The 57,671-nt window shown below is 45.1% G+C and carries 50 protein-coding genes and 1 riboswitch (1 of these 51 running past the window's edge); of the genes, 18 read left to right on the forward strand and 32 right to left on the reverse strand.

The annotated features are described in order from the left end of the window. Positions 1–160: 160 nt before the first annotated feature. From OA79_RS15500 to gmk, 4 genes are all read right to left on the reverse strand, one after another. Positions 161–547 (reverse strand): RidA family protein, encoded by a 387-nt coding sequence (locus OA79_RS15500; protein WP_063334149.1) that lies wholly within the window; start codon positions 545–547, stop codon positions 161–163. Positions 548–585: 38 nt separating this feature from the next. Next, the gene (locus tag OA79_RS15505; protein ID WP_063334150.1) at positions 586–2,703 is read right to left on the reverse strand and encodes a RelA/SpoT family protein; all 2,118 of its coding nucleotides are present in this window, start codon (positions 2,701–2,703) and stop codon (positions 586–588) included. 66 nt (positions 2,704–2,769) lie between these two features. Beyond that, entirely contained in the window at positions 2,770–2,994 is a 225-nt protein-coding gene (rpoZ, locus tag OA79_RS15510; RefSeq protein WP_013797949.1) for a DNA-directed RNA polymerase subunit omega, read from the reverse strand. 58 nt (positions 2,995–3,052) lie between these two features. Further along, the gene (gmk, locus tag OA79_RS15515) at positions 3,053–3,676 is read right to left on the reverse strand and encodes a guanylate kinase (protein ID WP_063334151.1); all 624 of its coding nucleotides are present in this window, start codon (positions 3,674–3,676) and stop codon (positions 3,053–3,055) included. A 250-nt stretch (positions 3,677–3,926) separates the two neighbouring features. On the opposite strand from gmk, the gene OA79_RS15520 reads away from it, so the two are divergent. Together OA79_RS15520 and OA79_RS15525 are read left to right on the forward strand one after the other, a co-directional pair. After that, entirely contained in the window at positions 3,927–6,122 is a 2,196-nt protein-coding gene (locus OA79_RS15520) for a GGDEF/EAL domain-containing response regulator (RefSeq protein WP_063334152.1), read from the forward strand. Continuing rightward, complete coding sequence (locus OA79_RS15525; RefSeq protein WP_231908892.1) at positions 6,119–7,999, forward strand: sensor histidine kinase; 1,881 nt, start codon at positions 6,119–6,121, stop codon at positions 7,997–7,999. The genes OA79_RS15520 and OA79_RS15525 overlap by 4 nt, the downstream gene beginning before the upstream one ends. Before the next feature lie 64 nt (positions 8,000–8,063). Here OA79_RS15525 and OA79_RS15530 read toward each other — a convergent pair whose 3' ends face one another. Both OA79_RS15530 and OA79_RS15535 read right to left on the reverse strand, forming a co-directional pair. Beyond that, positions 8,064–9,269, reverse strand: coding sequence for an MFS transporter (locus tag OA79_RS15530; protein ID WP_063334154.1), 1,206 nt, complete (start codon positions 9,267–9,269; stop codon positions 8,064–8,066). 49 nt (positions 9,270–9,318) lie between these two features. Further along, positions 9,319–9,636, reverse strand: a complete 318-nt coding sequence (locus tag OA79_RS15535) for a DMT family transporter (RefSeq protein ID WP_063334155.1) — start codon at positions 9,634–9,636, stop codon at positions 9,319–9,321. 90 nt (positions 9,637–9,726) lie between these two features. Here OA79_RS15535 and OA79_RS15540 point away from each other — a divergent pair, with 90 nt between their 5' ends. Both OA79_RS15540 and OA79_RS15545 read left to right on the forward strand, forming a co-directional pair. Next, entirely contained in the window at positions 9,727–10,608 is an 882-nt protein-coding gene (locus OA79_RS15540) for a LysR family transcriptional regulator (protein WP_063334156.1), read from the forward strand. A gap of 84 nt (positions 10,609–10,692) precedes the next feature. Then, positions 10,693–11,094, forward strand: a complete 402-nt coding sequence (locus OA79_RS15545; RefSeq protein ID WP_063334157.1) for a winged helix-turn-helix transcriptional regulator — start codon at positions 10,693–10,695, stop codon at positions 11,092–11,094. Positions 11,095–11,189: 95 nt separating this feature from the next. Here OA79_RS15545 and OA79_RS15550 read toward each other — a convergent pair whose 3' ends face one another. The 4 genes from OA79_RS15550 to OA79_RS15565 form a co-directional block, all read right to left on the reverse strand. Continuing rightward, positions 11,190–11,492, reverse strand: coding sequence for a hypothetical protein (locus OA79_RS15550; protein ID WP_063334158.1), 303 nt, complete (start codon positions 11,490–11,492; stop codon positions 11,190–11,192). Positions 11,493–11,599: 107 nt separating this feature from the next. Then, positions 11,600–12,175, reverse strand: coding sequence for a histidine phosphatase family protein (locus OA79_RS15555; RefSeq protein WP_082825504.1), 576 nt, complete (start codon positions 12,173–12,175; stop codon positions 11,600–11,602). A 386-nt stretch (positions 12,176–12,561) separates the two neighbouring features. After that, positions 12,562–13,800 carry a type II toxin-antitoxin system HipA family toxin gene (locus tag OA79_RS15560; RefSeq protein ID WP_063334159.1) on the reverse strand — a complete coding sequence of 413 codons (1,239 nt, stop codon included), beginning with the start codon at positions 13,798–13,800 and terminating at the stop codon, positions 12,562–12,564. A gap of 12 nt (positions 13,801–13,812) precedes the next feature. Further along, positions 13,813–14,127, reverse strand: coding sequence for a helix-turn-helix domain-containing protein (locus OA79_RS15565; protein WP_063334160.1), 315 nt, complete (start codon positions 14,125–14,127; stop codon positions 13,813–13,815). 515 nt (positions 14,128–14,642) lie between these two features. On the opposite strand from OA79_RS15565, the gene OA79_RS15575 reads away from it, so the two are divergent. Further along, on the forward strand, positions 14,643–18,002 hold the full coding sequence (locus OA79_RS15575) for a P-loop NTPase fold protein (protein ID WP_063334162.1): 3,360 nt from the start codon (positions 14,643–14,645) through the stop codon (positions 18,000–18,002). Positions 18,003–18,119: 117 nt separating this feature from the next. Here the strand turns inward: OA79_RS15575 and hepT are convergent, their stop codons facing one another. Beyond that, the gene (gene hepT / locus OA79_RS15580) at positions 18,120–18,527 is read right to left on the reverse strand and encodes a type VII toxin-antitoxin system HepT family RNase toxin (protein WP_063334163.1); all 408 of its coding nucleotides are present in this window, start codon (positions 18,525–18,527) and stop codon (positions 18,120–18,122) included. A 48-nt stretch (positions 18,528–18,575) separates the two neighbouring features. Further along, positions 18,576–19,442 (reverse strand): YicC/YloC family endoribonuclease, encoded by an 867-nt coding sequence (locus OA79_RS15585; RefSeq protein WP_063334164.1) that lies wholly within the window; start codon positions 19,440–19,442, stop codon positions 18,576–18,578. Between the two features lie 147 nt (positions 19,443–19,589). On the opposite strand from OA79_RS15585, the gene rph reads away from it, so the two are divergent. Continuing rightward, complete coding sequence (rph, locus tag OA79_RS15590; RefSeq protein ID WP_063334165.1) at positions 19,590–20,309, forward strand: ribonuclease PH; 720 nt, start codon at positions 19,590–19,592, stop codon at positions 20,307–20,309. Positions 20,310–20,557: 248 nt separating this feature from the next. Further along, positions 20,558–21,055 (forward strand): hypothetical protein, encoded by a 498-nt coding sequence (locus OA79_RS15595; protein ID WP_231908895.1) that lies wholly within the window; start codon positions 20,558–20,560, stop codon positions 21,053–21,055. Between the two features lie 84 nt (positions 21,056–21,139). Here the strand turns inward: OA79_RS15595 and ushA are convergent, their stop codons facing one another. The 7 genes from ushA to OA79_RS15630 all read right to left on the reverse strand — a co-directional run bounded on the left by ushA (position 21,140) and on the right by OA79_RS15630 (position 29,727). Further along, entirely contained in the window at positions 21,140–22,747 is a 1,608-nt protein-coding gene (gene ushA, locus OA79_RS15600) for a bifunctional UDP-sugar hydrolase/5'-nucleotidase UshA (protein ID WP_063334167.1), read from the reverse strand. Positions 22,748–22,994: 247 nt separating this feature from the next. Continuing rightward, complete coding sequence (locus OA79_RS15605; protein ID WP_063334168.1) at positions 22,995–24,104, reverse strand: ABC transporter ATP-binding protein; 1,110 nt, start codon at positions 24,102–24,104, stop codon at positions 22,995–22,997. Positions 24,105–24,173: 69 nt separating this feature from the next. Then, positions 24,174–25,058 (reverse strand): carbohydrate ABC transporter permease, encoded by an 885-nt coding sequence (locus OA79_RS15610; RefSeq protein ID WP_063334169.1) that lies wholly within the window; start codon positions 25,056–25,058, stop codon positions 24,174–24,176. Continuing rightward, entirely contained in the window at positions 25,051–25,980 is a 930-nt protein-coding gene (locus tag OA79_RS15615; RefSeq protein WP_063334170.1) for a carbohydrate ABC transporter permease, read from the reverse strand. Before OA79_RS15615 ends, OA79_RS15610 begins: the two co-directional genes overlap by 8 nt. A gap of 91 nt (positions 25,981–26,071) precedes the next feature. Further along, complete coding sequence (locus tag OA79_RS15620; protein WP_063334171.1) at positions 26,072–27,319, reverse strand: ABC transporter substrate-binding protein; 1,248 nt, start codon at positions 27,317–27,319, stop codon at positions 26,072–26,074. 211 nt (positions 27,320–27,530) lie between these two features. After that, on the reverse strand, positions 27,531–28,997 hold the full coding sequence (locus OA79_RS15625) for an ATP-binding protein (RefSeq protein WP_063334172.1): 1,467 nt from the start codon (positions 28,995–28,997) through the stop codon (positions 27,531–27,533). Next, positions 28,987–29,727, reverse strand: coding sequence for a response regulator (locus OA79_RS15630; protein WP_063334173.1), 741 nt, complete (start codon positions 29,725–29,727; stop codon positions 28,987–28,989). Before OA79_RS15630 ends, OA79_RS15625 begins: the two co-directional genes overlap by 11 nt. A gap of 202 nt (positions 29,728–29,929) precedes the next feature. On the opposite strand from OA79_RS15630, the gene OA79_RS15635 reads away from it, so the two are divergent. The 7 genes from OA79_RS15635 (at position 29,930) to OA79_RS15665 (ending at position 39,044) form a co-directional block, all read left to right on the forward strand. Then, on the forward strand, positions 29,930–30,901 hold the full coding sequence (locus OA79_RS15635) for a carbohydrate kinase family protein (protein ID WP_063334174.1): 972 nt from the start codon (positions 29,930–29,932) through the stop codon (positions 30,899–30,901). Between the two features lie 453 nt (positions 30,902–31,354). Continuing rightward, entirely contained in the window at positions 31,355–32,707 is a 1,353-nt protein-coding gene (locus OA79_RS15640; RefSeq protein WP_063334175.1) for an ABC transporter substrate-binding protein, read from the forward strand. 118 nt (positions 32,708–32,825) lie between these two features. Next, entirely contained in the window at positions 32,826–33,836 is a 1,011-nt protein-coding gene (locus OA79_RS15645; RefSeq protein ID WP_063334176.1) for a carbohydrate ABC transporter permease, read from the forward strand. Position 33,837: 1 nt separating this feature from the next. Next, positions 33,838–34,980 carry a carbohydrate ABC transporter permease gene (locus OA79_RS15650; protein WP_063334177.1) on the forward strand — a complete coding sequence of 381 codons (1,143 nt, stop codon included), beginning with the start codon at positions 33,838–33,840 and terminating at the stop codon, positions 34,978–34,980. A gap of 71 nt (positions 34,981–35,051) precedes the next feature. Then, positions 35,052–36,146, forward strand: coding sequence for an ABC transporter ATP-binding protein (locus OA79_RS15655; protein WP_063334178.1), 1,095 nt, complete (start codon positions 35,052–35,054; stop codon positions 36,144–36,146). A 72-nt stretch (positions 36,147–36,218) separates the two neighbouring features. Further along, entirely contained in the window at positions 36,219–37,838 is a 1,620-nt protein-coding gene (locus OA79_RS15660) for an alpha-glucosidase family protein (RefSeq protein WP_063334179.1), read from the forward strand. A gap of 147 nt (positions 37,839–37,985) precedes the next feature. Then, complete coding sequence (locus tag OA79_RS15665; protein WP_082825506.1) at positions 37,986–39,044, forward strand: LacI family DNA-binding transcriptional regulator; 1,059 nt, start codon at positions 37,986–37,988, stop codon at positions 39,042–39,044. Between the two features lie 7 nt (positions 39,045–39,051). Here OA79_RS15665 and OA79_RS15670 read toward each other — a convergent pair whose 3' ends face one another. The 11 genes from OA79_RS15670 to OA79_RS15720 all read right to left on the reverse strand — a co-directional run bounded on the left by OA79_RS15670 (position 39,052) and on the right by OA79_RS15720 (position 52,171). Then, entirely contained in the window at positions 39,052–39,762 is a 711-nt protein-coding gene (locus OA79_RS15670; protein ID WP_063334180.1) for a 3'-5' exonuclease, read from the reverse strand. 3 nt (positions 39,763–39,765) lie between these two features. Then, positions 39,766–41,622, reverse strand: a complete 1,857-nt coding sequence (locus OA79_RS15675; RefSeq protein WP_063334181.1) for a DUF294 nucleotidyltransferase-like domain-containing protein — start codon at positions 41,620–41,622, stop codon at positions 39,766–39,768. Between the two features lie 11 nt (positions 41,623–41,633). Next, the gene (locus OA79_RS15680) at positions 41,634–42,200 is read right to left on the reverse strand and encodes a TMEM165/GDT1 family protein (RefSeq protein WP_063334182.1); all 567 of its coding nucleotides are present in this window, start codon (positions 42,198–42,200) and stop codon (positions 41,634–41,636) included. Positions 42,201–42,284: 84 nt separating this feature from the next. Further along, positions 42,285–42,392: riboswitch (yybP-ykoY riboswitch) on the reverse strand. Positions 42,393–42,461: 69 nt separating this feature from the next. After that, the gene (locus OA79_RS15685) at positions 42,462–44,045 is read right to left on the reverse strand and encodes a BCCT family transporter (protein ID WP_063334183.1); all 1,584 of its coding nucleotides are present in this window, start codon (positions 44,043–44,045) and stop codon (positions 42,462–42,464) included. A gap of 374 nt (positions 44,046–44,419) precedes the next feature. Beyond that, positions 44,420–45,589 (reverse strand): radical SAM family heme chaperone HemW, encoded by a 1,170-nt coding sequence (gene hemW, locus OA79_RS15690; protein ID WP_063334184.1) that lies wholly within the window; start codon positions 45,587–45,589, stop codon positions 44,420–44,422. Further along, positions 45,586–46,191, reverse strand: a complete 606-nt coding sequence (locus OA79_RS15695; RefSeq protein WP_063334185.1) for an XTP/dITP diphosphatase — start codon at positions 46,189–46,191, stop codon at positions 45,586–45,588. Before OA79_RS15695 ends, hemW begins: the two co-directional genes overlap by 4 nt. Positions 46,192–46,242: 51 nt before the next feature. After that, positions 46,243–46,839 (reverse strand): methionine biosynthesis protein MetW, encoded by a 597-nt coding sequence (gene metW, locus OA79_RS15700; RefSeq protein ID WP_063334186.1) that lies wholly within the window; start codon positions 46,837–46,839, stop codon positions 46,243–46,245. Then, positions 46,829–48,010, reverse strand: coding sequence for a homoserine O-succinyltransferase MetX (metX, locus tag OA79_RS15705; protein ID WP_063334187.1), 1,182 nt, complete (start codon positions 48,008–48,010; stop codon positions 46,829–46,831). Before metX ends, metW begins: the two co-directional genes overlap by 11 nt. A gap of 158 nt (positions 48,011–48,168) precedes the next feature. Beyond that, positions 48,169–50,055, reverse strand: coding sequence for a methyl-accepting chemotaxis protein (locus OA79_RS15710; protein ID WP_063334188.1), 1,887 nt, complete (start codon positions 50,053–50,055; stop codon positions 48,169–48,171). Positions 50,056–50,249: 194 nt separating this feature from the next. Then, positions 50,250–50,855: a 16S rRNA (guanine(966)-N(2))-methyltransferase RsmD gene (gene rsmD / locus OA79_RS15715; RefSeq protein ID WP_082825507.1), complete on the reverse strand. Its 606-nt coding sequence runs from the start codon at positions 50,853–50,855 to the stop codon at positions 50,250–50,252. Continuing rightward, positions 50,855–52,171: an insulinase family protein gene (locus tag OA79_RS15720; RefSeq protein ID WP_063334190.1), complete on the reverse strand. Its 1,317-nt coding sequence runs from the start codon at positions 52,169–52,171 to the stop codon at positions 50,855–50,857. Before OA79_RS15720 ends, rsmD begins: the two co-directional genes overlap by 1 nt. A gap of 172 nt (positions 52,172–52,343) precedes the next feature. Between OA79_RS15720 and ftsY the strand changes: the two genes are divergently transcribed. The 4 genes from ftsY to rpoH all read left to right on the forward strand — a co-directional run bounded on the left by ftsY (position 52,344) and on the right by rpoH (position 56,311). Beyond that, positions 52,344–53,600, forward strand: a complete 1,257-nt coding sequence (gene ftsY, locus OA79_RS15725) for a signal recognition particle-docking protein FtsY (RefSeq protein ID WP_063334191.1) — start codon at positions 52,344–52,346, stop codon at positions 53,598–53,600. Between the two features lie 36 nt (positions 53,601–53,636). Beyond that, on the forward strand, positions 53,637–54,308 hold the full coding sequence (gene ftsE / locus OA79_RS15730; protein ID WP_063334192.1) for a cell division ATP-binding protein FtsE: 672 nt from the start codon (positions 53,637–53,639) through the stop codon (positions 54,306–54,308). Beyond that, on the forward strand, positions 54,308–55,315 hold the full coding sequence (gene ftsX / locus OA79_RS15735; RefSeq protein ID WP_063334193.1) for a permease-like cell division protein FtsX: 1,008 nt from the start codon (positions 54,308–54,310) through the stop codon (positions 55,313–55,315). Before ftsE ends, ftsX begins: the two co-directional genes overlap by 1 nt. Positions 55,316–55,444: 129 nt before the next feature. After that, positions 55,445–56,311, forward strand: coding sequence for an RNA polymerase sigma factor RpoH (gene rpoH / locus OA79_RS15740; protein ID WP_063334194.1), 867 nt, complete (start codon positions 55,445–55,447; stop codon positions 56,309–56,311). 81 nt (positions 56,312–56,392) lie between these two features. Here the strand turns inward: rpoH and OA79_RS15745 are convergent, their stop codons facing one another. Both OA79_RS15745 and gshB read right to left on the reverse strand, forming a co-directional pair. After that, positions 56,393–57,253 (reverse strand): energy transducer TonB, encoded by an 861-nt coding sequence (locus OA79_RS15745; protein ID WP_063334195.1) that lies wholly within the window; start codon positions 57,251–57,253, stop codon positions 56,393–56,395. 4 nt (positions 57,254–57,257) lie between these two features. Continuing rightward, positions 57,258–57,671: the final stretch of a glutathione synthase gene (gene gshB / locus OA79_RS15750; RefSeq protein ID WP_063334196.1), read on the reverse strand. It continues 534 nt past the right edge of the window; the window shows 414 of its 948 coding nt (coding positions 535–948); the start codon falls outside the window, past its right edge — the gene reads right to left on this strand; its stop codon occupies positions 57,258–57,260.

Consider the following 57,671-nt stretch of genomic DNA (forward strand, 5'->3'; position numbering starts at 1 on the left):
TCTGGGGTGTGTAATTTGTTTTTAGAGCGAAAGAAAGCGAGGCCTAGTCGGCCTCGCATGGTAAAGCAATCAAAGACGAGATATCCGGTATCTCGTAATACTGTTCCGCTTAAGTGAACAGCGTTAGGCAAAAAGCCTCTTTTTTTAGGTCCAGAAGAGATTAGTCTTCCAGCACCATGATGCCTTCAATTTCTACTTGTACGCCTTTTGGCAAAGCGCGAACACCCATTGCCGCACGAGCAGGGTAAGGCTCTTTAACAAATTGCGTCATGACTTCGTTAACGGTCGCAAAGTTGTTTAAGTCGGTCATGAAAATGTTGAACTTCACTACTTTTTCCAACGAACCACCAGCGGCTTCACATACGGCACTTAGATTTTTGAAAACCTGAGTCGTTTGCTCAACGATGTCTTCGCTGATGACTTCCATGGTTTCAGGAACCAAAGGAATCTGGCCTGATAGGTAGACTGTGTTGCCAGCGCGAACCGCTTGTGAATATGGACCAATAGCAGCTGGCGCGTTTTCAGTGTGAATAACCTGTTTTGACATAGTAATATCCTTTATAACTAAAGAAAGGTTGGACGCTCTTAACGTCCAACAATGGTCTCTCGTGATACTTTTTCAACACAGCGAACGGCTTTGATTCGACGCATCACATCAGCTAGCCCAACACGACTTGAAATGGTGATGTTAAGACGTAAGCGGCTGACTCGGCCTCGTTCAATGATGTCTAAATTTGACACCTGGAAGTCGGTATCACTAATGGAGCTGGCAATCTTAGCAACGGCACCGCGTTCATTGATGTAAGTGACAATCAAGCTGATGTGCAGCTCTTCTTCGATCTCTTTACCCCAAGACATATGAATAAATCGCTCAGGGCTGGATAAATGATCTTGTACATTGGAGCAATTGAGATGGTGAATGACAATGCCTTTATCAACTTGCACATACCCTACAATTGGGTCACCTGGTATGGGCGCACAACATTTTGCATAGGAAATCAGCATGCCTTCTGAACCGTTGACTTTAAAGGACTTCGGTGTAATCAGAGACTCTTCGTCAATGTTCGGGAAGAGCTCACGCGCCACAAGGTAGCCGACATGTCGACCTTTACCTATGGATTCTAATAGATCATCCATAGAGTCGAGTTGATGATTTTGAAGTACCAGCCCAATTTGCTCTGGCGTTAATTCTTCAATATTGGTTTGGAAAGCGTTCAAGGAACGAGTCAATAAACGGTGTCCAATTGAGATGGCGTTTTCTCTCTGCTTGTCTTTCAAGTAATGGCGGATATTGGTGCGCGCTTTACCTGTGATCGCAAAACTCAACCAAGCGACGTTTGGCTGGGCGTTTTTCGCGGTGATGATTTCTACGGTTTGACCGCTTTCTAGCTGAGTGCTGAGTGGCGCCAAACGACGGTTAATACGACATGAAATACAAGAGTTACCAATTTCCGTGTGTACGCCATAAGCAAAATCCACAGGCGTGGCACCAGAAGGCAGCTCAATGATCTGACCGTTTGGCGTGAACACGTACACTTCGTCTGGGAAAAGGTCGCTTTTAACGTTATCAACGAACTCCACAGGGTTACGCGCTTTCTGTTGAATTTCCAACAGACTTTTTACCCATTTGGTTGCTCTATCATGATTGCTTGGTGCTGAAGAAGCGCCATTGACCTTGTAAGCCCAATGAGCCGCGATACCATTATTTGCCACCAAATCCATTTCTTCCGTACGAATTTGGATTTCCATGGGAATGCCATTGGTGCCCAATACTGTGGTATGCAAAGACTGATAGCCATTGGACTTAGGGACCGCAATGTAGTCTTTAAAACGACCTTCGATTGGCTTAAATAACGCGTGAATGACCCCTAAAATGCGATAGCAGCTGTCATGACGGTCAGTGACAATACGCACTCCCATGACGTCCATAATCTCATCGAGAGAGCGACGCTTTTTATCCATTTTCTGGTAAATGCTGTAAATGTGCTTCTCGCGCACGCTGATCTTGGCTTCAATGTAATCTGCCGCCAGTTCAGAGCGAATGGTGTCTTCCAGTTTTTGGGTATCTTTAATGCGCTGTTGACCGTACTTTTTGTGGATAGCACGTTGCAGCATTTGCGCCCGCATTGGGTAATATGCCTGAAACGCTAACGACTCAAGGTCGACTCGGACATTATACATACCCAGTCGATTTGCGATGGGCGCATAAATGTCTAGGGTTTCTTTCGCTATGCGGCGTTTCTTATGAGCCGGCATGGCATCAAGGGTGCGCATGTTATGCAGGCGATCAGCAAGTTTGACGAGAATGACGCGGATGTCATCTGCCATGGCCATGGCCATTTTTTGAAAGTTGTGAGCTTGTTTTTCGATCTGATTGTTGAACTCAAGGTGCGTTAATTTACTCACACCATCCACCAAACTGGCGACTTCTTCACCAAACTGCGCGGCCAGCGCTTCTCGGCTAATGCCAGTGTCTTCAATCACATCGTGTAATAACGCCGCGGACAAACCATCACAATCCATCCGCAGTTCGGATAGGATTTTGGCTACGGCAAGCGGATGAGTGACATAAGGCTCGCCACTTTTCCGCTTTTGACCATCGTGAGCTTGCTCTGCGTAGTAATACGCTCGCTTGACCTTAGCAATTTGTTCATAGGGTAAGTATTTGCTTAGCCCTTGTGCTAATTCTTCAATGGTATACATCGCTCACCTCACAAAGGCAAACACGAGGTGCGACGGTTGTGTTATGAGCGATACCATTCATAGAACTTAAAACTCGTGAACTGGACGTTGTTGCAAGTCTACATTTTTGGCGTTGATTAGGTCTTCAGCGATTTCACGCAACGCCACAACCGTAAACTTGTCGCCTTCTAGTGCAACTTGAGCGTCTTCACCGCCAGTGGCTAGTTGACGGGCACGTTTCGACGCCACCATAACTAGTTCAAAGCGGTTATCAACATTTTCTAAGCAATCTTCTACGGTAACTCGAGCCATTTTGACCTCTGTGTTTAATTTATCTGTTTATTCAAGGGTGATTTTACTTAACGGCTTCTCATAAAGACAAGAGATCATTGATGAGATTGCCATATTTTTCTTGTATTTTCGGGGTTTTAGCGCGCATGGCGGTAAAAATAGCCGACATTTCAGTTAAGGCGTTGTCAAAATCATCGTTGATGATGACAAAGTCATATTCATGATAGTGAGACATTTCATCGGCCGCTTTTGCCATACGGCGTTGAATGACTTCTTCTGAGTCCGTTGCACGACCTTTTAATCGCTCTTCCAAAGAAGCCAGTGAAGGCGGCAAAATAAAGATGCCGATGGCGTTTGGGTACAAGTGGCGAACTTGTCGAGCACCTTGCCAATCAATCTCTAGAATGACGTCAAGACCCTGTTCGAGCATGCTGAAAATCGATGCTTTCGAGGTGCCATAATAGTTATCGAAGACTTGAGCGTGCTCAAAAAAGGCGTCTTCCGCAATCATGTCTAAAAAGCTTTCAACATCAGTGAAATAGTATTCACGCCCATGTTCTTCGCCTTCTCGCGCTGCACGAGTAGTATGGGAAATTGAAATTCGAACCTTATCGTCTTGTTTTAATAAGGCTTTATATAAGGATGATTTGCCCGCTCCTGACGGAGCCGATAAGATAAATAAATTGCCTTTGTGTTCGCCCATGAGCTCTCTTTAAATCCGCCAACAATAATCAAATGTAAGCCGTTTAGTGTACCACAGTTTTGCAAAAGGATAGGTAGCCAATTTGTTCTCAAAGAGCCCCTAGGAAACCAGTCAGATGTGATCACCAGACTTATCTATATTGTGATTCTGATGACGAAACACAAAGGATTTATAAGGAAAAAAATAAAAATACGACTAAGCTTCAAAAAGTGTTGTTGAGAAGTTAATTAAGTTGTAAGGAAGCAAGTCAATGGATTCAACCTCCCATTTTGATTCGTCGATGTTAATGTCCGCTCCAAAAGAAGTTTGTAAGGTATTATCCGTAGAAGACGATGCAGATTATCAGATGGCGCTAATGAACAGCCTAAGCGCCCTTCAATACGATGGTAAAAAGGTCGAGTTTTTGAAGGCTTCGTCAGCCAGTGAGGCGGCCGTTGTTATTGCCGAAAATCCAGACATTGCGGTCATTTTCTTAGATGTCGTGATGGAAACAGACCGTGCTGGTTTGGGGTTAGTGGGTACCATTCGAGAAGTGATCGGTAATGATCTAGTGCGCATTGTGCTATTAACAGGGCAACCCGGCATGATGCCAACGGATAATCTGGTTGGCCAATACGACATAGATGATTATTGGTGTAAATCTGACCTGACTCAAGCGCATTTACAAACAATAGTACTCAGTAATATTCGTACTTGGGAACACTTGCTAGCCATGCAAGAAGCGCGTCATAGCATGCAGTTGTTGCTGTTTTCCAGCCAACGTTTGTCTTCAAAAAAAGACATGTTGGAATATACCCATTCGATATTAGAAGAAATTAGTCATCTGTTAAAAATTGAGCAGGGTGGCATTGTTTGTTTTTTCAATTCAGAGCAAGAAAAGCTTGAAGATGCGCTTATTGTGGCCGCCAGTGGCGAGTATTCGCCTTATATTCACCAATTTGCCTCGATGGCCATTAAAGATGAAATTCTAACCGAAGCGGCACGACAGACCAGCTTGAGTAAGAAGCATACGTTCCTAGAAGGCTTTTCGGTATTGTATTTTTCGAACAAAGAGTTGGATGGGCGAGATTACATTGTTGTTGTCAAACTCAATCGAAATTTAACCAGTAACGAAGTGAATCTACTGCAAGTGTTTTGCGAAAACATCAGTGCAGGCTTTCGTAATGTGGCACTAAACAACAAATTGTCTGAGCTCGCCTACATTGAACCGACTTCGGGCATACATAACAAAAATTGGCTGGTTCGTGAGATTCGCCATATGTTTTCTTGGGAGCGAGAGAAAGCCAAGTTGCTCATGTTGCATGTGGAAGATTTGGCCTACACAGAATCTGTGCTGGGGACAAAATATTGTGATCAACTGACCTTATCTTTGTACGAATATTTATGTGATTTCTTTGATAACGCGGTGGATGTGGCGTTGTTCGAACGAGACACCATTGTGATGTTGATTTATGACAATAAAGAGTATCACGAGGCCAATTTAGAACAGATTATTCATCCCAGTGTGACAGTGGAAGATGCCATTCATTCCCTAGATTTAACCATTAGCTTGGTGAACTTTTCGGATTTCCCGAATTACGAGGCCGAGCAATTGGTCAGTGTTGGCAAAAGTACGTTGGAACGTGCTAAGTATGAAGGGGTGTCTTTCTTAGCTTTTTCAGAAGAATTAGCGTCTGCCATGTTTAGCCGATATGAACTCTTGAAAGAGCTTCGAGACGTGATTTTACAGGATGAAATGGAGGTCTATTTCCAGCCTAAAGTGTCCTTGATTGATAATAAGCTAATTGGCTTTGAAGCCTTGGCTCGTTGGAAAAACCGAAGTGGTAATTTCGTTTCACCAGAACAGTTTATCACATTGGCGGAAAGCAGTGGTTTAGTCGACAAATTGGATCGACAGATTTTACGCAAAACCTGTAAAGCCATTAATGAATTGAAGGACATTGGTGTGAGTGTGCCTATTTCGGTGAACGTAGCGGGTAATGAAATTGCTCGTCCGAATTATTTTGAACAATTTACCGCTATCTTATGTGAGGAAAATATTGATAATAATTTGATCGAGTTGGAAATTACCGAGTCGCAATTTATTGAAGAAAAAACCACCATCAATCGTCACCTTGATACCTTAAAAGAAATTGGAGTTCGGGTGAACATCGATGATTTTGGCACAGGGTATTCGTCATTGACCTATTTATCGACCTTATCTGTTTCCACCATTAAGATTGATCAAAGTTTTGTCTGGCGAATGGAAAACTCGGCAAAAGATTGGAAAATATTAAAAATGATCATTGAGCTAGGTCGCTCTCTAGGGTTAGACGTGATTGCAGAAGGTATTGAGACAGAACAACAAAAAGAGCATTTGCTGAAGTTGGGGTGTGAACAAGGTCAAGGCTATTTATTTGCCAAGCCGATGCCTCTGACTGAGGTAATGGCTTGGGTGAAATCATGACACAAAAAACCTTGTCATTTTGGCAAAAACGCTTGCCAGAAACACAGCAATTGATTTTGGCTTTAGCCTTGTTATTGCTCGTGGTGGTTTCCATTAGTGTGGTCAGCTATCGATTTTTTTGGCAACAGAAAGAAAGCCAGTTAGCGTGGAGCGAAACAGAGCTGTTGACCAGAAGTAGTAGCGCTTTCAGTCGCCAAGTGGGGTACATCAAAAAGAACACATTGTTGCTGCGTAATAGTGTGAAGGATCGTTTGAAGTTATACGCTGAACTGTCAGATGATTACGATTGGAAGACCGCGATTGCAAATGAATTTCGATTATTTGCCGCGACATCAGAGTTAATTTCTCAGGTTCGTTGGATGTCCGCGGATGGGATGGAACTGGTACGGGTAAACGCACAAAGCGGTGTCGTTTCTCGAGTCCCTGAAGCGCAATTACAGAATAAACAAAATCGACCTTACATTAAGCAAGCTTCGATTAGACCGGATGATGTCTACGTTTCGCCGCTGGATCTCAATATTGACAACGGTGAAGTCGTTTGGCCTTTTCAGCCGACGGTGCGTGGTGTATTACGTATTTCTGGTCGTGATTCAGGCTTCTTAGTAGTGAATTACAATTTAGCCGATATGTTTGATCAGCTTAAACAGCTGAATAATGACCTTGTTCACCTAGAAGTGCTCGACCAGCAAGGTGGTTGGATCATGTCAGATGACCAATCATTAGAGTGGGGGCATGTATTACGTCCGACCGAAGAAGGGGTTCGGATGTCGAGTCGGTTTTCTGATGTGTGGCAAAGTATTTTGTCCGAAGAAATGGATTTGAAACGTCATTGGGGGCAAGGGCGTTTATGGAGCTTTATGCGCTTTTATTTAGACGAGGAAGACAGTTTACAGCCAAGAGAAGTCCCCTTTATTTACCTTGTGGCCCATTCAGAACCAACCGAGTTTGCTCGCTGGCATCTTAAATTAACGCTCAGCATTGTACTGTTAGCTGGCATTGTCTATTTGTTATTAGCTTGGTGGTGCTGGCGTCATTTGCAAACGCAATTTACCAGTAGGCGTTTGCTAAAACAGCTCAAACGTGAAAAGCGCCAAACTGATCAGGCTAATCAAAAGCTGCATGACATGAATAAAAGGTTAGTTGAGCTGCAGGATGAACTGGTTGAAACCAGTAAATTGTCCTCGCTGGGAATGATGGTATCCGGCTTAGCTCATGACATTTACACACCGTTAGGTGGCGTTAAATTGGCACTTTCGTCAGGCCGTCAACTCATTGATAAACCTGATGTTCTCCCTGAAAATATCGAGCGAGTTGGTGTTTCATTAAGCATTGCAGAGAAAAATTTGAATCGGGCGTTAGAAGTCGTCTCTGGCTTTAAACGGATCGCATCGGATCGTGCCATTCAAGATGTTCAATCTTTTGTCTTCAATGATGTTCTGGATGATTTGCTCTTTACCTATCAGCCACGTCTGAAAAAACGACCGAAAGTCATGGTCATGTCTGAGTGCCCCGAACGCATCGAAATGCAGGGATATCCGGGTGTCATGTCTCAAATCATTCAGAACCTGCTCGACAATGCCTTGGAATATGCATTTCATGAAAATGAAGCCGGTCAGATTCGCATCACGGCTCATCAAGTTGGCACCGATTTAGAGCTAGTGGTGCAAGACGATGGTTTTGGTATCGCCTCGGAGATCATAGGAACGGTGTTTGATCCGTTTAAAACCACGGGGCGTGACAGACAACACAATGGGTTAGGCTTGTACTTGGTTCACCAATGGGTTTACAAACTGATGAAAGGACGATTAAACCTAGAATCGGAATTGGGAGTAGGGACTCGTTTCCATATAAACATTCCGTTGCACATCGAAAAATAACCCTTTATCTCAATGACACTAAACAGCCATCTAGCCTAGCTAAATGGCTTGTGATGCTTCCCACCTATGACGGGTTAGACTGAGGTTTCGGGCTCGCAAACCACCCTAAAATCATCCAGATTACACCAATCAACAAGAGTACATACAGAGGTGGTTGCCATGATTGCTGCCAGTCGTAAAAGGCGCCAATCATTACCGGCCCTAATGCCGCCAAGGTGTAACCGAATAATTGTGACATACCGGATAAGCTGGCTGCTTGTTTTGGCGTATCGGTTCGCATGCCAATAAAAGACAGCCCTAAAATAAAGCCCATACTGATACCAAAGCCGAAGCTTAATGACCAAAAGCCAGACAGGGTCGGCACATAGAGCCAGCCTAAAATACTGAGAACGGTGAGGCTGGTCGCAAATAAACACAAACGTCGATGGCTGCCCAAGTATTGGATAAAGGGCGCTAGAATAAGCGAGGGTAACGCGCCCGCCAATTGCAAATAACCCTGGTATAACCCCGCCGTAGTATCTGTGTAGCCATGACTGACTAAAATGGCTGGGATCCACGCGACAATGATGTAATTAAACAAGGAGTTAACCGCTAAAAAGCCAGCCACTTGCCACGATGATAGACGACGCCACAGTGTGCCATTGTTTTCACCACGAGTATTCTTAGGTTGGTGATGCTGTGTAATACGGCAACAAAACCACACCAGTATCGCCGGTAAAATAATCACGGTCTGACAAGCCAGCGCGAAAGACCATCCACTGATGGGAAACTGAGTCCGATTGGCGAAGTCGCTTAAGGGCACAGCAAAGCTCGACATCACAAAACCACCAACGCCCATCATTAACACATAAATGGCGGTGAGCTGTACGACAAACTGAGGAAACTCGCGCTTTAATAAACTGGGTAGCAATACATTGCCAATGGCAATGCCTGCACCGATTAAAAGCGCGCCCAAGTAAAGGCTGCCAATCGAGCCGGTGGCGCGAATCAACATCCCTATGGCGATCAGCGCCACACCGCTGGCGAGAATTTTTTCGATGCGGAAAAAGCGCGTTAGCCAGGAAGCCACAGGGGCAAATATCGCAAAGGCCAGCAAGGGAATGCTGATCAGTAAGCCGGATTGAGAGCTATTTAATTGCAACTCCTGACTGATACGATCCAGTAGCGGTGGTAAGCCTGTGACAGGGCCACGCAAACACAGGGCAATGAGGAAAATAAAAAGTAGCAAGAACCAAGCATCATGCTTCATTAATTTTTTTATTGCTTTCATGGATGTCCTTAATATTGCAGATTACGTGCGCAAGGCCGCCATTATACGCTCAAGCCGCGAACTTAAGTAAGGCCACACCAAGGATGATAAAAAACACGCCCATGTAACGCATTAAGGACGTTGGGTCACCGTAAAACCAGATGCCTACTAAGAAGGTGCCGGCAGCCCCGATGCCAGTCCAGACGGCGTAAGCGGTTCCCATGGGAATGTCTTTTTGTGCCATCCACAGCAAACTGCCACTGATCAATAAAAAGACCACCGCAATGCTGATGCCTAATAAACGTGATTCACTGGATTGCGCCATTTTTAGGCCAATTGGCCAACCGATTTCGGTGAAACCCGCTAACAACAAATACAACCAACTCATGACAACGTCCTCCCAATGCAGAGACTATTTGCCGTGCATACTATCAACAACTAAGATGATTAAAAGTTAGTAACTATCGAAATTATTCATATGTTGAATTTAGAACAAATTAATATGCTGGTCTTATCAGCGGAGTTAGGTTCCTTTTCCGCGTGTGCGAGGAAGTTGGGCAAGGTACAGTCTGCGGTCAGTCATGCTATCAGTAATTTGGAATTGGACTTGGGCGTTACCTTGTTTGATCGTTCTTCGCGAAGCCCACAATTAACGCCAGAGGGCGAGCGCCTAGTACGCAGTGCGAAAGCGTTGCTGACGCAATCGCTGGAATTTGAAAAAATTGCCGAATCCATCCTTCGTAAAGAAGAAAGTGCGCTCAGTTTGGTGTTGGATGATGCTTTATTGGAAGCGCCGGTGGCTAAGGTGCTAGCCGATTTTGCTCAGCAGTTTCCTCACTTACAATTGGATGTCTTGTCCATGGCATCCGTAGATGTGACTTCTGCGGTGGCAGAAGGGTGGTGTGATTTAGGTGTGATGTTTTCTGAAGTGGACATCAACAAGCAAGTGGACTTTTGCTATGTCGGTGGTGTGGATTTTATCGCGGTCTGTCACCCGTCCTTTGCCTTGGCGACGAAAAAAGTAGTGACGGAGTCTGATCTTGCGCCCTATCGTCAAATTTCTGTCCGCGGTCGTACCAAGCAAGAATCGCAAATCCTCATTAGTATGACGCCGTCGGTATGGTGGTGTTCCAGTTATTATTCCGTGCTGGAATTGGTGGAACGTCAAATTGGCTGGGCTTACGTGCCAGTGACTTTAGCGCAACCGAAAATAGCACAAGGACGTTTGGTGAAAATGGATGCGGCGTTTGATCATAAGCCTTGGTCTGTGCCTGTGGACTTGGTGTTTAAAAAAGGTGGCGCGCGCGGGCCAGCTTTGCAGTGGCTATTTGATGCGCTTAAAAATGCTTTTTCGATCTAGGGGCGGATTGTATTTGGACTGTGTGCTAAATACCATTACAATACAACAAACAAACTTTTAGTAAGTACGTGTAAGTAGGTAAGAATGAGTGGCTTTAAAGTACAAACAGAGGGTGGCAAAGTCATTGAGTTTACCCGTGGCAATGTTTTATCTGACCAGTGCCCATCGCGAGAAATCTTAAAACACGTTACCAGCCGCTGGGCCGTGCTGATCTTCATGGTATTAAAAGATGGTGAGCGTCACCGTTTTAGCGATTTACGTCGGACCATTGAAGGGGTGAGTGAGAAGATGCTAGCACAGACACTGCAAACCCTTGAGCAGGATAACTTTGTGCAACGTACATCTTATCCTGTGGTGCCGCCGAAAGTGGAGTACAACCTAACGCCAACAGGGCTTAAAGTAGCCGATCATGTTATTGATCTGGTGAGTTGGTTGGAAGACAATATTTTCGACATATTACCTGCTGACAATATTAATCCATCATAGACGTTGCATTGACGTCTATGATGCGGCTTTCCGAACCTTCGTTTACTGTGTTGGATCACGCCTATGAGGCCGTGCCGAAAATCAGCGAGAGTGGATTATTGCTTGGTGACAGCATCGCACCAAAACTCGGCGTAGGCGTCACAAAATAGTTCGACTTTTATGGTGCTGAAATCGCGCTCAGCATGGCTTTCTTCACTGACCACAACCTGCTGAAAATCCATCAGTTCCATGATATTTTGCGGATCATCAATGCATTCGAATGCCAAGGTGATGCTTTGCTCAGCGTGGGCAAACGTCACCTGCAATCCACTTTGTACTTGGTCTAAATCCCGTGTAACCACCAGCTGAGTCACTTTCCAACTCGCATCAAATTCATAGAGGGTGTTGTATTCCGACACAGTTTTTCCTTTTCATCGACAACCAAAGCCATTATATGTGATCCATAGTAATGGATACATCCGTCAGAGGAAATGAGTCACTTCATTGAAACGACAAAAATGGCTCATTAAGTGCCCGGTAAGAAGCGTCCTATGACTTCTAATGGTTGATTTTCATCGGAAACCGCGACCAGAATCATCTCACCAGAGCGAGGAAATATGCCAGTTAATGCCGTGATGTTGACTTGGTGCGTGACAAACAGAGCTTTTTCTTGTGGCGGCAGTGTGATTAACTTCTGACGTAACGCTTGCGTTTGCGACTCCGCGGTACTGCGATCCGCGAAAAACGAATTCAGCATAGACTCGGGTTGCACATTACCCATTGCCATTAATTGTGCGGTTTCTAGGCATCGACACCACTGACTGCTGAACACATAATCAAAGCGGACCCCCTTGTCTCGCAGTACTTGACCAATGCGTCTGGCTTGCTCTCGTCCCGCCTCATTCAAAAGGCGCTGAGTGGAACAGTCCTCGACACGAAAATGACTAGGATCACCTGTACCCGGCGCGAGGGCATGACGCATCAACACATGCACACCTGGCTTTAACAGCATCTTCCCAATGCTTTGCTCTGCTTGTAAGACAGAACAAAAACACGCCAACATCACCAGCACCAAATAGCGAAACTGAATTGAGCTTTGCATCCTGAACTTCCTCGAGTAACAGACGTTATTGGTTTAGTGTATACGAAGGAAAATGACTTGTTGGGTTAGAAAGAGATGACTGAAAGTAAATGAAAATACAGACCCGTTTTCGTGATGGTATGGCTGTCTTGAAAGGCTTTGTCGAGCAGGATTTCCCCATCAACTAGCTTGTCCATTTTCATAAAAATAAGCTCAATATGGATACTATGGTATCCAAGAATGATAAACCGAGAGTCGAATGGTAGGTATTAAGGCCTACAGATTATTACCTATAAAGTAACTTTGTGTTGACCCATCACCGTTTAATTTTCACGTTTAACCAAACGCTAAGGCGAGCACTCAATTTGCATTTCACACTTTTATGCGCAGAAAAGTGTTGTGGCGTTCTAGTCGAGTATAAAGCAGTCTCTCAATCGTTCTCTTTCTTCTTTGCGGATGCCCGCTTGTTGAGCAAGGCTTTCCCATTGTGAAACGGCCTTTAACAATCTTTGGTGGATGGCCTTGGCTTTACTTTCAGTAACGTGAAAATACTCTGCAATGTCAAATGCTAAGTCAATCGAAAGTGCGTTGCTTACGTCATCAATATTAAGGTGTAGACCAGTGGCGTATAACATAGGATTGATATCGTAGGCAGGAGATAGCCGCCAACCAGTCGACTCCAGAATGAATCCATGATTTCTAAGATGATCATCACAATTAGATACCATGATATTAAACAGCATTCTGGTCCAAAGTTGTTCAAGATCTGCCTGAGTATTCGAGCCGTGTTGGATCAGAAATTCAGCCAGCTCTAAGTAACTCGCCCCATCATCCTGACCATCAAAGTACTCTAGTTGCGTCATTGCTGAGCTGAAGTGTCGCCGCTTTCCTGTTTCGGTACGGTCGAACCTTTTTGTTAAAAAAATATGATGTCTGCCAATCGCTTCAACTTTTGATTCAGCCATTTCGATGCCAGACTTAATGGCCATTTGATACACAATGAACTCCCACAAGCCAATATCGTAATCATCGTGACGGCTAGGGAACTTAGCTAACCACAAACTATCATCGTGATTTCTTATTGACGCCTTTGGCCTAGCTCCACCTAGTGATGAGCCAGGTGAGATCAGCATATTGAGCCATTTCAGATAATCTGGGTTGTCAAAATCCGGAGCTTCTTCGATTTTATTGGCGGCATGTTGTAGCTCGGGTAAGCTGGTTATTGCGGGCGCTGCCAGCTCATTGTTGTCATCTAAAAAAGGGCCATCTAATGATGTACGAAATCGCAGGGCTCCCATGCGAAATGAATCGTGAACACCTAGTAAGTAATCCGTCTCGTATAGGCTTTTTGCTCGCCGTTTTTCTTGTCTAGCAATTACCGCTTCTCTGCGTTGCATTAACAATCGACCCCAACGGTCAGGGCATGAGTCGAGAAATATTTTGAAATTCTTATCGTCCAGCGCATGTTGTTCGCCAACGAATAGTTTTAAAGAAGGGTCAATCTGGCGAACATAATCTGAAGTTAGCCACGTCTCGTCATAACTAAAGCTGAAATGTTCTTTACCTCTAATTTCTGACGATCGTAATGTACCAACTAGTATAGGGTCGGTTGACTCAGTCCAATCAGCATAAACGTAGATTTCCATAATGCGACACTCTTATTTTTTGTTCAGCAACTGGATGTCTTGCAGCTTTCTTCCCAGCTCGTCATCAAAGGCGACTTTGGCTAGGTCTTCTAAGAGGCCTAAACTGGCTAATACGTTGGCATAGTGACCAAGCGAAACGGAAGGGTCGCCCTTTAGGATTTTTCGTAACGTTGGTTTAGACAGACCAGTTCTTTCGTGCAGCATTTCTTGGGTAATGCCGCGACGCTTCATCGCCAGAGTTAAGTTCTCGCCTAAGATGCTTAACACCTTTTTGTGCTTTGGAAAAACGACGGCAGTGCGCTTTGCTGTTGATTTGATGGTATTCATAGTGAAACTATATTTTCTTAAATCATGAGATAGTGAAAGTATAGCTTTACTTTTGACTTTGAGTAAAGTGACTATTTGATATGGTTAATTAGGTCAAAATGAAACTATATTTTCATTTTTTATTTGGTAAAGGATTTATAGTTTCACTTTTACTCTTTGCCTCACACTCTATGTGTTGTAACACAGCACTTACCCTTTGGGCATCTGGGGCGGTATGGGCAAAGCGTCGATGATTATGGTGTTTTAATAATTGCAGCGCTTTTTCAATGAGGATACCGCTAGCATTAAGGTGTTGATATTCTCCACAAAATCTCTTTTTGTATCGATATCGTATACAAAACATGGGTAACTCCTCTAAAGTTGCTATACAAAGAGGTGAAAAGTCAGAAACGAGAAAAAGAAACAATATTTAAGTCAAGTCAAGTCAAGTCAAGTCATGCGTTGCTTTAATAAATAATAATTCTGCTATAGTTTCTAAAGGTTAAAGCACTATCGAGATGAGGAAATTCACCACAATGGATCATGTAAGAAAGTATCAAAATGAAAAACCTGTTGAATCTGATTTATTTAATGGTCAAGGGCACAAACAAGTAGCTGATGCTATTTCTAAAGTACTTCTTCATGATGACACCCAGCACATAATTGGGGTTGAGGGCAGCCTTGGAGCAGGCAAAAGTACTGTGATTAACATCTTAAAACAGCAAGTACAGGATAAAGGGTTTCATATAGTCACATTTGATGCTGATCAACACCATACCTCTTTGAGACCTGCGTTGATAAAAGTCATCGAAATAGAACTAGTAAGGATGTTGGGTAATCGTAAAACGAAGGAAAAAGAAAAACTTTCCAAGGCTGTAGATACTGCATTAGGGAAAAGATTAACGTATACCAAAGATACAAATAGTCACCTTCCATTTTCATCGATTATCTTTTTTTTCTTATTTGGCATTTCTGCTTGGCAGGTTAAGCCCTCTATAAGCTTTCTTCTTGATTTAAATCAAAATGTTTCCACAAAAAATCAAGACCCTAATCAAAGTATATCTCTTGATACAGCAAGTTCAGGTTTTGACATATCGAGTGGCTGTTTATCTCTAGCCCTTGTTGCTTTTCCTTTCGTTTTATTTTGGTTAATAAAGCGTTTTAAAAAGACTACTCAACTAGGCGATCTCATTAAGCGTAATAGTGTAGACACCATAACTGAAACCATAGATATAAATAGAGAAGTTGGCTCGATTGAGCTTAAAGAAGCATTTGATTCTTTTGCTGAGCTTATTCCAGAAAATAATGTGCTTTTGTTGGTTATTGATAATATTGATCGAGTTGCGCCAGATGACGCTCGCGAACTATGGAGTGATATAGAAACGCTTATTTCACTAGGTAGTGAAAAACTTAGAATTTTACTACCTTATTCAGAAGAGCATTTAGCCAAGGCCCTTGAAAAAAGCTCAGTAGATGAAGGTCAATCGGGCAAAGAATTTATTTCTAAACGTATCCCAGTGCCTTTTTCTGCACCACCTATTGTGACAACAGGCTGGTATGAGCAATTCAATGAATATTGGGAGCAGACACTGCCAGATATAAAAGGAAAAGAAGGAGTAAAAACACTTATAGAAGTGTGGAATAGAAAGGTCACACCGAGGTACCTTAAGAGTATCGTTAATCGCATTGGAGCCAAGATTGATAGTTGTCCAGAGCGCAATGAGATTTTGAATGGTGTATGTTGTGCAGCGTATATTATCGCAGTAAAAGATCACAATCTAACAATTAACGACATACTGAGTAAGTCAGGTGTAGTAACTCTTAATAATGAAGGCTACGAAGACTCAAGACTAAAAATAACGCAAAAAATATTACGTAAGCATTGCGAGGAAAAAGAAGAGTGGCCAAAACAAATTGCCGCATTACACTTCCAAACCTCGTTTGAGGTAGCGCAGAGTGAGCTAATTGCGGAGCCAATTAAAAGTGCATTTCTGTCATTAGATTCAGAAAGATTAATAGAGCTTCATCCATTGCATGGTTTTGATTTGTTTTTCAAAAAACAGGTAGAGAGTACTCATGCGAGTGATTTAATAAAAATTGCGGCCTCATTGGTGAGGAGCGAAATTGGAAAAATTGTTCTAGATACTCATCTACACGACATTAATCATGAGATTAAAGAAGTGATGATTGATGATTATGAAATGGATTCTGATCTTATAGAGAGTCATGAGATTTTAGCTGAACATGAAATAAAGATTGATTTAACACTGGTTAAAGAACTTCAACGTAACGTGACCAAGGATATTAATAAACAGTGGAGTTCTTTGAAATGGATGAAAGCTGACAACGAACCTCACAGCGTTGATTCTGATAAGTGGCGAGATTTGAGACAGTCGTTAGAAGAGTGTTACCGATATTCATTCAGAACAAATATTACACCACAGTTTATAGAGAAACCAGATGTTAATTTTATAGTGAATGTCTTGTTCCCATTTGAGGCCCGCCTCAGTCATTGGGATATACCAAAATTGATCAACAAGACAGACACTGTAAAACTAATTGAATCTGCTTGTAAGAGGCAAACCCTTTTCAATGAAGAGGAAACAATCTTTCCTGAAATACTTAAGAAACTACGTGTTGGCGAATTTGAAAAAATTCCAGAATCTAAATTATTGAATAAAGTTGATATAGCAAGTAAATCACCAGAGCACTTGCTTGAGGTCTTACCATTTAGCGCTGATTGGCGATCAGCAAATAAGAAAAATATAGCCCAACAATTAGCAAATAAATTACGAAACTTGGATTGTAGCGATGAAACACGGGATGCATATACTGCATTGGTTGCCGCAGCAATTGTTAATGCATTTGACCCCACAGAAAATATTACTTTATTGAATGAGAGAAACGTAAATCAATCATATGGTAGTGCATTGACATGGTTAACCACTAAACTTGAAGAAAGACCAGATTGTAGTAACTACTTAACAGATTATTTTAGTGCATGTGACTTTTCTGACATCCTTAAATGGTGTAAACACAACGGTACTACCGAGTACTTTTTGCCGAATTTAGAGACGCTTGTTCAGGCTAGTCGAGTCTACGCAATGAATATTTCTCCATTGATCAAAACTGATTACTCGTTCCTTAAAGAAAGTTTTACGAAAATGACGGCAGGAGATATTTTACAGTGGGCGGATAGCTGGTCTACCTATATTGATAAGAGTGAACTTCCTTTATGGAATTCCGAGTTCATTGATGATGTGTTGAAGTATCAACCTACTGGTCTTTTAAAAAAGTTTTTAGAATTCTTGGATGACAGTGAGCTTACAGCCGATGATTGGCTAAAACGTATTAATGAGAAACATCCTCATATAGAAAAAATCATCAAATATTTGAAAGACTCTAATAAAAAACTAGAGCATCAGAATGAATTGGTGAATGCTTTAAAAATGCTTCCTGATCAGAAAGATTCATATGACATTGAGTTGGTATCAAACTTGTTAGCACTTATTAATAAAGGAAAGAAAAATAGTATTGGCAGAAAACTTAAGGCTGATTTCATCAAAATAAGCACATCTAATGATCATAGATATAAAAGTATTTCTTACTTTGGTGGGGTATTTGATATGCCTGATATTAAGGATGATGCGACAGCAGCGAATGATATCACTGCATTTATTGACGACGTGATTAAACAAGAAAAGTCTGAAATAGTAGATTGGCTACTATCACAGAAAATAAAAGGCTCTGGGTGGAATATTGAAAAATGGTCACCAGATAATTTGCAAGGTTTATACGATGTTCTTAAAGACAGTGAATACGCTGAGAGCGAACTTGCAGCATCAGTTAAAGCATTGTGTGGTAATGATAAAGACGATAATGATTCTGATGAATAGTCGACCTTGTTTTATGGAATAAAATGGGTCAGAGTAAATTTAAACCATGGATGAGTACAAAAATTAAAGGGCCAAGGCCCTTCAACTAGACCAGAGTAAGTTGATGTCAGAAAAAAGCTATGAAATGCTTTTAACTTCGCCGATAAAGTGTTGAAAGTCGCAAATCCTGTTTTCAATTAACTGCGCTAAAACGTTTGTATCTAAGTGCTGTGGATCACGTACTGCGATCGTTTTGATGTAGTCTAGCTGTTGTAAATTACATTTAGTCGTTTTAGAAATAAGTCCTGCTTCACTCATTAATTCAAAGCTTTCATCTGCACTATATGGAGGACTCATTTGGTAATGCTTGTTAGTAGCATTGGCGATATCAATACAGGCTTGGCAGGCTCTTTGTAGGTTGAATATGACGGACTCTTGGCTGGTTAAATCGTTTTCGAAATGAGAAGAGGTGTGATACACCCCTTCGATGCGTTTTACGACACGCTCAATAGAAGCGCATTTATGAACAATCGTGTCAGTTAACATAAATGCCTCTCTTGAACTTAGAAGATGGGTTGATAAGTTATAAATACCTTACTCAATATTCTGGATCTGTTCTCTCATCTGTTCAATCAATACCTTCAGTTCCACGGCGCTTTGGGTGGTTTCTACGACGATGGACTTAGACGATAGCGTATTGGCTTCGCGGTTGAGTTCTTGCATGAGGAAGTCGAGGCGGCGGCCGATGGGGCCTTTTTGTTTAAGCTGACGACGGACTTCTTTGGTGTGGGTGACAAGGCGATCCAGTTCTTCCGCTACATCGGCTTTTTGTGCCAATAGGACGATTTCCGCTTCCACGCGCATTGGGTCGAGTTCGACTTTGGCGGCTTCCAGTTTGTCCGTTAGGTTTTGTTTTTGCGCAGCTATGATGCCGGGCAGTTTGTCTTGCACTTCGGCAACGATGGCGTCAATGCTATCAAGGCGTTGTTCTATGATGGCGACCAATTGTTCGCCTTCGCGTAAACGCATTTGGATGAGTTCGTCCACGGCGTTGGCGAACAGTTCTGCTACGGCTTTTTTGATGGTGTCCGCGTCGTCGCTGGTATCACTAAGAATACCCGGCCATTGAAGGATTTGCAGTGGCGATGGGGTTTTGATGCCATCAAACCAGGTGCCGAGTTGTTGTACGGCGTTGGCCAAGGCTTGGGCGTTTTCTGGGTTGATGGTTAAGCTGGTGGCCGCTTTGTCGACGGCTTGGAAACGCAGTTGGCATTCTAGTTTGCCGCGGTTGAGTTTTTTTCTTAGCAGGTCGCGGAAGGAAAATTCCAATTCACGAAAGGCTTCCGGTAAGCGGAAGTTAGGTTCTAAATAGCGTTGGTTGACTGAGCGAACTTCCCAACTGATGGTGCCCCAATCGTAGCTGGCTTCTTGGCGTGAGAAGGCGGTCATGCTTGCTGTCATTTTGAATACCTAAGTTAAGAAAAATGTGGCGTTATTGTAGCTTATGCCATAGCAAGACGACAGTTTCCCCATTGTAAGGGGGGCAATTTTATGAGGGTTCGTTATAATTGCGGCTTTAGTGAAGATTAACCAATAGAGAGAGCTAGTATGCGTCCAAGTGGAAGAGCCGTTGATCAGTTACGTCCCCTTAAAATCACTCGAAATTTTACCAAACACGCCGAAGGTTCTGTATTAATTGAATGTGGTGACACCAAAGTCATTTGTACGGCGACGGTTGTGCCGGGTGTGCCGCGTTTTTTGAAAGGTAAAGGTCAAGGATGGATTACGGCGGAATACGGCATGTTGCCGCGCTCTACTGGCAGTCGTATGGACCGTGAAGCGGCGCGTGGTAAGCAAGGTGGCCGTACGGTTGAGATTCAACGTTTGATTGGTCGTTCATTGCGTGCTGCAGTGGATTTGAAGAAACTAGGCGAAAACACCATCACCATCGATTGTGATGTCATTCAGGCTGACGGCGGCACGCGTACGGCGTCCATCACGGGTGGGTTTGTGGCCCTAGCCGATGCGATGCGTCATCTTGTGGAGAACAAAAAGGTCAAAGAAAACCCGATTGTTTCTCAGATCGCTGCGATTTCGGTGGGTGTCTACAAAGGTACGCCGGTATTGGATTTGGATTACCCAGAAGATTCTAATGCGGAAACGGATATGAACGTCATTATGAATGACAAGGGCGGTTTCATTGAAATCCAAGGCACAGCAGAAGGTGAAGCCTTTGGCGATGAGCATATGATGGGTATGCTGGCGGTAGCTCGTAAGGGCATTGCGGAAATCATTGAGCTTCAGCGTGCGGCTCTCTTTGAAAAGTAACAGTTGAAAAATAAGAGCTAATAAATAAGAAACGCAAACACGGCTTCGACAAGTAAGCCTTTGTTAAAGTTGAAAAACCTGATCATCAAACTGGATGGTCAGGTTTTTTTTGGCTCTAAAATTTGTCGAAAGAAGAGGGTTTTGGCGTTAATTGTCAGTTATTGTGGGTGTTTTTGCACCTTACATCATGAAACTTCTCTGCGATGATCAGATGACAATAACAATAAAGGAGAAGGCAAGTGAAAAAGATGTTAACCATGGGTGTGTCGGCTATGCTGTTGAGCGGTGCTTTGCAGGCGGCCAATATAGAAGGCGAGTGGCAGTTGCAAGATGCGGCCAATACGCAAGCTAAGCTGGATGAAGCGGTTGAAAATGTAGTACAAGAAATGAATTTTTTCATCCGAGCGTTGGCAAGACCTGTATTGAAAAAGCAGACGCAAATTTGTCAGCAGTGGCTGTTAGCCAAACAAGCAGGCGAGTTTTCTTGGCAGTGTGATCAAGAAGAGGCCGACGTCATTCCTCTGACCGCCAAAGGCGAAGTCTTTAAGACGGATGAAGAAGACATCGAGATTTCGGGTAGCTTTACGGAAAGTGCACAAGCCATTGTGGTGATTGTCGAGTCAGAGCGCGGTAAACGTACCAATACTTGGCAACAGGTGTCAGACAATGAGCTGCGTTACACGGTTAAGTTAGAATCTGAAAAACTGCCAACACCATTAACTTGGACATTAACTTACCAGCGTTAAGTTCGTCATCTTTGATTAAATACAGAACAAAAAAATGCCCCGCAAGCTGAGCTTGCGGGGCATTTTGTTTTACGTCCGCTTGAATTAGCGCTGAACCGCACCGCTTGGTGCGAAATCAGCGACATCAAGTGGCGCGTTGTTTTGCACGTATTCAACCAATACGTCCGCATCTACGTAACCTGAGTTCACGTAGTTGGCGTGGTCGATCACTTTAGGGTAACCGTCGCCGCCAGTGGCAACATAGCTGTTGATGGCAATACGGTAGCTCTTAGCAGTGTCTAGTGGCTGGCCGTTCACCATGATGTTTGTTGCTTTGCCGTCTTTCAATGTCAAAGCCACGCCATCAAATTGAGCAAAAGCCCCTGTACCAGCTTGCTTGCTGGCCACAGTGGATAAGTAGTCAGTCAATTCTGCGGCAGTCAGGTCAACGTAAGAAACCGCGTTACCGAAAGGCTGTACTTTTAGTACGCTCTTGTAAGTAATGACGCCCGCTTCCATGTCATCACGGATACCACCTGAGTTCATGATGCCAATGTCAGCGTTGACTTTTTCTTTCATGGCGCGTGAAATCAAGTTGCCTAGGTTGGTTTCTTGATTACGTACTACGCCACGTTCACCGATGAAATCACCATTAGAGAAACCAATCTCAACGTTAAGCTCTTCCTGACCTTTTTCTTGGAAAGGCGTTAACATGGCTAACATGTCTGGGTCTTGAGCAATTTCTTCTTCGATGAAGACGCGTTCTGTTTTACCTTCCGCGTTTTTCACTTTTTTCTTCAAGTTAACCGGGATTAGACGGTATTCAGACCATACGATGTCACCGTTTTTGAAGACAAAGTCTAGACGACCGACGTATTTACCCCATTCATGGGCTTGTAGGATCAGTGTGCCGTTTTGCTCATCTGGTTCGAACAATGGGTTTTGAGAGTGACCGCCCACAACCACGTCAATACCTGGTACGGTACGAGCTAGCGTCACATCACCTGGAGCGTTACCGCCGTAGTTACCATTGTTGTAGTGACCCATGTGCGTCACAGCAATCACGATGTCGGCTTTTTTGCGCAGTTCAGGAACCAATTTCGCCGCTACTTTAATAGGAGACTCAATCTTGATGCCTTCTAGGTACTCAGGATTACCCAGTTTTACGGTGTCGTCAGTGGTTAGACCCATTACCGCGACTTTTAGGTCATTCACTTGGAAAATTTTGTACGCGTCGAATAACGGCTCACCGGTTTTAGCATCTGTGATGTTCGCTGATAGGAAAGGGAAACCGGCCCATTCTTGTTGCTGTTTCAGGACAGAAAGAGGGTTATCAAACTCGTGGTTACCCAATGCCATGGCATCGTATTTCAACATGTTCATGCCGCGAAAATCTGGCTCCGCGTCTTGTAGGTCTGACTCAGGAACCCCTGTGTTAATGTCACCACCAGATAACAATAGAGAATTGCCATCGTCCAGTGCCACTTCTTCACGAATGTTGTCGATTAGGGTTTTACGAGCAGCCATACCGTATTCGCCACGGCTGCTTTGCCAGAAACGACCGTGATGGTCATTGGTGTGCAAAATGGTGACGCGATATTCTTTATCTTCCTGCCAATCTGGTTGTTTTGGGCCCATCATTGAACAGCCGGCAATGGCTAGGACAACACTAGAGACCGCAAGATGCGTAACAAAACGCTTCGTTGATTTCATGATGTGATTCCTTGAATGTGATACTGGAATTGGTCGAACAAATACATCAATCGAGTGCATTTATGTAATAGCACTTCTGATCAATTATTACAGAAATGTATCTCATATTTGTGACAAGTTCGAGGGATTAAGGAAAAAAACTGACCATTTGTGCAAAATTTAATCATGGATGTAAAAAAGCCCAGACAAAATTTTGCAATTTTGCATGGGCTTCATCGTCACATATTGGGTCGTTAATGACGCAATATTATTTGTCTAGACGGTGACCTGTGGCTTGATCAAAAACCACGGCTTTAGAGGTGTCAAACATCATCTCGATCACAGAGCCTGGTGCTGCTGGATAAGCAGGATTAGAACGACAGTTGATCTCGGCATCGTTGACGCGTGTGATGATCATGGTGTCGGCCCCCATCGGCTCGGTGACTTCTACCTTGATGTCGGTGGTCGTTACGAAATCTTGGCCCACTTTGTGAGGCTGAGGTTCGGTAATCATTTCAGGACGCAGACCCAGTAATACGGTTTGGCCAATGTGATTTACCAGCGCTTCTGGTTTCGGGAACGGCAAGGCCACAGTCGAGTTGGTGGCTAATTCCAACATAGGGTTACCGTCTTGAGAAACCACTTTGGCTGGAATGAAGTTCATTGCTGGAGAACCCATGAAGCCTGCCACAAATAGGTTCGCTGGGTTGTCATAGATTTCCTGCGGTGTGCCCAGTTGTTGTACTTCGCCATCTTTCATCACCGCAATACGGTCAGCCAAAGTCATGGCTTCGATCTGATCATGGGTTACGTAAACGATGGTGGTACCCAGTTTCTGGTGCAGCTTTTTAATTTCCGTACGCATTTCCACACGTAACTTAGCGTCCAAGTTGGATAATGGCTCATCAAACAAGTAAAGCTGAGGACGACGAGCTAATGCACGCCCCATCGCCACACGTTGACGTTGACCACCAGATAGTTGCGCTGGTTTACGGTTCAACAGATGATTGATCTGCAGTAGTTCCGCCACTCGTTGTACTTCCACATCGCGTTCTTCTTTTGGCACTTTGCGCATTTCTAAACCAAAGGAAATGTTTTGTGCAACGGTCATATTTGGGTACAAGGCGTAAGATTGAAACACCATGGCGATGTCACGATCTTTCGGGCTGGTATAGGTGACGTCGTTATCGGCGATTAAAATACGACCTTCTGATACGTCTTCTAGGCCAGCAATGGAATTCATCAGAGTGGATTTACCACAGCCTGATGGTCCAACGAGGATCAGAAATTCGCCGGCTTCGATGGCGATATTAATGCCTTTCAATACTTCCGTCGTGCCGTAGCGCTTTTTAACATTATCAATGACTAAGTTTGCCATGTTATTACTCCAAAATTTTGTATTCCCAAAGCGTTCTGTTGTGCTTAGGCAGTGCGGAACGGTATAGGCTTAGCCTTTTACCGCACCGGCTGTTAAACCACGGACGAAGTATTTGCCTGCTAGCACGTACACAGCCAGAGTTGGCAGGGCTGCGATAATGGCAGCGGCCATGTCCACGTTATATTCTTTACCACCGAAGCTGGTATTGACTAGGTTGTTCAAGGCCACGGTCACAGGCTGAGTGTCAAAGCCAGAGAAGGCCACGCCAAATAGGAAGTCGTTCCAGATTTGTGTGAACTGCCAAATGACCGTTACCACAATGATGGGGGTCGATAGCGGCAAGATGATGCGGTAGAAAATGGTAAAGAAACCTGCGCCATCAAGACGCGCCGCTTTCACTAATTCGCCTGGAATCGCTTGGTAGAAGTTACGGAAAAACAACGTCGTGAAGGCGACACCGTAAACCACGTGAACGAACACCAAACCTGTGGTGGTATTAGCGATGCCTAACCAACCAAGGGTACGTGCCATAGGCAGTAGGATTACTTGGAAAGGAATGAAACAACCGACCAACAGTGCCGCGAAGAATAAATCACTGCCGCGGAACTTCCATAAGGAAATTACATAGCCATTGATTGCCCCCAGTAAGGTGGAAATCAATACCGCTGGAATAACGATTTGGAAAGAGTTCAAGAAGTAAGGTGAAATCCCGCCACAGTTATTGCCGGTGCAGGCTTCGCCCCACGCTTTGCTCCAAGCGCTTAAATCTAAGGTGCTTGGCAAAGACAACAAGGTACCAGTACGAATCTCTTCTACATCTTTAAGCGAAGTTAATAACATCACTAAGAACGGCATAAGATAGACTGTAGCCATAATGATTAACACAGTGTACAGGGCAACACGCAACGCCTTTTCTACCCAGGTAGTTTGGCGGCCAATAGATGCTTTACTCATGGCGTTCACCTCGTAATTCTGAGTACAGATAAGGAATCAAAATGGCTAATACACAGCCGAGCATGACCATGGCCGACGCGGAACCTAGACCAACCTGACTACGGGTAAAGGTGTGAGCGTACATGAAGTTAGCCGGTAGATCGGATGAATAGCCCGGACCGCCGTTGGTTAAAGCGGCAACCAAGTCGAAACTCTTGATGGCAATGTGAGACAAGATCACCATGGCACTGAAGAAAACAGGCTTCAATGAAGGTAAAATAATACGGCGGTAGGTGGTAAACGTGTTGGCACCGTCTAGATGAGCGGCTTTGATTAAATCGCCATCCACACCACGTAAACCGGCTAGAAACAACGCCATTACAAAGCCCGAGGCTTGCCATACGGCGGCAATGACCAAACAATAAACCACCATGTCTGGGTTAATGAGCCAGTCGAATTTGAAGTTCTCAAAGCCTAAATCGATCATGAGTTTTTCAAAACCGTTGGTTGGGTTAAGTAACCACTTCCAAGCGGTACCGGTGACGATGAATGAAATCGCCATAGGGTATAAGTAGATGGTACGAATCGCCCCTTCGGCACGAATTTTCTGATCTAAGAAGATCGCTAATACCACACCGAGGAACAGGCAGATCAGGATAAAAAGTCCGCCAAATATACCGAGATTGGTCAGTGCAACGATCCAACGATCGTTGTTGAATAAACGCTCGTATTGATCTAAGCCAACAAACTTATAGCTGGGTAACATACGAGAGTTGGTAAAAGACAGAACGGCTGTCCAAATCATATAGCCGTAAATGCACACTAGCGTCACGACTACGGTTGGTGCCATAACGATTTTTGGCATCCAATCAGCCAAACTAAGGCGTGCAGGACGTCCTGACTGAGTCTTTCTAGACCCAGAATTGGCAGCTTTTGTATTCATAATTGATGCTTCACTACAGAGAAGAAACGAAGAGGCTGGCTTGAGGGCCAGCCTCGTTTACTTATTGCAAGACAGGCTTGCGAATAGGTGCTTACATGCTGGCTTTGATGGCACGAGCTAGCTTGTCTACGGCTTCTTCAGATGTCATAGAATCATCGTTGAAGAAGTTGGTTACGACGTCAAAGATAGCGCCCTGAACCATAGAGTTTACTGCCATACCATGCGCCATACTTGGTACTAGGTTGCCTGTTGTTGAACTGGCTAGGAAAGAATCCATTGCAGAGTGCGCGCAAGTATCAAATTTATCACGAGGCATGTTCAAGCGTGTTGGGATAGAACCCTTGTTCAAGTTAAAGGTTTCTTGGAACTTAGGCTCAAGAATCAAACGAGCAAGGTCTTTTTGTGCTTCTTGCTGTTCTTTACCGTCAACTTTAAACATCGCTAGAGAGTCGATGTTGAAGGTGAACGCATCGCTTGTACCTGGTGCAGGGTAGCAAACATAATCGATGCCAGCTTTTTTACCAGCGGCGGTGAATTCACCTTTCGCCCAGTCACCCATGATTTGCATTGCGGCTTCACCATTGATCACCATAGACGTAGCGATGTTCCAGTCGCGACCAGAGAAACCAGGGTCTACGAATTCACGCATTTGCTTGAACGTACTGAATACGTCGATCATGTCTTGGCTGCGTAGGGTTTTGTCAGATAGACCAATGAATGCGCTGTTGTAGAACTTAGAACCTTTAGACAGTGCGATGGCTTCGAACAATGTTGCGTCTTGCCAAGCTTGACCACCGTGAGCCAATGGCGTGAAACCGGCGGCTTTGATTTTTTTCGCTTCAGTGATGAATTGATCCCAAGTGGTTGGGATAGAAGCGCCGGCTTTACGGAATACTTCTGGGTTCGCCCACATCCAGTTTACACGGTGAACGTTAACTGGCGCGGCAACATAGTGGCCGTCGTACTTCATCACTTCGCTGACCACACCAGGTAGGATCACATCCCAATCGCCTGCTTCAGCAACGTCGTCAAGATTGGTTAGGAAACCTAGGTCACCCCATTCTTGGATAGTCGGGCCTTTGATTTGAGCGGCAGAAGGTGGGTTGCCAGCAATGGCACGAGATTTTAGAACTGTCATGGCCGACTCACCGCCACCACCTGCGACTGCGAAGTCTTTCCAAGTGTGGCCAGTCTCAACCATTTCGTCTTTAAGGACGTTAATGGCTGCGGCTTCACCGCCTGATGTCCACCAGTGAAGAACTTCCACTTCACCAGCTTGGCTTTGTGCCGCCGCTAATGAAAGTGCAACAGATGTTAATCCTAAGGCAATTTTTTTCATGATAGAAACCTTTGTTATTGTTATGTCATCTTGTCAAATGCACGTTGGCTTTGACTATGTTGGATTGTTCTTATTTCGTACAAGTTTACTGAAATTCAGCTTAAACCTTTATACGAGTTAGTGAATTTAGCAAAGTAAATAAAAAGAAGGGGTAAAGTAGAGCAACCTAATGTAACAAAGTCTTGCAAAACTGTGGATTAACGATGATTTTCTAGTGGCGAGGCAACCAAACTCTGGCCTCTAAACCTTGCACCGGTTGGTTGCTTAAGGTCACTTCACCGCCGTGAGCGCGTGCGATATTTCGCGCAATACTCAAGCCTAAGCCCATGCCGGTAGGGTGGCCATTGTGTTCATCAATAAGGCGAGTATAGGGTTGGAATACTTTATCGATTTTGTCGATTGGAATGCCTGGCCCCTGGTCACAAATACGAATGCAAACGCCTTCTTCATCGTCTTCTATGTGAATGGTGGCACGCTTTCCATAGTACAAAGCGTTATCCACCAAGTTACCTAAACAGCGTTTAATGGCTAAAGGTTTGCCAATATAAGGGTGCTTTAGTTCCCCTTTGAGGATGATTTTTATGCTGTGTAAATTGGCTGTTACCTGCATGTCTTTGAGCATGCGACTGATGTCCACTTCGACACGATTTTCATGAATGTCTGTTTCTTTGACGCTTTGTAAGGCGCCTTTTACCAACATATCCAAATCTTCTAAGTCGCGGATCATGGCATCGCGGGTGTCATCTTCATCGAGCATTTCGGCGCGTAATCGTAATCGCGTAATGGGGGTTTTTAAATCGTGTGAAATGGCGGCGAACAGTCTTTCTCTGTCATTTAAGTAACGCTGAATTCGACGCTGCATATCATTGAAGGCTTTGGCAGTATTGCGTACTTCGACACTGCCATTTTCTTTCATCGGGCGCCAGTCGCCTTGCCCGAAACGCTCCGCCGCTCTGGCCAGTGTCGCTAATGGTCTGGTTACTCGTCGCAGAATAACAATGCTTAGTAACAGTACTGTGATGACGGACATGACCATCGAAAAGAGTCGGTCACCACTCACCGCCGTGGTGTCATCTAAGAAGTAAGGATCAGGCATTAAGCTGGCCAGATAGAGCCAATCTTTATCGTTGACGGGGATCTGAATCACAATAATTGGGGGTGTCAGTGGCTTCACTAGTAAACTGTGGTGGCCCCAGCGTTCTGGCAAATCCATCAAACGGGTTTGGTTGTTGATGACGTGTAAGTCACTGGGACTGGAAAAAGCGATTTTGGCATTATGAATACCGAGTTGTTTTACCAGTGTGTCATGAACTTCTTGTTTGACAACGTTCTTGAGTGGAGAGCCTTCTAAAGGATTGATTAGAATCTCTTCTTTGTTGAGGGTGACAAAAAAGCGTGTGCCACCCATGTCTTGTAATTGGTCGATAACAATGTGGCGATAGTTTGTCGGTAGTGAAGTGAAGTAACTGACTGTGGCGGCAATACGAAACGCCATGTGCTTAGAGACTTCCCGCACGTTTTGTTCGGTATCTGATTCCAGCTGCCGTAACCAAAACGTCGAACTAATAAACTGCGCACTCGCGACCCCTAATGCCATGATGATGAGGATCTGCCCCGTCAGAGACTGAGACCAGCGCTTTAGGCGCTTTGACAGCAACGGCGGCGTGTTAGTTGACATGATCGAGCACGTTGACGGAAGCGGTTAATATGTAGCCCTGACCGCGAACGGTTTTGATTAATTGCGGGTGACGGGCATCTTCTCTTAATCTATGACGTAAACGGCTGACATGCACATCAATGAAACGATCGAGGGGCGTACTGTCGCGTCCGCGAGTATTTTCGGCAATGTGTTCTCGGGTAAGTACTTCGCCTGGGTTTTTCAAAAACAACATAAGTAAGTTGTAGTCAGCACCTGATAGGGATTCTTTTTCATCGCTGTAATGAAGCTCGCGGGATAAGGTGTCGAGGGTGAAATCGGCAAAATGATAAAAGCGATGCGCCTCGTTGGTATGATGATGTTCGCTGACTTCGATCTGTTCCATGCGACGTAAAATGGCTTTCATCCTCGCCAGTAGCTCGCGTGGATTAAACGGTTTGGCCAGATAATCGTCTGCACCAATTTCGAGACCAATAATACGATCCATTTCATCGGAATTGGCGGTCAGCATAATCACTGGTACTTGTGATTGCTCACGCAGTCCACGACAGACTGAAAAGCCATCTTGGCCGGGTAGCATGATGTCTAAAATGACCAAGTCTATGTGTTGATTCGGATCAAAATTCGCTAAAAAGGCTTCACCCGAATCGGCGGTGAATACCGTAAATTGATGTTTTTCTAAATAGGATTTGAGCAGGGTGCGAATTTCATCATCATCGTCTACCACATAGATACGTTTGGCTTTGGTCATACTTTTGCTCAATGTTTTGGGCTTGTGTTGTTGTGTTTGTTATTGGTTCTGAGTCTAGCAAGAAAGTATCATTGAACCAATTGGCTAAAAGAGGGTTTGCCCTCTTGGTATTTAAATAAATTAAATTGATTTAATTTCTTCTCACCTGCATAATTTTTCGACTAATCTTACCCTTATTTATGAAATTTAAGAGATCAAGACAATGACAACAAAAGTGATGGCGTTCGGTGAAGCCCTGATTGACTTCCTATCTAATGGTGCAACAAAAGCCGGTGAATTAGAGTCTTTCACCAAATTTCCGGGCGGCGCTCCGGCTAATGTCGCGGTGGCGGTTGCTCGTTTAGGCGGTAACAGTCATTTTGTTGGCCAAGTTGGCGATGATGCCTTCGGTCACTTTTTAAAAGCATCATTAGACGATTATGGTGTCGAAACCAGTAAAATGCTAATGACTCAAGAAGCGAAAACGGCATTAGCGTTTGTCAGTTTGGACGATACTGGGGAGCGTAGTTTTGAATTCTATCGCAGCCCGTCAGCGGACATCTTGTTCCGTGAGAAAGACTTTGATGCGAGTTGGTTTACCGATGCTAAAGGGGTGTTCCACACTTGTTCTAACACCTTAACCGATGCTGACATTACCAAAGCGACGTTAGCGGGTATTCAAATGGCGAAACAAGCCAATTGGATTGTCAGTATTGATGTGAACTTGCGTACCAATCTTTGGCCCAATGGTGAAGTAGATTGCCAGCGTGTGATTTCCTGGATGCAGTCGGCAGATGTGGTAAAAGCCAGCTTAGAAGAATTGGCGCTGATGGCCGACGATCCGTTTGTGTTGATTGACGAATCTTTAAACGCAGGTGTCACTTTGTTTGTGTTAACCGATGGTGGTAATGCCATTCGTTTTTATACTAAAGAACAAGGTGAGGGTGAGGTTGTGACACCAAAAGTTGAAGTGAAAGACACCACTGCAGCGGGAGATGCTTTTGTGGGCGGCTTGTTGTATCAGTTGGCTGAAAAAGGCGGTGATCGTCAATCTATTGCTGCTTTTTCAAAGCAAGACCTAATTGATGTGATTCGTTTCGCAGCGGCTTGTGGCGCCGATTCTGTAACCAAATTGGGGGCTTACCCATCGTTACCTAATTTGACTGAAGCGAAAGCACAATTAGAGCGTTTTTAAGATTCTTGCGAATAACACAACTTAGTTGATTTAGTTAAACGGTTAAGAATTCATTTAGACGGTTAAGATAGATTTTAAAAGCGCGGCTTGACCGCGCTTTTTTTTTGTCGGATACAAAGTGGAAGCTCAATCAAGCACAAGGCTATAAAGTATGGATTTAAGCGAATTTAATGGCTTTTAACCTGCTGAAAATTAGAAAAAAAATAACTCTGTTGGTTTTTTGTACATTTTTTGAAATGAAAATTTGCTCGCTTTTTTGCCAAAACATACTAAATTGAAAATAGAATTAAGATAATATTAAGGATATCGGAAGCTTGAAGCTGGGGCTTTGATTGTTAATAATCAAAAACCTTCTTAATCCTTATAGAAGAAGTGAGAACCTTGTTTCGACTTATGATAATAACAAACAAAGGCGCGCTTGGGATTTTCTTAGCGAGTCAGTAAGGAGCAATGATGAAAAAATCCATTCTGTCTATGGCGGTTGCCATGACACTTTCCGCTACCTCGGCAACGGCTGCCGATCTTGTCTTCAAGCCTGGCGAAGACTCTCGTTTCCATTGGGAAAATTACGAAGCATTAAAATCGACGGATTTGTCCGGTGAAACCATTTCTGTATTCGGCCCTTGGATGGGCGATGAGAAAGCAAACTTCGATCGCGTTATTGCGTATTTTGAAGAAGCCACTGGCGCGAAAGTCAGTTACGCCGGTTCCGATTCTTTTGAGCAACAGATTGTAATTGATGCTCAAGCGGGCAGCGCGCCAAATGTTTCCGTATTTCCTCAGCCAGGTTTAGCGGCTGATTTAGCCGCGAAAGGCTTTTTAACGCCACTAAACGATAATGTCAAAGAGGCGGTAGCGAAAGATTACGCGGCGGGTCAATCTTGGGTTGATTTAGCGACCTTCGAAGACGGCCAAGGTAAAGATGAATTCTACGGTGTTTTCTATCGTGCGGACTTGAAATCGTTGGTTTGGTATTCGCCTGATAACTTCGCTGACGCGGGTTATGACATTCCAGAAAGCATGGAAGAATTGAAAGCACTGACCAAAGAAATTGTTGCAGACGGTGGTACGCCTTGGTGTATTGGTCTGGGTTCTGGTGCGGCAACGGGTTGGCCAGCAACCGACTGGGTAGAAGATTTGTTACTGCGTACTCAGCCTGCGTCTGTGTATGACCAATGGGTAACCAATGAAGTGAAATTTGATGATCCACGTATTGTGGGTGCGATCGAAGAATTTGGTTGGTTTGCACGTAACAACGAATACGTTGATGGTGGTGCCGGTGCGGTGTCTTCGACTGACTTCCGTGACAGTCCGAAAGGCTTGTTCCAGTCGCCACCAAAATGTTACATGCATCGTCAAGCGTCTTTCATTCCGGCTTTCTTCCCAGAAGGAACAGAGCTTGGTTTGGATGCTGACTTCTTTTACTTCCCATCTTATGAGTCGAAAGGCCTAGGCAATCCAGTATTGGGTGCCGGTACTTTGGTGAGTATTACCAATGACTCTAAAGGTGCTCGTGCGTTTATTGATTTCATCCGTTCGCCTATTGCCCACGAGTTGTGGATGGCACAAACCGGTTTCTTGTCTGCTCACTTGGGTGCGAACCCAGAGTTGTACTCAAGCGAGGCGGCGCGTAAGCAGGGTGAAATTTTGCGTTACGCAACGACGTTCCGTTTCGATGGCTCTGATTTGATGCCAGGTAAGATCGGTGCGGGTTCTTTCTGGACTGGTATGGTCGATTACACTGGTGGTAAAGAGGCGGAAGACGTTGCGAAAGACATTCAGAAAACGTGGGATGCGTTGAAGTAATCCCGTTTGTTAAGCCCCCAAGTGATCTTGTTTGCTTGGGGGCTTTTTGTAGTTTATTTGCCAGATAAAAGATGAAGGACGTGAGTCTTATTCATCGTCAATGTACCTTGGAGATGTTATGGCCCAGCTCGCTTCTGCACTAGCGATTATGATAATGGGTGTATTGGGATGCGCTGCCTATTTTTACGGATCTAATTTTTTATTAGATAAACTTTTCCCGACCAAAAATAGACCTTATGAGCAGATCGCGCGAAATTTGCGCACCGCGAATATGGTTCGCCCTTGGTTGTTTTTAGGCCCTGCCGTTCTACTGCTGACCTTTTATTTATTCTATCCTGTGATCGATTCTTTCCGTCTGTCTTTCTTTGACCGAACGGGTGATGAGTTCGTTGGCCTTTCCAATTACGTTTGGTTATTTGGCAGTGATGAGTTCTTTGAGTCTTTTCGCAATAACATGTTGTGGTTGATTGTTGTGCCGACCGCAGCGACTTTTTTTGGTTTGATTATCGCTACCATGACCGATCGTATTTGGTGGGGTAATATTGCCAAAAGCCTGATCTTTATGCCGATGGCGATTTCGTTCATTGGTGCGTCGGTGATCTGGAAATTTATTTACGATTTCCGCAGTGGCGGTGATGCTCAAATCGGTTTGTTGAATGCCATTGTGGTGTTTTTTGGTGGTGAGCCGCAAAACTGGATCACGATTCCTTTCTGGAACAATTTTTTCTTAATGATCATCCTTGTCTGGATTCAAACCGGTTTTGCTATGGTGATCTTGTCTGCTGCGTTACGTGGTATTCCTGATGAAACTATTGAAGCAGCGGTATTGGATGGTGCGAACGGCTTACAAATTTTCTTCAAAATCATGGTGCCACAGATTTGGGGAACCATTGCCGTGGTGTGGACCACTATTACTATTTTGGTTCTGAAGGTATTCGATATCGTGTTGGCCATGACCAATGGTCAGTGGGATACACAAGTATTAGCCAATCAAATGTTTGATTGGATGTTCCGTGGCGGCGGCGATTTCGGCCGTGGCGCGGTCGTTGCAATTGTTATTATGGTGTTGGTAATTCCTATCATGATTTGGAACATTAAGCGTGCAAACGCAGAAATGGAGGGACGTTAATATGGTTGCCTCTTCAAAGCGTACGCCGCTGACTTTTTTGGTACATGCCACTGTGTTGTTTTTGGTGGTGCTGTGGACTATCCCAACAGCGGGTTTATTTATTTCATCGATTCGCGACAAGGATCAACTTTCGGTATCTGGCTGGTGGACGGCCTTATCAACCTCTGAACAGCGTCTTGTGACAAGAGCTTATGAGCCTAAATCACAAGTACAACAAGGTGATCGCTTTGTGATTCGCGGTAACTTGTTGGAAGGCGGTAGCGGAGAAATCGCGCGTTTTGGATTCAGCTCGCTAAAGCCTGAAGCGTATGCCGTTGGTGACGTGGCCGAGATGAAAAAAGGCCGCACTCTGCAGGTCAATGCGAATGGCGATTATGTCTTGTCTTCGCCGACCGAATGGAAAGGTTCCCGTGGCCAGCGTATTTTCTATACGGCCGAAGTGCCACCGCGTTTCACTTTAGATAACTATCGTGAAGTGTTGAGTGCGGAAGGCCTGGGCCAATCTTTCATTAACTCTCTGACGGTGACCATTCCAGCGACCATTATTCCTATTTTGGTCGCAGCGTTTGCCGCCTATGCCTTGGCGTGGATGCGTTTTCCTGGACGTGCTTTGCTGATTGCTGGCGTCGTAGGCTTACTGGTTGTGCCGTTGCAGATGTCATTGATTCCTTTGCTGAAGAGTTACAACTTGATTGGTGAGTTTTTTGGGGTTGGTTCAAAAACCTATGTGGGGATTTGGCTCGCACATACGGGGTTTGGCTTGCCGTTGGCGATTTATCTACTGCGTAATTACATCTCAGGTTTGCCGGGCGAAATTATCGAATCGGCACGTGTCGATGGGGCTTCTGACTTTGATATTTTCCGCAAAATCATTTTGCCTTTGTCTTTCCCTGCGTTGGCGTCTTTTGCCATCTTCCAGTTCCTTTGGGTATGGAATGACTTGCTCATTGCCATGGTGTTCTTGGGCAACAATCAGGAGCATTTGGTACTGACTGGGCAACTACGTGAGCTATTGGGCTCCCGTGGCGGTAACTGGGAGATTCTGACGGCGTCTGCCTTTATCACCATTATTATTCCGTTATTGGTCTTCTTTAGCTTACAGCGCTATTTAGTGCGCGGTTTGCTGGCAGGCTCTGTGAAATAAAACCACCTAGGCGAGTGGGTTGAGCCAAGCTCCCCACTCAAGGTAAGCATTTAGATTGAGGCATTTAAATCATGGCTGATGTTAAGTTAACCCATGTAAAGAAAATTTATTCGAACAAAGTTGAAGTCCTAAAAGACATCAATTTGGACATCAAACAGGGTGAGTTCATTGTGTTTGTTGGTCCATCGGGCTGCGGTAAATCGACCCTATTGCGCATGATCTCTGGTCTGGAAGACATTTCGGCTGGTACTTTGGAGATCGACGGTCAGGTGGTGAACGACATTCCACCTGCTTTGCGTGGTATTGCCATGGTGTTCCAAAGCTATGCGTTGTACCCGCACATGACAGTATACGACAACATGGCGTTCAGCTTGCAAATTGCGAAAGTAAGCAAAGACGATGTCGATCAACAGGTACGCAAAGCGGCAGAAATGTTGCAGTTGACGCCTTACCTTGATCGTCTACCAAAAGCGTTGTCTGGTGGTCAGCGTCAGCGTGTGGCGATCGGCCGTGCCATCGTGCGTCGTCCAAAAGTGTTCTTGTTTGACGAGCCTTTGTCTAACTTGGATGCGGCTTTGCGTGTAGCAACACGTATGGAAATTGCCAATCTGAAAGAAAGCATGCCGGATTCCACCATGATCTATGTTACCCATGATCAGGTAGAGGCCATGACATTGGCTGATCGAATTGTGCTGTTGTCAGCGGGCAATATCGAGCAAGTCGGTTCACCGCTTGAGCTTTATGAACACCCTGCAAACGTTTTTGTGGCTAAGTTTATTGGTTCTCCTGCAATGAATATCTTGCCTTGTCGAATTGAGAAAACAGGTGAGCAAACGGAAGTGTCTTTGTCGGCGAAAATGTCCGTGACAGCGCCAATTACTACGCAAGCAAGCGAGCAGTCCAAAGCGGCTTTCTTTGGTATTCGTCCTGAAGATTTGAGTGTGGTGGCGAGCGAAGAAGAAGGCTTCTTGTCTGGAACCGTGTCTTTTATTGAGTCTCTTGGTGAAGCGACCTTGTTGTACGTTCAAGTGCCTGGTTGTGAAGACATGGTGATTGCGAAAGAGTCGGGTACCTTGAGTATCCAGCGTGGCGAACAGGTTCATTTGTCGACTGCGCCAGAGAAAATGCATTTATTTGACGATAACGAACTGTCTTATCGTCGTTAATTTTACAAGTCTTATTGTTGATTGGGATAAGGTGCTGCCTTATCCCAAGTTTTTTGTTTTTGGAGAGTCAGTATGACAACCAACTTGAACTGGTGGAAAGGCGGGATCATTTATCAAATTTACCCGCGTAGTTTTATGGATGCGAATGGCGACGGTGTGGGCGACTTGGTGGGTATCACTAGTAAGCTAGACTATGTTGCTTCGTTGGGTGTGGATGCCATTTGGTTATCTCCTATCTTTACTTCACCAATGAAAGATTTTGGTTATGACGTCTCGGATTACTGTGACATTGATCCTATGTTCGGTAGCTTGGGCGATTTCAAAAAGCTTGTGAATCGTGCTCACGATTTGAATTTGAAAGTGATGATTGATCAGGTGATCAGCCACTCGTCTGATGTGCATCCATGGTTTGAGGAAAGCCGTCAGGACAAGACCAATCCAAAAGCGGATTGGTATGTTTGGGCGGATCCTAAGCCAGACGGTTCACCACCAAATAATTGGTTGTCTATCTTTGGTGGTAGCGCATGGAAATGGGACAGTCGTCGTTTGCAATACTACTTGCACAACTTCTTAGAATCTCAGCCAGACATGAACTTCCATCATCCTGAAGTACGTAAAGCGCATTTAGACAATATGCGTTTCTGGTTAGAGTTGGGGGTTGATGGTTTCCGTCTGGACACAGTGAATTTCTATTTTCACAGTGAAGGTTTGGAAGACAATCCGCCAGTGCCACCAGGTGAGCCAAAAACTAAAGGAGCACCGGAGGACAATCCATACACATACCAGCGCCACGTATATGACTTGAGTCGCCCAGAGAACTTGGCATTCCTTAAAGAGTTGCGTGCGCTGATGGACGAGTTCCCAGGCAGTACAACGGTGGGTGAAATCGGTGACGACTTCCCTCTAAATCGCATGGCTGAGTACACGTCAGGTGGCGATAAACTGCACATGGCGTACACGTTTGACTTATTGAACAAGCCACACTCCCCAGCTTACATCCGCGATGTACTAAAAAACATGCAAGATATTGTTGGTGATGGTTGGCCATGTTGGGCCGTTTCAAACCATGATGTGGTGCGTGCGCGTACTCGTTGGGGCGCAGATGAAGACGGTGAAGCTTACCCATTAATTACCACGGCATTGATTGCCTCTATTCGTGGTAGCGTTTGTTTGTATCAAGGTGAAGAGCTTGGTTTGCCTGAGGCAGAAGTACCGTATGAGCGTATTCAGGATCCATATGGTTTTCCTCTGTGGCCAGTCTTTAAAGGCCGTGATGGTTGCCGTACGCCTATGGTGTGGGAAAACAAAGCTCAGGGTGGTTTCTCTACTATCGAGCCTTGGCTGCCAGTGGATAAAGACCATCTGCCATTAAGTGTGGCGGAGCAAGAAGCCAACGCAGATTCTTTACTGCACAAAATGCGTCAGTTTATTAAATGGCGTCAACAGCAACCAGCACTGGTGAATGGTGAGTTAACGCAAATCGACGTTGCTAACGGTGAATTGATTGCCTTTGTTCGTGATTACCAAGAGGAATCTTTGCTTGTGGTATTGAACATGACAAGTGAAGAACAAGTTGCCACCTTGAGTTCAGGTGACGTTGAGCTTCTTGAAGGTCACGGTTTCCAGTGCCAGTTGTCGGGTCAAACTTTGACCTTACCTGCTTATCAAGCTTGCTACGCGCGTCTGCGTTAAGAAAAATTCACGAAAGCCGCATGATGCTTTTAAAGTGAATGTGGCTATTCGTACTTTTTAGAAAGCTTGATAGAATGTTTGAGTCTTATCCAGGGTGTCAAATGGACTATTGGGTGGGTAAGACTCTTAATTCTAGTGAGTGCTTGTATGAAAAAAAGTATAAAAAAACTGACCTTAAAAGACGTTGCAGAACGTTTGGAGGTATCAACGGCAACCATCTCAAATGCCTTTAATCGTCCTGATCAACTGTCAGCCAGTTTGCGCGAAAATATTCTGAGTGAATGTGAGAAGATGGGCTATTTTGGTCCCAATGCCGCCGCAAGAAGTCTACGCACTGGGCGAACAGGGATTGTTGGCATCGTATTGTCAGATGATTTAAGTTACAGCTTAACGGATCCAGTCGCGAATCAGTTTCTGAAGGGCATGGCTGAGATATTTGAAGCCAATGAATATAACATGCTGCTGTTGTCTTCCGACGAAGTGGAACAAGATGCACAAAGCCGCATGCAATCTTCTATGGTGGATGGTTTTATTGTTTACGGCCATAAACCTCAACAGTGCATTAATGCACCTTGGTTAATGCCAAACAAAAATATCATTACCGTTGACAGTTTTATTCCCGGTACGACCTCGGTGAATGTGGAAAACCACAGTGGTGCTTACATCATTGCGAAACATGCCTTGCAGCACCAGCCTGAAACCGTCGCCATTCTAGGGTTGAGTCTGTTAGACACCGACAGGGTTTGTCGGATTCGTGAAGATGAGTTGTTTGATCGTGCAGCTTCTATTTCGATTCAGCGATTGTACGGTTATTTTGAAGCCCTAAAAGAGCATCAAATCACCGTGCCATCTGAGTGCATCTGGAACATTCCTGAGAACAATCATAAATTGGCGTATCAAGCGGCTCGTGAAGCGCTTACCATGGCCAATCGCCCTAAGCTATTGCTTTGTATGAGTGACTGCATTGCCATTGCGGCGGTTCAAGCGGCGCTGCAACTTGGCATTCGTGTTCCTGAAGACCTTCAGGTGGTGGGCTTTGATGGGATTGCCGAAAGTGAGAATTTTCATCCATCGATCACCACGATTCATCAGCAAACCGTGGAGAAAGGTCGAGTCGCCGCGGAAGTGTTCTTAGGCTTACGTGAAGCCAAAGATGTGGTGCTAGAAACTGAGTTAGTCATCCGCGAGAGCTGTCCCGCTTTGTAAGGGCTGTTTAAAGCCAATAGTCGCTAATGTCGGCATTTACATCCATATGATAAGCAATTTGGGCTTGCAGTAACTCAGCAGATGATAAGGCATCCGTAAGGGCATGGTGAGCCTTGTACCTAGGTAAATGATAACGTTGTCGGCAAGCATCCAAACGCAATGATGGTGGCTTGCCAAAACGCTTCCACCAAGGTTTGTGTTGTACTTGTCGCTCGATGTCCATGGTGTCTAGCACGGGAAAATATAATGGGTAACCGTAGCGTTTAAGTGAGGCCTCTAGTAGGAACTGACGCTCAATCGAGACACAATGTACGACAACCACTTGTTGAATCAGGGTGTCTAAAATCTCATCCAAAATACTGTCCAATCTTGGCGCTTGCGCCAATTCAGCGTGAGTAATTTCATGAATGGTCACGGATTCGGCGTGTAAATCATGCTTGGGCTTGGCCATCCAATAACGTGCGCCCTGACAGCGAATTGCATTATGGGTCATGGGAATTAACCCCAAACTGATAATCTCATCGATTTTTGGGTCTAGTCCTGTGGTTTCCAAATCCAATGCGAGTAAGGGGGCGTCTTTGAGTGGCGTTGTGGCATGGATCATCCCCGCTTGATAGTAACGTTTTAGGGCGCCTTCTGGTGCTTCCTCAGCCCATTGTTCAAAGTTAGCTTGCCAATCTTGAAAGGAAACGTTTTTGTTGAATTCAATGTTAGCCATAATTTAACTGCGTTTACCGGCATAGCGAAATTTAATGAACTCTTGTTGGCGCGCCACTATGTCAAAAGCATCCCTGAGATGGCGTTTTTCGAAAGAGGACAAGTTGGCTGGATTAACATGATTGTTGGGCGTTTCTCCAGCATCAATTTGGTCTTTCTGGTGACGAATACGTACCATGCCAATCATTTCTAAGGCGAGGGCCAAATCTTTTGCTCGTCCATCTGGAAGAAGCCCTTCTGCTTCAATGTCTTCGAGTCGCTCTAAGGTATTGAGTTTATCACTGCCAATCGCCAAGGCATGCACGCGGACTATGTCGATAATCGGTGCAATGCCTCTTTCTTTTAAGTTAAAGGTACGTGATTGTTTGCCTTCACCGTCCAAGACAAACTGCCGGAAGAAGCCTAGTGGGGGCTTTCTTTGGTTTGCATTGCGGGCCATGAAGGTCAAAAAGCCGGAATGCGCTTTGGCTTCTGCCCGAATGTGACGATTGAGTTTGGTGGCCAGAGTTTTGTCCCCATAAATACCGCGTAAATCGAAGAAAATAGACAAACGCAGTAACGCTTCCGCTTTTGGCTCACGTATCCAGTCGGTAAAATATTGCTTCCACACAGAGATCGGCTGACGCCAGCGAGGATTCGACGCCATAATGTCGCCGCTACACAAATCATAGCCACATTTGTCCAGATTCTGACACACCCATTCACTGAGTTGCTCGAAATACTCTCCGTGAAGGCTTTCATCGTACTTATCACTGAGAATCAAGGCATTATCTTGGTCTGTCTTTATGATTTGTTCTTCTCGCGCTTGTGAACCTAGGGCGACAAAACAATAGGGCACGGGCGGTTTACCAAATTGGTCTTCTGCTAACTGCAATAAACGTTTCACAAAAGCAGTGCCAATGTGTGACATGGCATTGCCTATCATCTGTGTATTGGCATCAGCGACCACCAATTGTGTGAAGGTATGTGTCATCTTACGACTAATGGCTTGTAAACCTTCTATGCTGGATTGTTTAAAAATATCGCTGATTAAATAGACACTGCCGTGGCTTTCTTTTTGGACAATGTCGCCTGTGCTAACCACCCCAATGGGCCGATTGTCTTTAATGACGGGTAAGTGGTGAACGTTGCGCTCCATCATTTTGAGTACGGCTTCAGAAGCATAGTCGCGACTGTCCATGACGATCGGGTCTGGTGTCATAATCTCCGAAATGGGCGTGTCCAAAGCGAGCCCTTTGGCTAAGGCTCGGGTGCGTAAATCACGATCAGTGACAATGCCGATCAACTCATCTTGTTCCGTAATCAACAAACTGGAAACGCGCTTTTCGGTCATGATTTGCGCTGCGGTGAGTATGTCTGAGTCGGCTTTTGCACTGACAGGCTGACGTCTTAATAAGCTGATGACGGGACAAGTCATTAAAGAAACATCGGAACTTTGTGAGTCCATGGCGAGACGTAGACGAACTTCTCGTGCGAGTTCGAAGAAGTCAGAGAAAGTATCGTTTTCTTCGTACAGTTTGAGAAACCAACGAGCAGGTATGCGGTACAGTAAGCTGTCTTCGATGGCGCGCATCGATTGCGATGATTTACCTCCACGCAACAAAGAAGCGTAGCCAAATAACTCACCTTCGTTCATACGGCGAATGAGTTTGTCATTCTTGCTTAAGGCTTCAATGGCTCCACTGCGAATAAAAAACAAAGTATTGTTGAGTGTGCCTGGGGAAATAACCCATTCGCCTGCACGAACGTATTGGATTTCGATTTCCTTTGTCATCTCACTCAGCTGAGCTTCTTCTGCAATATCGTTGAAGGGCGCGTGCTGACAAATGGCTTCCAAAATTTCAGTTAACTCAACGTCCATAACTAGGCCTTTTAAGTGAGTTGCGGAGTGATAATGGTGACGATACCTATGATGATAAAGAGTATGCAAGCCAGTTTTCGTGTGTAGTTGGCGTCGACTTTATCCATCAACCAGCGTCCAGCAAAGACCACAGGAACGTTGGCCATCATCATACCCAAGGTAGAGCCTATCAAGACCGCCCATACACCGCCATAGTGAGCGCCTAATAATACCGTGGCAATTTGTGTTTTATCGCCGATTTCAGCTAGGAAAAACAGCATGAAAGTGGCGCAGAAAGCCCCGTATTTTAATAATGGATTTTCCTCACTATCGTCTTTATCAGGGATCAATAGCCAAAAACCGACCGCGATGAAACTGAATCCCACAATCCAGCTAGCAAAATAGGTTGGAATCCATGTCGCAAGGGCAGAACCGAACCAGGCTGACATAGCATGATTTAATAATGTCGCGATTAGGATACCGAGCACAATGGGGGTTTTTGAGGCAAATCGTGTTGCTAGAAAGAGCGCCAAGAGTTGGGTTTTATCACCCATTTCGGCTAATGCAACGGTTGAAGTAGAAGTAAACAACGCTTCCATTTTGTGATGTTCCTAGGTGGGCGATAATACAAAAGACAAACAACTTGAGCCCACCAGAGTCAAGTTCTTGTCTTAAGTCTCATCAATCCTGCGAATGGCGTCAGGACTTCCTTGCCATGAGCATGTGGCTCAATTATGTTGACAAAGAATCTTTGCGAATAGCAAAGAAGATTACTCCCCTAAGATGGAGAGATGATAGTGTATTTTGCGTACAGAAACAAGAAGGGCGGCCGAAGCCGCCCTTTGCCTATCTGTTAAGTTTTACTTATACAGATGCATATCACTGCTTAAACCTTTCCACAAACTGACACACATAACCAGCATCAATAAGGTGAATGGTAAGCCAATGGTGATCGCTGCCGCTTGAATCGCGCCTAGCGCTTCTGAGCCACCACCAACTAGTAAGGCAATTGCAATGATGCCTTCCAAGACCGCCCAGAACACACGTTGAATCATCGGAGCATCGGTTTTACCGCCAGCGGTAATACCATCGATGACTAACGAGCCTGAGTCAGAAGAGGTCACAAAGAAGACCAAGACAAGAATGATACCCACGAACGAGGTAATGGCCGTTAATGGAAGGTGTTCAAACATTTGGAACATAGCCAAAGAAGAATCACTGATACCATTGGCTAATTCGCCAACACCGTTTTGAACTTGTTCCAGCGCCGATCCACCGAACACAGACATCCAAACCAGTGTGACCAACGTTGGTACAAGTAATACCGCGATAATGAATTCACGTACGGTACGACCACGAGAAACGCGTGCAATAAACATCCCGACGAAAGGTGACCAGGAGATCCACCAAGCCCAGTAGAATACAGTCCAGCCATGGTAGAAGGTTTCATCTTCACGGCCAATCCAGTTACTTAGAGGGATGATGTGTTCAACATAGTTCAGTAAGAAAGAGCCCATTGCTGCGAAGATGGCACCAGTATGGCCAACAATCACGATGAAGATAGCCAATGCAGCAGCGATGATCATGTTGACATTGGAAAGCAGTTTCACACCACCTTCAAGACCTCGAGCAACAGAGATAATGGCAATCGCGGTCACACCACAGATCACAACAATTTGGGTCGTGAGTGTGTTTGGAATATCGAACAAGAAGTTCAAACCGCTGGTGGCTTGCTGTGCACCAAAACCAAGAGAGGTAGCAAGACCAAAGATGGTTGCAATGACCGAAATGATGTCGATAAAGTGACCAATAACGCCCCATACTTTTTCACCGAATAATGGGTAAAAAGCAGAACGGATGGTAAGAGGTAGCCCTTTGTTGTAAGCAAAGAAAGCCAATGAAAGTGCAACGACGGCGTAAATGGCCCAAGGGTGAAGTCCCCAGTGGAACATAGTGGCGCCCATGGCCAGATCTTTTGCTTCAGGGGTGTTTTTCATGACCTCGAACGGTGTGCCGTACCAACCTGTGTAGTACGCGACAGGCTCCGCCACACTCCAGAACATCAGACCAATACCCATACCAGCAGCGAACAGCATGGAGAACCAAGTGATGGTTGAGTGCTCTGCTTTCGCTTCGGTACCACCAAGACGGATGCGGCCAAAAGGCAATAGAATCAAAGCCAAACAAAATAGAACAAAGATGTTACCAGCAACCATGAAGAACCAGTCAAAGTTATTAATTGACCAGCTTTTGGCACCGGAAAGAACGGCACTTGCATCGGCAGGGAACAAGATACTACCAAGAATGAAGGCCAAGATGATCAAGGCGCTGGTGGTGAAGACTGGGTTTAGGACGTCTAAACCAAGGAATTGGATATTGTCCTGTCCAACCTTGTAAGACGTGTTGTACTCCGCCCGACCACTGTCAGGTGCTTTATTGCTCATAATATTCTCCTGATGAAGTGAAACTTTTCCAATCTCTCAATGTGCAACAACATGCGTGAATATCACGGCTTATCACTTAACCCTATAAGAATAATGCTTCTTAAATTGTTCTTTAAGCGACGTATTTTGTTCTGTTTTGGATCATGGGAATGCTTAGCATAGCCCTCGGCTTACAAGGAAACTCATGGTTCAAAACAGAACGCAATTAAGCGTTTAACATTGAAATTTTGGTTGGAAAAGTCACTAATTTGATATTCCAATTAAGCCAAAAAAGGCCATCGAAGACGGCCTTTTTTGAATTATCGGGGCAAGAGTTACATCAATTTAGTTAGATGTCAAATTATAGTAAATGCGATGCACTCTTGATGCCGTAACTAATGTAGAAAGAGTTCAAGCAGCTCATTGAGAAAGAGCTTGCCTTTTTCTGTGGTTTTAATCTGCTCTTTTTGCCAGGCTTTTTCGTCGAGTAAACCTCGCTGAAGACCCGTCTGACAGGCTTGAATCAGTGATTTTGGTAGCTCATTCTGCGCATATCTTCGATATTCCTGCAAATCAAAGGATTCAAACAAACGTAAGCGATTCATCATAAACTCCAGTGGCATGTCCTCTGGATTAATGGCTTCTTTGATCACGAGTGCTTCAGGTAAGTTATTCAGATAGTGATTTGGGTGGCGAGTCTTTCGAGTACGAAATATTTGACCATTAACTAATGTGATCTTGCCATGTGCGCCAGCGCCAATGCCAATGTAGTCACCAAATCGCCAATAATTCAAATTATGCGCCGCTTGGCGTCCTTGTTTGGCGTTAGCAGACACTTCATATTGCGCATAACCTTGCGCGGCCAATAGGGCTTGCCCTGCATCTTGAATTTCCCACAGGGTATTGTCTTCTGGTAAGGCTGGAGGACGACGATAGAACTCAGTATTGGGTTCTATGGTGAGCTGATACCAAGAAAGGTGCTCAGGGTTAAGGGTCATGGCCAATGTTAAATCCGCCATCGCCATGTCTAAGCTTTGGTCTGGTAAACCGTGCATTAAATCCAGGTTAATATTATCGAAGCCTGCAGCTCTGGACTTATCCACAGCATGTATGGCTTCCTCACGGTTGTGGATTCTTCCTAGGGTTTTCAACAGCTTTGGCTGAAAACTTTGGATGCCAATGGAGAGGCGATTGATGCCGGCTTGTCGAAAATGACGAAACTTTTCTTGTTCAAAGGTGCCTGGGTTGGCTTCCATGGTGATTTCTGCGTCGTCGGCCCAAGTCAGTTTTTCCCGCAGCGCGTCCATTAGCCGGTAATAAAAGTCTTCGCTCATTAAGCTGGGTGTACCGCCACCAATAAAGGCGGTTTGTATTGGCCGCCCGGCGACGTAAGGTAAATCGACCTCAAGATCGGCCAGTAGTTGCGCGAGATAAGCTTCCTCTGGCAGTTGATCGTCTTGGGTAAAACGATCGGCTTGATGGGAGTTGAAATCACAATAAGGGCATTTTTTGACGCACCAAGGTAGGTGGATGTATAAGCTGAGCGGTGGCAGTAATCGACTCACAAGGTTTGATCCTGCTGAAACGCCGCTAATAGCTGTTGCAGAGCTTTGGCCCTGTGACTGATCTGGTTTTTGACCTCTTTCGGTAAGCTGGCGGCACTGCAATCGCATTCAGGCACGAAGAACAGAGGGTCGTAACCAAAACCTTCTTGGCCTTCTGTTGACGTTAGAATGCGACCTTCCCAAACCCCATGAAAGACTTTTGGTGTCGGGTCGTTTTGGTGGCGCAGGTAGGCTAGCACACAGTGGAAGCGAGCCGTTCTTTGTTCCGGTGGAACACCGTCTAATTTTTCCAATAGCAAATCATTGTTGGCTTGGTTATTACCGTGTTCGCCAGCAAAGCGAGCAGAGTAAATGCCTGGGGCACCATTTAAATAGTCGACTTCAATGCCAGAATCGTCCGCCAGAGCAGGTAGGCCGGTCTTTTCGCAAGCATGGCGAGCTTTTAAAATGGCATTCTCGATGAAGCTTAGCCCGGTTTCATCGGCGTCTTCCACTTGAAATTCTTTTTGCGGTTTTACATCAAAGCCCATATCGCTCAGCAAAGCATTGAATTCTTTGATTTTTCCGGCGTTATTGCTGGCCAGTACGATGGTTTTTTGCACGTCTTTGTCCTCTTACAAGGTCGTCTTAAAATGACGACGATGCCTGCTAATTTAGGCTTTTCGGCTAATATGAAAAATGGCCGTTTCACTGAATAGGTTGGGCATGGAGCGAATCCACCAATGGTCTTTTAGATGACCATCTACCGCTGCCCAACGTAATACCTTAATGTCTTTTTCGTGACACAAGCGCTCAAAGTCTTGGAAGGTAAAAAAGTGAATATTGGGCGTGTCGTACCAGTTGTAAGGCATAAATTCCGATACTGGCATACGACCTTTTAGCGCCAGGTGTAAGCGACTGCGCCAATGACCAAAGTTAGGGAACGTAATAATGCACTCTTTGCCGATGCGTAGCATTTCGTCGATCAATAAATCCGGACGACGAAATTGTTGTAACGCATGGGTCATTAGCACGAGATCAAAACTCTGATCTTCAAAATTCTGTAGGCCTTCATCAATGTTTTGCTCCAACACTGGAATGCCTTTCTGAATACAAGTATTTAGATCTTCTGAGCCAATTTCTAAGCCATACCCGCTGACTTTTTTGTGATTGATCAAATGATAGAGCAGTTCACCGGGACCGCAGGCCAAATCGAGCACGCGAATATTGGGTTGAATCCATTCGTCTATGATTTCTAAATCAGCGCGCATGTTCAGACTCTCCTTGACTAGCCGATGGCATTACTTGATCCGCGATGCGTGTTAAAAAACTGTTCATCGCCTGCATGTAGCGAGGAATGGGAAATAGAAAAGCATCATGACCTTCAGTGGCTTCAATTTTGGCATAGGAAACCGCTTTGCCTGCTTTAATCAAGGCATTGACGATCTCTTCACTGCGTTCTGGTGAAAAACGCCAATCGGTCGTAAAGGATACCAACAGAAATTCGCATTGGGCGCGACTCAATATGGCCGCTAAGTCGCCATTGGTCTGTGCAGCGGGGTCGAAATAGTCCAAGGCCTTAGTCATTAGCATGTAGGTATTGGCATCGAAGCGTTTGGTGAAGGCTTCCCCTTGATAGCGTAGGTAGCTCTCGACCTCAAACTCTATGCCGTAGTTGTATTGATACTCTTCATGACGCATTTGACGACCAAACTTGGCCCCCATGGCATCATCAGACAAATAAGTAATGTGACCTAGCATGCGAGCCAATCCAAGACCATTGGTTGGTACCGATTCATTGTCTAGGTAGCGACCATCAAAGAAATCTGGGTCACGTCGGATTGACTGGCGAGCCACTTCATTGAAAGCAATGTTTTGGGTCGACAATTTCGGCGCGGAGGCGACAATCACCGCGGATTTGAGACGCTCAGGAAAACGAATGCTCCACTCAAGGGCTTGCATTCCTCCTAGGCTACCGCCAACAATCGCAGCAAAGGTTTGAATGCCGAGTAAATCGGCTAAGCGAGCTTGGCTTTCAACCCAATCTTCTACGGTCACGATCGGAAAGTCCGCTCCCCAAACCTGCTTGGTTTCAGGGTTGATACTGGTGGGGCCAGTTGAACCACAACAACCACCAAGATTGTTCAATGCAATGACAAAATAACGATTGGTATCGATGGCTTTATCTGGGCCAATGGCCGAATCCCACCAGCCCGGCTTCTTATCTGCCATATCATGGTAGCCCGCTGCGTGATGATCGCCACTTAGTGCGTGGCAAATTAAGATGGCATTGGAAGCGTCTTGGTTCAGCGTGCCGTATGTCTCATAGATGAGTTGGTACGATGCCAAGGTTTGCCCGCAGGTAAGCATCAACGGCTTGTCGAAGTGCGCAATCTGTGGTGTGACTAGGCCCACAGAATCGACTGGAATGGCGTCTGGCATGGGTGTTGGTAATCCTAATGAAATACTTGTGTTCCCGTGAAGATAAGCGGGGAACTAGACCAAAAATGAATCCACACAGTCTAGCGGCTGCATGGTTTACCATCAAGGGATAGAGAAGGAAATCCCCCTTATTAACTGGTAATAAGGGGGATTCTGGGCTAGGCCAGTGTGAATATGTTGGTTTTTTGTGCCAACTGTTCAGAAAGTCGCTGAATTTGCTGAGTTTTGTCCGCTAAAATATCAATCGAACTGGTATCTTGACTAAGTTGTTGTGCGATTTGCTCCATTTCGGTACTCATCTCAACGGCGGTGCTGGCGACATCTTGGATGGCGCTGGCCATGGAATCCGTTGATTGAGTGCCTGTCATGGCGAACTGCTCAATGTTGCGCATGGCTTCTTCTGCCTTACTGCCATTCTCACTAATGATATTGAGGTTTGATTTGCCGCTTTCCATCGTGGTGATGGCTGAATGGGTTGAGCGCTGAATAGTATTGACGATGTCAGTGATTTTCGCCGTGGCATCCACGGTTTTTTCGGCGAGGGCACGGACTTCGTCCGCGACCACGGAAAAACCACGTCCAGCTTCTCCTGCCCGAGCCGCTTCAATGGCAGCATTAAGCGCTAATAAATTGGTTTGGTTGGCAAGGTCATTAATCATGGCGATAACGTTATCAATGTCTTTTGACAACTGTCCGAGTTGATTTAATTGGTCACTGGTGACTTGGACGATGCTTACCGTATCGTTAATACTGGTCAGTACGAGGTTAATTGTATCGGCACCAGACTTGGCGGATTGGTAGGTATCGTTAGATTGGTTTTTAAGTGTGTCCGTGGTGTTCGACAATTCCGTTAAGCGATTTGAGATATCATCTGTTGCTGTGGCTAAGGAGTGAGTGCGCTGGTTCACTAAATGGTTACTGGTGGTGATGTCGCTGATGCTGCTGTTTAGATCGCTGGACATGGTATTAAAAGTATCGGTTGTTGTGACCACATCTTTGAGAACATCGCCTAACCCTTCGGTCATTTCGTTTAACGATTGTCCTAACTGATCAAATTCATCCAAACGTTTTTGGTTGACGCTGGCTTTGGAAGACATGTCCCCTTGTTTTACTTTATTTAAATCACTGATGATGTTTTTGAGTGATTCATTGACACTGCGGCCTATGGTCATCATTAACAAGGTGGCAAACACAATCACGGCAAGGCTTACTGTTAGCAACGTCGCATTGGCTTGAGTGGATCGACTTTCGGCTTCTTTTTCAGCCGTCATCATAAGTTGTTCGATGGCTTGGCTGGTGTGAGTTTGACTGTCTCGAAAAGCCAATTTTTGCTGATCAAATAGGTTTTCCGTGGTCAGCAGATTTTGGTATTCCTGACCATATTTCAGTATGGCATCACGATAGGCATTGGCGGTAACGCCATGAGTGCTTTGGAAACCAAAGTTGGAAATACGACGATCAAATTTTTCAAAGTTACGGGTGAATTTTTCCAAATTGTCCGCGGTCGGATCTGAAAGGTAGCTCGCTTCAGCTTGGCGTACGCTAGAAAATTCGCGTTTGAGCAAGCTCAGGTTACTAATGTCTGCGGTTATTTTGTTGCCAAGTTGATCGATTTGACCTCGCATGCCGGATGTTGAGTCGAATCCGACTGTGTCTTGTTTGCGAGCAAGGTCTAATAAAATCGCGCTGTATTGGCGGATGATCTCAAGGTTATCTTGCAATGTTATGCTTAAGTTAGTGTCTTTACTTCTTTCAATATTGGCTTGTGTGAGTTCGGCATTTTGCAGTTCTTGGTTTTCAACCAGCTGAATATAGTCTTCGACACCCTCGCTTGAAATCGACCGAAAACGATCGGCGATGGCCAATAAATTAATGCTAATTTGATCATTGGATGTTTGGATTTTAGACAGTGTCCGAACATCTCCATTGGCGCTTTGTTGAGCAGACAGCCCTTCAATGGCGACAAAGGTGACAATGACAAAGCCGATGACGGCGGACACGAGCAACAGCATGAGTTTGATTTTGAAAGAAAGGTTTTTCAGCATTATTAGACCTACCTGCCTTGTGAGCGGCTGATGAAAACATGAATAAGTAAAGTAATCTTACTTATGCAAATACCGTGCACATATCAATGGCTTGCGCTGAGACAGACGGTGTCTAGGGGAGCTAGTCGATGATAGGGGGCGTTTGCCTCTTAATGGGGCAAACGCATTTGGAAAAGGTTATCAATAGCGCTTATTTAACGTGGACGCGATACGTCAAATAGACGGTAAACAAGTTGCCCAGCGACTTTTTCTTTGCTGAGTTGCCAATGTTCCGGTAAGGCAGTGAGAGGCGTTTCTTTTTCCATTTCAATGTAGACCAACGCTCGTTCGGCTAGCCATCCTTGCTCTAACAGAGGAATGATTTTTTCCAGCCAACCTTTTCGAAATGGCGGATCCAGAAATACGATATCAAATGCTTGATTGGCAGGTTGGCTTAGATAAGCATCCGCTGTTTGTTGAATGACTTGGGCTTGCTGTGCTTGCAAGGTGGCCAAGTTGTCGGTCATTTGTTTGGTGACTAATTTGGCGCTATCAACAAAGGTTAAATGCTTGGCACCACGGGACAAGGCTTCTAAACCTAGGGCTCCAGAGCCACAAAATAAGTCCGCGCAGACCGCGCCAGGCAGATATGGATTGATCCAATTAAACAGGGTTTCACGTACTCGATCTGGTGTGGGTCGCAAACCTTCGACATTGGGTATGGGTAACTGACGAGAACGCCATTCTCCAGCAATAATACGGAGTTTGCTTACCTTGGTTTTGGTCTTGCTGGCGTGGTGGTTAGAGGCGTGTTTTCTCATTATTGGTAAACCTGAATCTCTTGGTAAGTTTGCGCATTGATTAATTGTCTTAAAGCCAATTGGTAGTCTTCATAGCGGAAATTGTCGACGGCTTCTTTGTAGTCTTGTGCGAAAGTTTCCAGTGTTAACTTACTGTCTTGATGAGTGAATTGCCCCGCAATGACACTCCACCAGGTGGGGGATAAGGTGTTTTCTTCTAACTGAATTATGAGGTTCTCCAGTAATTGCTCAAATCTTTTTTTATTCTTAATAGAAGGAACCTGTTCAACAAATACAAAGCTTTTTAGGCTGATGTCTGGTTCTCCTGTTGTAATGTTACTGACGTCAGCATACTGATTGGCCTGACTGTATTGTACGTTCCACCATACCCATGGGTGATGAGGAGATAGGGCTAAGGCGAGTTGAACAAAGTCGATATGTTCTTGGGCGTTCAAACTGTCGACGAGATCGGTTCCCCAAATCTGCAAACTAAGCCACTGTTGCACCGTGTTAACGGGTGACAGAGCAAGAGCGCTTCGGGTTTGCCATAAGACGCCCTGATTTTGTTGAATCAGGGCACTTAGGGAAGTCAAATCAATGGCTTCAGAACCACTCTTGTTAGCCGCGAAAATGGGGGAGAATTGCTCTGTAATGGCATTTAAACCGGCTTTCACAATGTTCTGGCTTTGCTCGGACATGTCGCCAACCAGATAAATCGTCGCGACCGATTGCGTCATTTTTTGATAATACTCTTTAACGTCGGACAGGGTGATTTGATTGATCGGTGTCGTGTTTTGTTGAAAAAACAGTATCTGCTCTAACTCATGTTGAACGGTTTGTTGGTAAGGGTTGCGTCCTTGCCAATTGTCGAAAGTGCGACTTTTGAAGGCCGTCTGCGTCAACCAGCTCTTGGTGAGCTTGAGGCTTGGGATGAGGTATGACGGGTTGTTACTGACGGTTAATCCAAGAATTTGGTTTTCGTGATCATAGTAAGTAGTCGCCTTAGCAGCTAAAGGAGACAATCTTTGATTTACCGATGCCGTACTAAGCGGCAGCGCATCACTCATCAGCATGGCGAGTGTCGATTGAATCAATTTTGTGTCTGTGGTCACCGCGCGAAAAGAAAAACGAATCTCGAGTTTGTCGCTGCCTTGCCAGGCGTCTTGATTAAGCCAAACGACAGGAATGCCAGAGTCTGTGGTCCATTGCTCAATGTTGGGGGTCGGCAATTTCGCGCTTGGCGCGGTGAGATTGAGTAGCCAAATCGCCAGTGTGGAGAACAGCATAATCGCCGCTAATACGGGGCGGCTAAAAAGAGGCTTGCTTTTGTCGCGCATAGTGAACCTTTAGACAGCCTGTTAACAGGGCAATTTGTGTGAAAACAGGCCTGATTGCGAATCAGAATGATGATAAAATAGTCATTTTCTGCGTCCATCACAATGGCGCAAGTCCTTATGATAGCATTTCACTGGTGTTTACTGCATCAGCCAAAACAAAGAGATGAATTGAATGGAAGTTGTTAATCAGATTATTGCTTTTTTTACTCCCTATCTTGGTGAATACGCCCGTTATGTTCCTATGGTGATTGGCGCCTTGATGGCCTTGTTGGCGTTTGTGATTCGTCGTCGTTTTGTGAAAAAAATGAGTGCAGATATCGAGCAAGCAAAAAAACAGGATGCAGAAGCTCAAAATGTCCAAGAATCGTCGGTTGAATCACAAGAAACTGTCGACACTAACGCGGCGGAAGGTTTGCATGAGGCCGAAAACGCCTCAGTGGAAGCGAATCGACAACAAGAAGTCGTTGTTGCTCCGGCCGACGTGGCAGAAGAGGTCTCGACTTTGTCTTGGTCTGAGCGTATTAAATCCGGTCTCACTCGTACACGAAGTGGTCTGGGCAAAGGTTTGTCCTCAATCGTTAGTGGCAGTAGAAAAGTAGACGATGAGCTGATTGAAGAGCTGGAAACACAGTTGTTGATGGCGGATGTCGGCATTGATGCGACTCGTACCTTAATAGAGGGTCTGACGGAAAAGCTTAACCGCAAAGAACTAAAAGATGCGGACGCTTTGTTAACGCATTTAAAAGCGGACATGGCGGCGATTCTAGGGCAATCCCAACAAGAGTTGGAACCGACTAACGCAGATGGACCGTTTGTGATCTTGATGGTGGGGGTGAATGGTGTGGGCAAAACCACCACCATTGGCAAGTTAGCGAAGAAGTATCAAGCTGAAGGTAAGAGTGTGATGCTTGCCGCGGGTGATACTTTCCGTGCCGCGGCTGTGGAGCAATTAGAAGTATGGGGTGAGCGTAATAATGTGCCTGTGGTTGCGCAACATACTGGCGCGGATTCGGCATCGGTGATTTACGATGCGATTGAGTCGGCAAAAGCGAAAAACATTGATGTTGTCATCGCCGATACGGCTGGCCGTTTGCAAAACAAACAAAACCTCATGAATGAGTTGTCGAAAGTCGTTCGTGTGATGAAAAAGCTCGATCAGCAAGCGCCGCATGAAGTTATGCTGGTATTGGATGCGGGAACTGGTCAGAATGCCATCAGTCAAGCTAAGTTGTTTTCAGAAGCGGTTGGCGTCAGCGGCATCACTTTAACGAAACTTGATGGTACTGCAAAAGGCGGTATTATCTTTGCGATAGCGAAACAATTTGGCCTGCCAATACGTTATATCGGCGTTGGTGAACAGGCTGATGATCTGCGCCCTTTCGTGGCGCAAGAATTTATTGATGCTCTGTTCACAGGGGATCAAGACTAGACACAAGTCATCTAACAATCAGGACAGTGAAGCAGAGTGGAAATAGAATTTCAGCGCGTTGGTAAGAAATACGACAGTGGCCAAGAAGCCTTATCGCAAGTGAGTTTTCATTTGCAGCAAGGTGAAATGGCCTTTTTGACTGGCCACTCTGGCGCCGGCAAAAGTACACTGATGAAACTCATGATGATGATTGAGCGTCAGACTTCCGGGCAAATTCTGATTGATGGTGTGGATTTGCGCACCTTAAGCCGACGAGCGATTCCACAACATCGTCGTCGTGTTGGGGTTGTGTTTCAAAATCACCAATTGTTATTGGATCGCAGTGTGTTTCATAACGTGGCTTTGCCTCTGCAAGTCAGTGGCGCTGATCACGAACAGATTGCGAAACGAGTCCGCGCAGCTCTAGATAAAGTAGGGCTATTGGACAAAGAAAAATTCAATCCAATGGCACTGTCGGGTGGTGAGCAACAGCGCGTGGGCATTGCACGAGCGGTGGTGAATAAACCGCAATTGCTGCTGGCCGATGAACCGACAGGTAACCTTGACCCCAAGTTGTCTGCTGAAATCATGAATCTATTCCAAGAGTTTAATCGTGTCGGTGTGACTGTGTTGGTGGCGAGTCATGATTTGGCATTAGTGGCGCGCATGCGACATCGAGTATTGACTTTAAACCAAGGTCGTATGGTCAATGATGGGGGGTTCGCTTAATGGCACAAAAGCCAAGTCAGCGAGGCGCCACGCGTGCATCAGTAAAAGCTTCGAAGCACCATTGGCCGACACGTTCCCGTTTTAACGCGAGCTTATATTTTCAACAGCATAAAACGACCTTGAAAGAAAGTTTTATGCGTTTGCTCAGTTACCCTCTGGCCAGTGTGATGACGGTGATGGTGATTGCCATTGCCTTGTCTTTACCGGGTGGGCTCTATGTAGCACTAAAAAATGTCCAAACGGTCACCGACCAATGGGAAAGGCAGTCCGTTATTACGCTTTACCTCTTCCCTAATTTGGAAGACACGGAGGCTTTGGCTCTGTCCCATCAGATTTCGGCGCAACCCGATGTCGCGTCTGTGGAATACATTTCTAAAGAAGAAGGCTTACGTTACTTTGAGCGTTCTAGTGGTTATGAGCAGACACTTTCTTCCTTGTCAGAAAATCCTTTGCCGATTGTGCTAAGAGTGATCCCGAGAGAAGCGGTGGATGTCACGACCTTGTCGAGCTTGCAGGCGTTACGAGATGAATTAGCGACCAAGCCGGAAGTAGACATCGCCGAATTAGATGCACAATGGTTACAGCGCCTTGCCAATATACTGAGTTTTGGACAACGTTTTTCATACGCTTTGTCTGTATTACTGGTGATTGCCGTGTTGTTAATTGTGGGTAATACCATTCGAGTGGCGGTTGAAAGCCGCCGTGATGAGGTTTTGGTCATGAAGTTGGTTGGTGCAACGGATGCTTATATTCGTCGGCCTTTTTTGTACATGGGATTTTGGTTTGGAATGTTAGGCGGCGTGTTCGCAAGCCTTTGTATTCTGGTACTTAGCTGGTGGGTAAGTGCACCAGCTGAGCGCTTGATTGATTTATATCAAAGCGACTTTCAACTGCAGACTTTTAATGCAGATGAGATTGTTTTATGTTTAACTATTAGTGCATGTGTTGGTGTTTTTGGGGCTTGGATTGCGGTCAACCGACACATTGCCAATATTGAACTGCAGTGACCTAAACAGGCGTGTTTCGTCCAAATTGAATTCGCCACGTTTTATTCACATTTATGTCACACATACGCAGAATTAACTTGTTAGTATTTTGTCATACAGAGTATGAAAAATTAAAAGGTGGAAATAGAGATGAGTAAAGCTCTTCAGCCTATCGATATGATGACTCCAGGTCAAAACCTTGAGTCGTATATACAAACCGTTGGTCGGATTCCAATTCTGACAGCGGAGGAAGAAAAAGCACTGGCAGAACGTTTGTATTATCAAGAAGACTTAGAAGCGGCCCGTACACTGGTTATGTCGCACCTGAGATTTGTTGTGCACATTGCGAAAAGTTACTCTGGTTACGGTTTAGCTCAAGGTGACTTGATCCAAGAAGGAAACGTCGGCTTGATGAAAGCGGTGAAGCGTTTTAATCCAGAAGTGGGTGTGCGTCTGGTGTCGTTTGCAGTACATTGGATTAAAGCCGAAATACATGAATTTATTCTGAAAAACTGGCGCATTGTGAAAGTGGCGACCACTAAAGCGCAGCGTAAGATGTTCTTTAATCTTCGCAGTGCGAAGAAAAGCCTGTCTTGGTTTAGTAATTCTGAGGTGGAGTCGGTTGCCAGTGATCTTGGTGTCACGCCAGAGGTTGTCCGTCAAATGGAAGGTCGCTTAAGTGCGTCTGACATGGCGTTCGACGCGTCTGCTGATGACGATGATGATAGCGCTTACCAAGCGCCTTCTCAGTTCCTAGAGGATCATCGCTCTGACCCAGCTATGTTGCTAGAAAATGGCAATTGGGAAGAGGACTCTAATCAGCGTCTTGAGCTTGCGATGGCAGATCTTGATGAGCGTAGTCGAAATATTTTGGTACAACGTTGGTTGTCTGATGGTAAATCGACTCTGCATGAATTGGCGGATGAATATGGAGTCTCCGCAGAGCGTATTCGCCAACTTGAAAAGAATGCGATGAAGAAAATTCGTGTCGCCATGGGCGACGGTCAATTCGATTAAATAAAATTGACATTAAAAGGCCCTCTTCGTGAGGGCTTTTTTGTGCCTGCGGTTTGTACGTCATTGTGTTGTTAAAGCGTTTTATTGGCTGCGTAATTGGTTACCAGGAATAAAGCGCCAGGTGCGGATGATCTCAAGCTTATCCACTTCCTTTTTGAGTTCACTGGGAAAGACTTGGAAAGGTTCTGCAAGACGGACGATTCTCATGGCTGCGTCATCCAATACTCGCACACCAGAAGAATGCAGGACTTCGATATCGTCCACATAGCCATTCGGTAAGATAATAACCGCCAGACGTAACTCTCCATATAAGTGATTGCGTTTTGCTTCTTCTGGGTAATGGATGTTACCAATCCGTTCAATTCGACGACGCCAATCGTCTAAATATTTTGCATCGACTGCGGCTTTCGCTGAAACGGATGTCAGGCGTCTAATGCGAGGGCGTTTGGCGTAGGATTGACGTTGCTTATCCAGTAAGGCTTCTAAGGTGGCAATGTCATTGGATAAATGACTGGGGATTTGAGTTTCCCCTCGGAAACGTTCTTCTAATGTTTTTGGCTCCTGCTCAACTTCTTTGGCCACTTCAAGGACGGCCTGTTGGTCTTGCGTGGCTAATAAACTGGGCTCTTCAATGGGTTCCGCTGAGGCCAGCTGTGGTTGTACTGGCGGCGAAATGTCTTGAATGTTATCGGATAAAAACTGTGCTTCTTCGGTGGTGGTCAGTTTCTGTTTTCGTAACTCAGTCCCACTTGCCTCTTGGTTTGCTTGAGCAATGAAGTCCGCTTCTAATGGCGCTTTACTAGTATGCTGAACTAAGGTGACTTCGAGCGTGTTGGGCTTGGGGGCGGGTAATTCGAAGTCGAAACTGACCAGCATTGCCATTAGCAAATGCAGGCTAATGGCAATGAAGAGGGTAACGGAAAATTTATCGACAACTCGCATGATATTAGATTAAGCGTTTCTCTATGGCTTCAATCAACGTCATGGCAATGTTTAGATCAAATTGATTGTCTAATTCCCTGACACAAGTTGGGCTGGTGACATTAATTTCCGTTAAATAATCACCGATGACATCTAAGCCAACAAAGAGTAAGCCCTTTTCTTTTAATGAGGGGATCACTTGTTGGCAAATCCAACGATCTCGATCCGTTAAAGGACGACCTTCTCCGCGACCGCCAGCGGCTAAGTTACCACGAGTTTCTCCGGAGGCTGGAATACGTGCCAGAGCATAAGGTACAGGTTCGCCATCCACCACTAAGATGCGTTTGTCACCTTGTTTGATTTCAGGGATAAACTTTTGCGCCATGATCTGTTCTTGGCCCATATTGGTAAGCGTTTCAATGATGACACTGACATTTGA

This window comes from Marinomonas sp. TW1 (assembly GCF_001625355.1).
Lineage (GTDB): Bacteria > Pseudomonadota > Gammaproteobacteria > Pseudomonadales > Marinomonadaceae > Marinomonas.

What these genes read in the sequence shown, in the direction of transcription:
- OA79_RS15595 (WP_231908895.1), top strand. Translation starts at nt 20,558, where the DNA reads ATGTTAACCATGGGTGTGTCGGCTATGCTGTTGAGCGGTGCTTTGCAG.
- OA79_RS15640 (WP_063334175.1), top strand. Translation starts at nt 31,355, where the DNA reads ATGAAAAAATCCATTCTGTCTATGGCGGTTGCCATGACACTTTCCGCT.
- rpoH (WP_063334194.1), top strand. Translation starts at nt 55,445, where the DNA reads ATGAGTAAAGCTCTTCAGCCTATCGATATGATGACTCCAGGTCAAAAC.
- OA79_RS15680 (WP_063334182.1), bottom strand. Translation starts at nt 42,200, where the DNA reads ATGGAAGCGTTGTTTACTTCTACTTCAACCGTTGCATTAGCCGAAATG.
- metW (WP_063334186.1), bottom strand. Translation starts at nt 46,839, where the DNA reads ATGCGCGCTGATTTAGAAATCATAGACGAATGGATTCAACCCAATATT.
- OA79_RS15555 (WP_082825504.1), bottom strand. Translation starts at nt 12,175, where the DNA reads ATGCAAAGCTCAATTCAGTTTCGCTATTTGGTGCTGGTGATGTTGGCG.
- OA79_RS15565 (WP_063334160.1), bottom strand. Translation starts at nt 14,127, where the DNA reads ATGAATACCATCAAATCAACAGCAAAGCGCACTGCCGTCGTTTTTCCA.
- OA79_RS15575 (WP_063334162.1), top strand. Translation starts at nt 14,643, where the DNA reads ATGGATCATGTAAGAAAGTATCAAAATGAAAAACCTGTTGAATCTGAT.
- OA79_RS15605 (WP_063334168.1), bottom strand. Translation starts at nt 24,104, where the DNA reads ATGGCAAACTTAGTCATTGATAATGTTAAAAAGCGCTACGGCACGACG.
- OA79_RS15635 (WP_063334174.1), top strand. Translation starts at nt 29,930, where the DNA reads ATGACAACAAAAGTGATGGCGTTCGGTGAAGCCCTGATTGACTTCCTA.
- OA79_RS15720 (WP_063334190.1), bottom strand. Translation starts at nt 52,171, where the DNA reads ATGCGCGACAAAAGCAAGCCTCTTTTTAGCCGCCCCGTATTAGCGGCG.
- OA79_RS15675 (WP_063334181.1), bottom strand. Translation starts at nt 41,622, where the DNA reads ATGGACGTTGAGTTAACTGAAATTTTGGAAGCCATTTGTCAGCACGCG.
- OA79_RS15665 (WP_082825506.1), top strand. Translation starts at nt 37,986, where the DNA reads ATGAAAAAAAGTATAAAAAAACTGACCTTAAAAGACGTTGCAGAACGT.
- OA79_RS15655 (WP_063334178.1), top strand. Translation starts at nt 35,052, where the DNA reads ATGGCTGATGTTAAGTTAACCCATGTAAAGAAAATTTATTCGAACAAA.
- OA79_RS15685 (WP_063334183.1), bottom strand. Translation starts at nt 44,045, where the DNA reads ATGAGCAATAAAGCACCTGACAGTGGTCGGGCGGAGTACAACACGTCT.
- OA79_RS15615 (WP_063334170.1), bottom strand. Translation starts at nt 25,980, where the DNA reads ATGAATACAAAAGCTGCCAATTCTGGGTCTAGAAAGACTCAGTCAGGA.
- ftsX (WP_063334193.1), top strand. Translation starts at nt 54,308, where the DNA reads ATGGCACAAAAGCCAAGTCAGCGAGGCGCCACGCGTGCATCAGTAAAA.
- OA79_RS15500 (WP_063334149.1), bottom strand. Translation starts at nt 547, where the DNA reads ATGTCAAAACAGGTTATTCACACTGAAAACGCGCCAGCTGCTATTGGT.
- OA79_RS15630 (WP_063334173.1), bottom strand. Translation starts at nt 29,727, where the DNA reads ATGACCAAAGCCAAACGTATCTATGTGGTAGACGATGATGATGAAATT.
- OA79_RS15745 (WP_063334195.1), bottom strand. Translation starts at nt 57,253, where the DNA reads ATGCGAGTTGTCGATAAATTTTCCGTTACCCTCTTCATTGCCATTAGC.
- gmk (WP_063334151.1), bottom strand. Translation starts at nt 3,676, where the DNA reads ATGGGCGAACACAAAGGCAATTTATTTATCTTATCGGCTCCGTCAGGA.
- OA79_RS15710 (WP_063334188.1), bottom strand. Translation starts at nt 50,055, where the DNA reads ATGCTGAAAAACCTTTCTTTCAAAATCAAACTCATGCTGTTGCTCGTG.
- OA79_RS15610 (WP_063334169.1), bottom strand. Translation starts at nt 25,058, where the DNA reads ATGAGTAAAGCATCTATTGGCCGCCAAACTACCTGGGTAGAAAAGGCG.
- OA79_RS15530 (WP_063334154.1), bottom strand. Translation starts at nt 9,269, where the DNA reads ATGAAAGCAATAAAAAAATTAATGAAGCATGATGCTTGGTTCTTGCTA.
- rpoZ (WP_013797949.1), bottom strand. Translation starts at nt 2,994, where the DNA reads ATGGCTCGAGTTACCGTAGAAGATTGCTTAGAAAATGTTGATAACCGC.
- OA79_RS15540 (WP_063334156.1), top strand. Translation starts at nt 9,727, where the DNA reads ATGTTGAATTTAGAACAAATTAATATGCTGGTCTTATCAGCGGAGTTA.
- OA79_RS15520 (WP_063334152.1), top strand. Translation starts at nt 3,927, where the DNA reads ATGGATTCAACCTCCCATTTTGATTCGTCGATGTTAATGTCCGCTCCA.
- OA79_RS15505 (WP_063334150.1), bottom strand. Translation starts at nt 2,703, where the DNA reads ATGTATACCATTGAAGAATTAGCACAAGGGCTAAGCAAATACTTACCC.
- OA79_RS15525 (WP_231908892.1), top strand. Translation starts at nt 6,119, where the DNA reads ATGACACAAAAAACCTTGTCATTTTGGCAAAAACGCTTGCCAGAAACA.
- OA79_RS15645 (WP_063334176.1), top strand. Translation starts at nt 32,826, where the DNA reads ATGGCCCAGCTCGCTTCTGCACTAGCGATTATGATAATGGGTGTATTG.
- OA79_RS15660 (WP_063334179.1), top strand. Translation starts at nt 36,219, where the DNA reads ATGACAACCAACTTGAACTGGTGGAAAGGCGGGATCATTTATCAAATT.
- OA79_RS15670 (WP_063334180.1), bottom strand. Translation starts at nt 39,762, where the DNA reads ATGGCTAACATTGAATTCAACAAAAACGTTTCCTTTCAAGATTGGCAA.
- hepT (WP_063334163.1), bottom strand. Translation starts at nt 18,527, where the DNA reads ATGTTAACTGACACGATTGTTCATAAATGCGCTTCTATTGAGCGTGTC.
- ftsY (WP_063334191.1), top strand. Translation starts at nt 52,344, where the DNA reads ATGGAAGTTGTTAATCAGATTATTGCTTTTTTTACTCCCTATCTTGGT.
- rsmD (WP_082825507.1), bottom strand. Translation starts at nt 50,855, where the DNA reads ATGAGAAAACACGCCTCTAACCACCACGCCAGCAAGACCAAAACCAAG.
- OA79_RS15545 (WP_063334157.1), top strand. Translation starts at nt 10,693, where the DNA reads ATGAGTGGCTTTAAAGTACAAACAGAGGGTGGCAAAGTCATTGAGTTT.
- OA79_RS15585 (WP_063334164.1), bottom strand. Translation starts at nt 19,442, where the DNA reads ATGACAGCAAGCATGACCGCCTTCTCACGCCAAGAAGCCAGCTACGAT.
- OA79_RS15650 (WP_063334177.1), top strand. Translation starts at nt 33,838, where the DNA reads ATGGTTGCCTCTTCAAAGCGTACGCCGCTGACTTTTTTGGTACATGCC.
- OA79_RS15560 (WP_063334159.1), bottom strand. Translation starts at nt 13,800, where the DNA reads ATGGAAATCTACGTTTATGCTGATTGGACTGAGTCAACCGACCCTATA.
- OA79_RS15535 (WP_063334155.1), bottom strand. Translation starts at nt 9,636, where the DNA reads ATGAGTTGGTTGTATTTGTTGTTAGCGGGTTTCACCGAAATCGGTTGG.
- OA79_RS15620 (WP_063334171.1), bottom strand. Translation starts at nt 27,319, where the DNA reads ATGAAAAAAATTGCCTTAGGATTAACATCTGTTGCACTTTCATTAGCG.
- OA79_RS15625 (WP_063334172.1), bottom strand. Translation starts at nt 28,997, where the DNA reads ATGTCAACTAACACGCCGCCGTTGCTGTCAAAGCGCCTAAAGCGCTGG.
- ushA (WP_063334167.1), bottom strand. Translation starts at nt 22,747, where the DNA reads ATGAAATCAACGAAGCGTTTTGTTACGCATCTTGCGGTCTCTAGTGTT.
- metX (WP_063334187.1), bottom strand. Translation starts at nt 48,010, where the DNA reads ATGCCAGACGCCATTCCAGTCGATTCTGTGGGCCTAGTCACACCACAG.
- rph (WP_063334165.1), top strand. Translation starts at nt 19,590, where the DNA reads ATGCGTCCAAGTGGAAGAGCCGTTGATCAGTTACGTCCCCTTAAAATC.